Origin of the sequence: Flavobacterium sp. SH_e, from assembly GCF_025717045.1 — a bacterium.
Classification (GTDB): Bacteria; Bacteroidota; Bacteroidia; order Flavobacteriales; family Flavobacteriaceae; genus Flavobacterium.
This window is the reverse complement of record NZ_JAOVZN010000005.1, coordinates 634,386-687,437: the sequence shown is the minus strand read 5'-3', so window position 1 is coordinate 687,437 and position 53,052 is coordinate 634,386. Positions and strand designations below refer to the sequence as shown.

Annotated in this window: 54 protein-coding genes (1 of these 54 cut by a window edge); 36 read left to right on the top strand and 18 right to left on the bottom strand. The window is 32.5% G+C overall.

The window, feature by feature from the left end; translation table 11 throughout:
* The 5 genes from OD917_RS10905 to OD917_RS10885 all read left to right on the top strand — a co-directional run.
* The coding region (locus OD917_RS10905) for a gliding motility-associated C-terminal domain-containing protein (RefSeq protein WP_263523553.1) at nt 1-1,951 on the top strand (1,951 nt) is incomplete at its 5' end.
* Nucleotides 1,952-1,998: 47 nt separating this feature from the next.
* Nucleotides 1,999-2,931 carry a type IX secretion system membrane protein PorP/SprF gene (locus OD917_RS10900; RefSeq protein ID WP_263523552.1) on the top strand — a complete coding sequence of 311 codons (933 nt, stop codon included), beginning with the start codon at nt 1,999-2,001 and terminating at the stop codon, nt 2,929-2,931.
* An 11-nt stretch (nt 2,932-2,942) separates the two neighbouring features.
* Nucleotides 2,943-4,880 carry an OmpA family protein gene (locus tag OD917_RS10895; RefSeq protein WP_263523551.1) on the top strand — a complete coding sequence of 646 codons (1,938 nt, stop codon included), beginning with the start codon at nt 2,943-2,945 and terminating at the stop codon, nt 4,878-4,880.
* A gap of 246 nt (nt 4,881-5,126) precedes the next feature.
* Nucleotides 5,127-7,133: an NAD-dependent DNA ligase LigA gene (gene ligA, locus OD917_RS10890; protein WP_263523550.1), complete on the top strand. Its 2,007-nt coding sequence runs from the start codon at nt 5,127-5,129 to the stop codon at nt 7,131-7,133.
* A complete protein-coding gene (locus OD917_RS10885; RefSeq protein ID WP_263523549.1) occupies nt 7,120-7,809 on the top strand; it encodes a lysoplasmalogenase family protein in 690 nt (229 codons plus the stop codon). The genes ligA and OD917_RS10885 overlap by 14 nt, the downstream gene beginning before the upstream one ends.
* Here the strand turns inward: OD917_RS10885 and OD917_RS10880 are convergent.
* Together OD917_RS10880 and OD917_RS10875 are read right to left on the bottom strand one after the other, a co-directional pair.
* Entirely contained in the window at nt 7,796-8,707 is a 912-nt protein-coding gene (locus tag OD917_RS10880) for a bifunctional metallophosphatase/5'-nucleotidase (protein ID WP_263523548.1), read from the bottom strand. The genes OD917_RS10885 and OD917_RS10880 overlap by 14 nt on opposite strands.
* 43 nt (nt 8,708-8,750) lie before the next feature.
* The gene (locus OD917_RS10875) at nt 8,751-9,530 is read right to left on the bottom strand and encodes a 5'-nucleotidase C-terminal domain-containing protein (protein WP_263523547.1); all 780 of its coding nucleotides are present in this window, start codon (nt 9,528-9,530) and stop codon (nt 8,751-8,753) included.
* Nucleotides 9,531-9,577: 47 nt separating this feature from the next.
* On the opposite strand from OD917_RS10875, the gene OD917_RS10870 reads away from it, so the two are divergent.
* The 17 genes from OD917_RS10870 to OD917_RS10790 all read left to right on the top strand — a co-directional run bounded on the left by OD917_RS10870 (nt 9,578) and on the right by OD917_RS10790 (nt 25,822).
* Nucleotides 9,578-10,090, top strand: a complete 513-nt coding sequence (locus tag OD917_RS10870) for a DUF6913 domain-containing protein (protein ID WP_263523546.1) — start codon at nt 9,578-9,580, stop codon at nt 10,088-10,090.
* A 15-nt stretch (nt 10,091-10,105) separates the two neighbouring features.
* Complete coding sequence (gene dapA / locus OD917_RS10865; RefSeq protein WP_263523545.1) at nt 10,106-10,987, top strand: 4-hydroxy-tetrahydrodipicolinate synthase; 882 nt, start codon at nt 10,106-10,108, stop codon at nt 10,985-10,987.
* 138 nt (nt 10,988-11,125) lie between these two features.
* Nucleotides 11,126-11,920 carry an outer membrane protein assembly factor BamD gene (locus OD917_RS10860; RefSeq protein WP_263523544.1) on the top strand — a complete coding sequence of 265 codons (795 nt, stop codon included), beginning with the start codon at nt 11,126-11,128 and terminating at the stop codon, nt 11,918-11,920.
* A gap of 9 nt (nt 11,921-11,929) precedes the next feature.
* Nucleotides 11,930-12,247 (top strand): DNA-directed RNA polymerase subunit omega, encoded by a 318-nt coding sequence (locus OD917_RS10855; RefSeq protein WP_008463064.1) that lies wholly within the window; start codon nt 11,930-11,932, stop codon nt 12,245-12,247.
* A 7-nt stretch (nt 12,248-12,254) separates the two neighbouring features.
* The gene (gene coaBC / locus OD917_RS10850; RefSeq protein WP_263523543.1) at nt 12,255-13,469 is read left to right on the top strand and encodes a bifunctional phosphopantothenoylcysteine decarboxylase/phosphopantothenate--cysteine ligase CoaBC; all 1,215 of its coding nucleotides are present in this window, start codon (nt 12,255-12,257) and stop codon (nt 13,467-13,469) included.
* Nucleotides 13,470-13,539: 70 nt separating this feature from the next.
* Nucleotides 13,540-14,424: a DUF4835 family protein gene (locus tag OD917_RS10845; RefSeq protein WP_263523542.1), complete on the top strand. Its 885-nt coding sequence runs from the start codon at nt 13,540-13,542 to the stop codon at nt 14,422-14,424.
* A gap of 55 nt (nt 14,425-14,479) precedes the next feature.
* Nucleotides 14,480-16,132, top strand: a complete 1,653-nt coding sequence (gene recN, locus OD917_RS10840) for a DNA repair protein RecN (protein ID WP_263523541.1) — start codon at nt 14,480-14,482, stop codon at nt 16,130-16,132.
* A gap of 9 nt (nt 16,133-16,141) precedes the next feature.
* A complete protein-coding gene (locus OD917_RS10835; protein ID WP_111290206.1) occupies nt 16,142-16,663 on the top strand; it encodes a tetratricopeptide repeat protein in 522 nt (173 codons plus the stop codon).
* A 22-nt stretch (nt 16,664-16,685) separates the two neighbouring features.
* Nucleotides 16,686-17,876: an enoyl-ACP reductase FabV gene (fabV, locus tag OD917_RS10830; RefSeq protein WP_263523540.1), complete on the top strand. Its 1,191-nt coding sequence runs from the start codon at nt 16,686-16,688 to the stop codon at nt 17,874-17,876.
* Between the two features lie 126 nt (nt 17,877-18,002).
* Nucleotides 18,003-19,001, top strand: coding sequence for a glycosyltransferase (locus OD917_RS10825; protein WP_263523539.1), 999 nt, complete (start codon nt 18,003-18,005; stop codon nt 18,999-19,001).
* Nucleotides 19,002-19,003: 2 nt separating this feature from the next.
* Entirely contained in the window at nt 19,004-19,600 is a 597-nt protein-coding gene (gene coaE, locus OD917_RS10820) for a dephospho-CoA kinase (protein WP_263523538.1), read from the top strand.
* Between the two features lie 59 nt (nt 19,601-19,659).
* A complete protein-coding gene (locus OD917_RS10815) occupies nt 19,660-21,249 on the top strand; it encodes a sensor histidine kinase (protein ID WP_263523537.1) in 1,590 nt (529 codons plus the stop codon).
* Between the two features lie 3 nt (nt 21,250-21,252).
* The gene (locus OD917_RS10810) at nt 21,253-21,969 is read left to right on the top strand and encodes a response regulator transcription factor (RefSeq protein ID WP_111290216.1); all 717 of its coding nucleotides are present in this window, start codon (nt 21,253-21,255) and stop codon (nt 21,967-21,969) included.
* 552 nt (nt 21,970-22,521) lie between these two features.
* Entirely contained in the window at nt 22,522-23,913 is a 1,392-nt protein-coding gene (locus OD917_RS10805) for an RtcB family protein (RefSeq protein WP_263523536.1), read from the top strand.
* A gap of 11 nt (nt 23,914-23,924) precedes the next feature.
* On the top strand, nt 23,925-24,536 hold the full coding sequence (locus OD917_RS10800) for a hypothetical protein (RefSeq protein WP_263523535.1): 612 nt from the start codon (nt 23,925-23,927) through the stop codon (nt 24,534-24,536).
* Nucleotides 24,524-25,213, top strand: a complete 690-nt coding sequence (gene prfH, locus OD917_RS10795; RefSeq protein WP_263523534.1) for a peptide chain release factor H — start codon at nt 24,524-24,526, stop codon at nt 25,211-25,213. Before OD917_RS10800 ends, prfH begins: the two co-directional genes overlap by 13 nt.
* A gap of 75 nt (nt 25,214-25,288) precedes the next feature.
* Complete coding sequence (locus OD917_RS10790) at nt 25,289-25,822, top strand: hypothetical protein (RefSeq protein ID WP_263523533.1); 534 nt, start codon at nt 25,289-25,291, stop codon at nt 25,820-25,822.
* Between the two features lie 180 nt (nt 25,823-26,002).
* Here OD917_RS10790 and OD917_RS10785 read toward each other — a convergent pair whose 3' ends face one another.
* From OD917_RS10785 to OD917_RS10745, 9 genes are all read right to left on the bottom strand, one after another.
* Nucleotides 26,003-26,749 carry an acyl-[acyl-carrier-protein] thioesterase gene (locus OD917_RS10785; protein ID WP_263523532.1) on the bottom strand — a complete coding sequence of 249 codons (747 nt, stop codon included), beginning with the start codon at nt 26,747-26,749 and terminating at the stop codon, nt 26,003-26,005.
* Between the two features lie 81 nt (nt 26,750-26,830).
* Nucleotides 26,831-27,751, bottom strand: coding sequence for a tRNA (adenosine(37)-N6)-dimethylallyltransferase MiaA (gene miaA / locus OD917_RS10780; RefSeq protein ID WP_263523531.1), 921 nt, complete (start codon nt 27,749-27,751; stop codon nt 26,831-26,833).
* 153 nt (nt 27,752-27,904) lie between these two features.
* Nucleotides 27,905-28,744, bottom strand: coding sequence for an ion transporter (locus OD917_RS10775; RefSeq protein ID WP_263523530.1), 840 nt, complete (start codon nt 28,742-28,744; stop codon nt 27,905-27,907).
* Between the two features lie 28 nt (nt 28,745-28,772).
* A complete protein-coding gene (locus tag OD917_RS10770) occupies nt 28,773-30,134 on the bottom strand; it encodes an exonuclease domain-containing protein (RefSeq protein ID WP_263523529.1) in 1,362 nt (453 codons plus the stop codon).
* Nucleotides 30,135-30,211: 77 nt separating this feature from the next.
* On the bottom strand, nt 30,212-30,868 hold the full coding sequence (locus tag OD917_RS10765) for a YggS family pyridoxal phosphate-dependent enzyme (protein WP_263523528.1): 657 nt from the start codon (nt 30,866-30,868) through the stop codon (nt 30,212-30,214).
* The gene (locus OD917_RS10760; RefSeq protein WP_263523527.1) at nt 30,859-31,389 is read right to left on the bottom strand and encodes a hypothetical protein; all 531 of its coding nucleotides are present in this window, start codon (nt 31,387-31,389) and stop codon (nt 30,859-30,861) included. The genes OD917_RS10765 and OD917_RS10760 overlap by 10 nt, the downstream gene beginning before the upstream one ends.
* A gap of 40 nt (nt 31,390-31,429) precedes the next feature.
* Complete coding sequence (locus OD917_RS10755; protein ID WP_263523526.1) at nt 31,430-32,317, bottom strand: 3-hydroxyacyl-CoA dehydrogenase family protein; 888 nt, start codon at nt 32,315-32,317, stop codon at nt 31,430-31,432.
* A gap of 94 nt (nt 32,318-32,411) precedes the next feature.
* Nucleotides 32,412-33,377: a Gfo/Idh/MocA family protein gene (locus OD917_RS10750; protein ID WP_095927680.1), complete on the bottom strand. Its 966-nt coding sequence runs from the start codon at nt 33,375-33,377 to the stop codon at nt 32,412-32,414.
* A gap of 110 nt (nt 33,378-33,487) precedes the next feature.
* Nucleotides 33,488-34,489 (bottom strand): RDD family protein, encoded by a 1,002-nt coding sequence (locus OD917_RS10745; RefSeq protein WP_263523525.1) that lies wholly within the window; start codon nt 34,487-34,489, stop codon nt 33,488-33,490.
* A 119-nt stretch (nt 34,490-34,608) separates the two neighbouring features.
* Between OD917_RS10745 and OD917_RS10740 the strand changes: the two genes are divergently transcribed.
* Nucleotides 34,609-35,250, top strand: a complete 642-nt coding sequence (locus tag OD917_RS10740) for a protein-L-isoaspartate(D-aspartate) O-methyltransferase (RefSeq protein WP_111290244.1) — start codon at nt 34,609-34,611, stop codon at nt 35,248-35,250.
* Nucleotides 35,251-35,278: 28 nt separating this feature from the next.
* Here the strand turns inward: OD917_RS10740 and OD917_RS10735 are convergent, their stop codons facing one another.
* From OD917_RS10735 to smpB, 3 genes are all read right to left on the bottom strand, one after another.
* Complete coding sequence (locus tag OD917_RS10735; RefSeq protein WP_263523524.1) at nt 35,279-36,328, bottom strand: Fic family protein; 1,050 nt, start codon at nt 36,326-36,328, stop codon at nt 35,279-35,281.
* Between the two features lie 86 nt (nt 36,329-36,414).
* Nucleotides 36,415-37,053: a hypothetical protein gene (locus OD917_RS10730; protein ID WP_111290248.1), complete on the bottom strand. Its 639-nt coding sequence runs from the start codon at nt 37,051-37,053 to the stop codon at nt 36,415-36,417.
* A gap of 84 nt (nt 37,054-37,137) precedes the next feature.
* Entirely contained in the window at nt 37,138-37,593 is a 456-nt protein-coding gene (smpB, locus tag OD917_RS10725; protein WP_111290250.1) for an SsrA-binding protein SmpB, read from the bottom strand.
* Between the two features lie 139 nt (nt 37,594-37,732).
* Here smpB and OD917_RS10720 point away from each other — a divergent pair, with 139 nt between their 5' ends.
* Nucleotides 37,733-38,371, top strand: a complete 639-nt coding sequence (locus tag OD917_RS10720) for a porin family protein (protein WP_263523523.1) — start codon at nt 37,733-37,735, stop codon at nt 38,369-38,371.
* A gap of 108 nt (nt 38,372-38,479) precedes the next feature.
* Nucleotides 38,480-38,704: a VF530 family DNA-binding protein gene (locus OD917_RS10715; RefSeq protein WP_111369699.1), complete on the top strand. Its 225-nt coding sequence runs from the start codon at nt 38,480-38,482 to the stop codon at nt 38,702-38,704.
* 2 nt (nt 38,705-38,706) lie between these two features.
* Here the strand turns inward: OD917_RS10715 and OD917_RS10710 are convergent, their stop codons facing one another.
* The 3 genes from OD917_RS10710 to OD917_RS10700 form a co-directional block, all read right to left on the bottom strand.
* On the bottom strand, nt 38,707-39,261 hold the full coding sequence (locus OD917_RS10710) for a DUF3575 domain-containing protein (protein WP_263523522.1): 555 nt from the start codon (nt 39,259-39,261) through the stop codon (nt 38,707-38,709).
* Between the two features lie 107 nt (nt 39,262-39,368).
* Nucleotides 39,369-39,917 (bottom strand): GNAT family N-acetyltransferase, encoded by a 549-nt coding sequence (locus OD917_RS10705; RefSeq protein ID WP_263523521.1) that lies wholly within the window; start codon nt 39,915-39,917, stop codon nt 39,369-39,371.
* A 12-nt stretch (nt 39,918-39,929) separates the two neighbouring features.
* On the bottom strand, nt 39,930-40,781 hold the full coding sequence (locus tag OD917_RS10700; RefSeq protein ID WP_263523520.1) for an aldose 1-epimerase family protein: 852 nt from the start codon (nt 40,779-40,781) through the stop codon (nt 39,930-39,932).
* A 186-nt stretch (nt 40,782-40,967) separates the two neighbouring features.
* Here OD917_RS10700 and OD917_RS10695 point away from each other — a divergent pair, with 186 nt between their 5' ends.
* Nucleotides 40,968-43,229 carry a M1 family metallopeptidase gene (locus OD917_RS10695; RefSeq protein ID WP_263523519.1) on the top strand — a complete coding sequence of 754 codons (2,262 nt, stop codon included), beginning with the start codon at nt 40,968-40,970 and terminating at the stop codon, nt 43,227-43,229.
* A 100-nt stretch (nt 43,230-43,329) separates the two neighbouring features.
* On the opposite strand, the gene OD917_RS10690 is transcribed toward OD917_RS10695, so the two are convergent.
* Nucleotides 43,330-43,497 (bottom strand): hypothetical protein, encoded by a 168-nt coding sequence (locus OD917_RS10690; RefSeq protein WP_162615021.1) that lies wholly within the window; start codon nt 43,495-43,497, stop codon nt 43,330-43,332.
* Between the two features lie 201 nt (nt 43,498-43,698).
* Between OD917_RS10690 and OD917_RS10685 the strand changes: the two genes are divergently transcribed.
* From OD917_RS10685 to OD917_RS10640, 10 genes are all read left to right on the top strand, one after another.
* Entirely contained in the window at nt 43,699-44,346 is a 648-nt protein-coding gene (locus tag OD917_RS10685) for a GNAT family N-acetyltransferase (protein WP_263523518.1), read from the top strand.
* A gap of 55 nt (nt 44,347-44,401) precedes the next feature.
* Nucleotides 44,402-45,595: an argininosuccinate synthase gene (locus OD917_RS10680; protein WP_073409232.1), complete on the top strand. Its 1,194-nt coding sequence runs from the start codon at nt 44,402-44,404 to the stop codon at nt 45,593-45,595.
* Nucleotides 45,588-46,565, top strand: coding sequence for an N-acetyl-gamma-glutamyl-phosphate reductase (argC, locus tag OD917_RS10675; RefSeq protein WP_263523517.1), 978 nt, complete (start codon nt 45,588-45,590; stop codon nt 46,563-46,565). Before OD917_RS10680 ends, argC begins: the two co-directional genes overlap by 8 nt.
* Before the next feature lie 172 nt (nt 46,566-46,737).
* Nucleotides 46,738-47,877, top strand: coding sequence for an aspartate aminotransferase family protein (locus OD917_RS10670; RefSeq protein WP_263523516.1), 1,140 nt, complete (start codon nt 46,738-46,740; stop codon nt 47,875-47,877).
* Nucleotides 47,878-47,973: 96 nt separating this feature from the next.
* On the top strand, nt 47,974-49,167 hold the full coding sequence (locus OD917_RS10665) for a glutamate-5-semialdehyde dehydrogenase (protein WP_411970348.1): 1,194 nt from the start codon (nt 47,974-47,976) through the stop codon (nt 49,165-49,167).
* A 178-nt stretch (nt 49,168-49,345) separates the two neighbouring features.
* Entirely contained in the window at nt 49,346-50,107 is a 762-nt protein-coding gene (gene proB, locus OD917_RS10660) for a glutamate 5-kinase (protein ID WP_263523515.1), read from the top strand.
* A 104-nt stretch (nt 50,108-50,211) separates the two neighbouring features.
* On the top strand, nt 50,212-50,601 hold the full coding sequence (locus OD917_RS10655; RefSeq protein WP_263523514.1) for a GxxExxY protein: 390 nt from the start codon (nt 50,212-50,214) through the stop codon (nt 50,599-50,601).
* A gap of 93 nt (nt 50,602-50,694) precedes the next feature.
* Nucleotides 50,695-51,648: an N-acetylornithine carbamoyltransferase gene (locus tag OD917_RS10650; protein ID WP_263523513.1), complete on the top strand. Its 954-nt coding sequence runs from the start codon at nt 50,695-50,697 to the stop codon at nt 51,646-51,648.
* Nucleotides 51,649-51,741: 93 nt separating this feature from the next.
* Nucleotides 51,742-52,518: an acetylglutamate kinase gene (argB, locus tag OD917_RS10645; RefSeq protein WP_263523512.1), complete on the top strand. Its 777-nt coding sequence runs from the start codon at nt 51,742-51,744 to the stop codon at nt 52,516-52,518.
* Nucleotides 52,519-52,765: 247 nt separating this feature from the next.
* Nucleotides 52,766-53,052 carry the 5' end (the start) of a M20 family metallo-hydrolase gene (locus OD917_RS10640; RefSeq protein ID WP_115886814.1) on the top strand. Its footprint extends 784 nt past the window's final position, so only the first 287 of its 1,071 coding nucleotides appear in the window; it begins with the start codon at nt 52,766-52,768; the stop codon falls past the right edge of the window.

Below are 53,052 nucleotides of genomic sequence, written 5' to 3'. Positions count from 1 at the left end.
AGCAACAGCATTAACAAGCGGCACTTATTATGCGGCATTAGCTGATGCAGCTACAGGATGTGAAAGTTCAATTAGATTGGCAGTAACAATTAGTGTGACTGATCCAGCTACACCAACGACTAATGATGCAGCACAAACTTTCTGTTCAGGAACAAATCCAACAGTTGCTAATATTCAAGTGAATGAAAGCAATGTAGTTTGGTACACAACACAAACAGGCGGAACAGCTTTAGCTTCTACAACTGCTTTGACAACTGGAACAACTTATTTTGGAGCTATAAAAGATCCAGCAACAGGATGCGAAAGTAGTACAAGATTACAAGTAGCTGTCACAGTTGGAAATACTATAAATCCAACTACTAACAACACGTCTCAAAGTTTCTGTTCGACAAGTGCACCAACAGTTGCGAGTATTCAAGTTAATGAAAGCAATGTAACATGGTTTGCATCTGCTACAGGCGGAACAGCAATTCCATCAGGAACACCATTAACTTCTGGAATTTATTTCGGAAATATTGTTGATGCTGCTACTGGATGCGAAAGTTCAACTCGATTACAAGTTACTGTTACAGTAGTTGATCCAAGTGCGACACCAACTACTAACGATACAACTCAAGACTTCTGTACATTAAATTCACCAACAGTTGCCGATATTCAAGTAAATGAAGCAAATGTTGTGTGGTACAGTACAGCTACAGGCGGAACAGCGCTTTCTGCAACAACAGCTCTTGCAACAGGAGTATATTATGGAGCAGTTTCTAGCGCAGTTGGTTGCGAAAATCCAGCAAGATTGGCAGTAACAGTAAGTGTTAATTCGCCAGGTGTAATTACAACGCCAAGAACAAATCAGACATTCTGTTTATCAGCTTTACCAACTTTAGCTAATATTTTAGTAAACGAAGCAAATGTAGTTTTCTATACTAGTGCTACAGGAGGAACACCATTAGCTGCAAATACTCCGCTTACTGCAACAACTTATTATGCAGCGGCTTTGAGTAATACAACAAATGGTTGTGATAACGGACCAAGATTAGGAATTACAATTGCATTTGAAGATGATGCAGCAGTTCAGCTTACAACGACTGATGATACTCCATGTGTTTTCAAGGGAGTAACATATTCAATTGCAAACGGAAAATCTGATTATGTATGGACAATTACTGGAGGAACGATCGTTTCAGGAGGTACATCAAATGATGGTTCTGTAACAGTTTCTTGGTCGGACATTGGTCCTGGAACAGTAACAGTTGCTTATACTAACAATTGTAACGAAAGAACAGTTAAAACTTTAAATGTTACTGTAGCAAGTTGTTCAGATATAACGATTACAAATACTGTTGATAATCCAACGCCTAATTTTGGTGATCAAGTAACATTTACAGTAACAGTAAACAATGTGGGCGAGGGTGATTTCATAAATACTATTGTTAGTGATTTGCTTCCTAGTGGTTTACAATTAGTAAGTTCATCTGCATCGACAGGAACATTCGATCCAGCAACTCAGATTTGGACAATACCAGCACTAAACGCAGGGCAAAGTGTAACATTGACAATTGTTGCAGAAGTATTGCCAAGCGGTAATTACACAAGTGTTGCAACGGTTGAAATCTCAACACCATTAGATGTTGACGCTTCAAATAACTCAGCTTCGGTTACAATAGAACCAATTTGTTTGACTGTTTACAACGAGTTTACACCAAATAATGATGGCAAAAATGATTTGTTCAGAATTGACTGTATCGAATCTTATCCAAACAACGAGTTGAAAGTATTTAACAGATATGGAGCGTTAGTGTATAGTAAAGCACATTATGAAAATGATTGGAACGGAACAGCAAATGTTTCCGGAGTTGTTAATAGAGGAGATATGTTGCCAACAGGTACTTATTTTTATGTGATAACCATTGGAGATGGAACGGTTAAAAAAGGCTGGTTATCTATTATGAGATAATCCACTTCTATTAATCATCTAATTAATTAAACTAAATAAGTATCGTTATGAAACTATATATAAAATCATTAGAAACGTATTTCATTTTAATATGTTCTTTTATCACGGTTTGCGCCACAGCGCAGCAAGATCCCGAATATACGCAGTATATGTATAATACTATGGCGGTAAATCCAGCTTATGCTGGATCTACCGGAACCATAGAAGCAGCACTTTTATATCGTTCTCAATGGGTCGGAATTTCCGGAGCACCAGAAACACAGTCCTTTTCAATTCATTCTCCTTTACGAAATGAAAAATTAGGTCTAGGTTTAAGTATTGTAAATGATAAAATTGGCCCTTCTAATGAACTATATCTTGATGGAAACTTCTCTTATTCAATACCTCTTGGGTACGAAAAAAGACTTGCTTTTGGTTTGAAAGCAGGTACGAGAATGTTAAACGTAGATTGGTCTAAAGGAAGATATTACGATGATGATGATGTTTTGTTGAATCAGAACATCAACAATCAGATGAAACTAGCAGTTGGAGCAGGGGTTTATTATTATACCGATAAATGGTATTTAGGATTCTCAATTCCAAGTTTTATTCAGAATGATTACTATGATGATGTTAAAGAATCAGTAGATTATGATCGTCTGCACTACTATTTAATGGGAGGTTATGTTTTTGATTTGAGTCCAAGTTTAAAATTCAAACCGGCATTTTTAGTAAAAGCCGTAAGCGGAGCGCCACTTACAGCAGACGTGTCAGCAAATTTCATGATTCAGGAAAAGTTTGTCATAGGAGGAGCGTATCGAACAGATGATTCTGTGAGCATACTAGCAGGTTTTCAAATTTCGCCAAGTTTTTATCTTGGATATGCCTTTGATTACACTGTAAGCCAATTGAACAAATACAACGATGGCTCACACGAAATAATCTTGCGTTATCAATTTGTGAAAAACCAGAGCAAAATTAAATCTCCTCGATTCTTCTAAAAATAAAACTTATGAGAAAACTATATATCCTATGTTTAATTTTGAGCGTTACGTTTAGTTTCGCTCAAAAGACCAATTTGAAGAAAGCTGATGCTTTGTTTAAAAACTATTCTTATTTGGATGCTTCTAAAGCTTATGAAGAATGTTTGCAAAACATAAAAAATCCATCAGCGCAGACTTTGAAAAACGCTGCAGACTCATACTATTTTATTTCTGATTCTAGAAATGCACTTAAATGGTACAGAAAATTGTATGAAGTTCAAGGAAACAATCTTACTGATATTTACTATCTGCGTTATATTCAATCTATGAAAGCAGTTATGGATTATGATGAAGCAGATAAAATCACGAAGGAATATTTAGATAAAAAAGGAGATAAAGTAGAAGCTAGTCGTTATGTTGCCCAAAAGAAATATATGGATAGCGTAGCAAAAGCAAAACCTCTTTATACCATTAAAAATTTAGATATCAATACCAGTAAATCAGATTTTGGAGCTACGTTTTTTAATGATAACATCGTGTTTACTTCGGCTCGTGATACAACCAAGTTCAGTGAGAAATTATACACTTGGAATAATCAGCCTTTTCTAAATCTTTATTTTGCAGAAAGAAATCCAGCAGATGGAAGTTTATTCAACGAAACTGTATTTCTTCCAAATGTAATGACCAAATATCATGAAGCGACTGCAAGTTTTGATAGCCAAGGAAAAACGATTTATTATTCAACCAATATTGTAAAGAAAAACAAATTGGTTATTGATGATGCAAAAGTCAATAATTTTCAAATAATTAAGGGGTCAATCGTCAATAATAAATTAGAAAATCCACAGAAAGTATTTTTTGACAGCGACGATTATTCTGTAGGACATCCAGCATTAAGCGAAGATGGACAATGGCTTTTCTTCGCTTCAGATATGCCAGGCGGATATGGCGAAACAGATTTGTATGTCGTAAAAATTGCTGCCGACGGTACAATGAGCTCACCTCAAAATTTAGGCCCAAGTATTAATACTATTGGTAACGAAGTGTTTCCATTTTATCAAAACGGAGTTTTATACTTTTCATCTGATGGACATTATGGCTGGGGAGATTTAGATGTTTACGAAAGTAAATTTTTGGCAGACGGAAGTTTTACTACTCCAAAAAATCTTGGCGCGCCAATAAACAGTAACAAAGATGATTTTTCTTTTATAATTGATAAAACAGATTCTTACGGCTATTTTTCTTCAAATAGAGCGGAAGGAAAAGGAGATGACGACATTTACTCTTTTGAAAAAGGAAAACCAATTTGCAATCAAAGCATTTCAGGAATAGCTATAGATCGTAAAACTAAAGCACCATTATCTGATGTTACTATAATGGCTTACAACTCTTTTAGTGAAGTATTGGGCGAAACCAAAACCAATTTTGATGGCAAATATGCTATTGAAGTTCCTTGCAACAAAATCGTTAAAATGATTGCTGCAAAACCAAATTATAGCAGCGATGATAAAACGGTAGAAACAACAAAGGAAAATGGTGGCGAAATCACAAATGTAAACTTCGAATTAAGCAATTACGATGACTTAGTTATAAAGAAGCAAGGTGTTGAAAAAGTTGATGTAAATCCAATTTATTTCGATTATGACAAATATGACATTACACCAAAAGCTGTAGAAGAGTTGACAAAAGTTGTCTTCATTATGCAGAAATTTCCAAACATCAGAATAAAGATTGAATCTCACACTGATTCGCGCGGAAAAGATGCTTATAACTTAAAACTTTCAGACAATAGAGCAAAATCAACAAGAGATTATATCCTTTCGCAAGGTATAGAAGCTTCTCGAATTGAAAGCGCAATTGGCTACGGTGAAACGCGACTAATTAACAAATGTAAAAATGGTGTAAAATGCACCGAAGAAGAGCATTTATTAAATAGACGTTCAGACTTTATCATTATTCAAAAATAGTTCTATATTTGCACTGTAAAATATTGATAATCAGTGAAAAATATAAAACGTCAAAACCATTTGGAAGTTGGTTTTTTTAATTCTTTTTTAAGAATAATGGACAAGGAGAAAATCAGACTGCATGAATTTGCAGTCTGATTTTTGATTTTTTAAAACTTTCATTTTTTATTCATTTGAACAAAAATAAATTCTAATTTTGATAATAAGTTATTTGTTACCATAATCTGAAATATTTTAAAATTATCTATGAGCATTCAAGAGACCATTCAAACACTACGAAATGAACTTAATCAACACAATTACAACTATTATGTGTTAGACAATGCTACGATTTCAGATTATGATTTTGATATTAAGCTGAAAGAACTTCAAGATTTAGAAAATAAACATCCAGAATTTTTTGATGAAAACTCGCCAACACAAAGAGTGGGAGGAACTGTTACCAAAAATTTCAAAACAATAGCGCACCAATATAGAATGTATTCCTTGGATAATTCTTATTCAAAAGAAGACCTTTTAGATTGGGAAAATCGTATTCAGAGAGTTCTAGGAAATGTTGATTTGCAATATACCTGCGAATTAAAATATGATGGAGCTTCAATCAGCATTACTTACGAAAACGGAAAATTAGTTCAAGCATTAACACGTGGAGACGGTTTTCAAGGCGATGAGGTAACAAACAATATTAAAACAATAAAATCAATTCCTTTACACTTAAAAGGGAATTATCCAGATAAATTTGATATTCGTGGTGAAATTATTCTGCCATTTGCTGGTTTTGAAAAAATGAACCAAGAATTAATTGAAATTGGAGAAACGCCATATTCAAACCCAAGAAATACAGCTTCGGGAAGTTTAAAATTACAAGATAGTGCTGAGGTTGCAAAACGTCCATTAGAATGTCTTTTATATTTTGTAACAGGAAATAATTTGCCGTTTGCTTCTCAATTTGAAGGTTTAGAATCGGCTAGAAGCTGGGGATTCAAAGTGCCAAAAGAAGCAAAACTGGTGAACAGTATGAATGAAGTTTTCGACTTCATTGATTATTGGGATGTTCACCGCCATAATTTACCTTACGAAACAGATGGAGTTGTTGTAAAAGTAAACAGCATTCAACATCAAGAAGAATTAGGTTATACCGCAAAATCGCCTCGTTGGGCAATGGCTTACAAATTCAAGTCAGAACAGGTTTCTACCAAATTAAAATCAATTTCTTATCAAGTTGGACGAACTGGCGCAATTACGCCGGTTGCTAATTTAGAACCTGTACAGCTTGCGGGAACTATTGTTAAAAGAGCTTCTCTTCACAATGCAGATCAAATTGAAAAATTAGATATTCGAATCAATGATACTGTTTTTGTAGAAAAAGGAGGAGAAATTATTCCAAAAATTATTGCAGTAGATTTAGAGAAACGTCCAGAGAATTCAGAGAAGACACATTATATTTCATATTGTCCAGAATGCCACACAGAATTGGTTAGAAATGTTGGCGAAGCAAATCATTATTGTCCAAATTTCTATGGATGTCCTCCACAAATTATAGGAAGAATTCAGCACTACATTTCAAGAAAAGCAATGGATATTGAAGGGCTTGGGGGCGAAACAGTCGCTTTACTTTTTAAGAATGATTTAGTGCATAATTATGCCGATTTGTATGAATTGAAAGTCGAAGACATTCTTCATTTGGAAAGAATGGCTCAGAAGTCGGCAGAAAACTTGGTAAACGGAGTTCAGAAATCAAAAGAAATTCCTTTTGAAAGTGTTTTGTTTGCACTTGGAATTCGTTTTGTGGGAGAAACTGTGGCTAAAAAATTAGCCAAACATTATAAAAATATTGATGCATTAAGCAAAGCCTCATTAATGGATTTAGTTTTGGTTGATGAAATTGGTGAAAGAATTGCGCAAAGTGTAATTGAGTTCTTTGAAAACGAAGAAAATAGAAAAATTATCGAACGCTTAAAAAGTTACGGAATACAATTTGAAATTGAAGAAAGAATTAATCCAAATGCTACAGATAAATTTGTTGGAAAAACATTTGTAGTTTCAGGTGTATTCAGTCAATTTTCAAGAGACGAACTGAAGAAAACCATTGAAGACAATGGAGGAAAAGTAGGAAGCTCAATTTCTGCAAAAACAGATTTTGTTGTTGCAGGAGATAATATGGGGCCAGCAAAATTAGAAAAAGCAACTAAATTAAATATCCCAATATTATCAGAAGAAGATTTTATAAACAAATTGAATGAAACCGAATAAGCCATCATTAATTTTGTTTTTTCTGGCACTGTTGTGTACAATCATTTTTGATTGGACAGAACAAGACTTTTTTGGGACTTACGCTAAAGCAATTGTACTTCCTGCTATTTTTATCTATTATTTAATTAGCAGTGAGTTTAGAATCAGAAAAACAGAAGGATTGATTTTCTTTTTTTGTTTCGTTGGACAAGTTTACGATCTGATGGATATTGAAAGTTCAGAAATAGGAGGAGTAATCTGTTTTTTAATTGTTTACCTCTTAATTGTATCCATATTTATTCGGGAACACGAAAGAATAAAACTAACCAAACGTGATATTCTGCCTATTTCGATTGTAGTTGTTTTTATTGTTTATCTGCTAATTTCTGTTTTGAGTTTACAGCTCGATAACATGAAAAAATTCAATATGCTTTACACTGTTTACGGAATCGTTTTGAGTGTATTAAGCTATTTCTGTTTTGTAAGTTACATCACAAAAGGAACACATATTGCTTTACTGATGTCGTTAATGGCAATAAGCTATATCTTTTCTGATATCTTTTATATTTTTAATGAGTATTTCTCGTATTCAGTCGTTTTAGTCTTAATACGAGATATAACTCAAATTTTAGCTTATTTCTTTATGGTAGAATACTTTTTAGAAAAAGCTAGAATTCAAAAACCTATACAACAATAGTTGCACTTTGATTAGTATGCGCTTTGTCTTTGTCTAAATAGAAATCAATTCGGCCTAAATTAATTCCATAGCATCCAACTTGATTTACAAGCACATCTTTGCCCGCTTTATTTTTTACAATTGTAGGTTTGTCTAAGAAAGTATGAGTATGTCCGCCAATAATTAAGTCAATATCTTGAGTTTGTTCAGCAAATGTCAAATCGCTAATTTTAGTTGGATCGTCTTTATATTTATAACCAAGATGCGAAAGACAAATTACCAAATCACATTTTTGTTCTTTTTTTAAAAGCTGTGTCATATCTTGAGCGATTTCAACTGGATTGTTGTAAACCGTTTCTAGATATAATTTTTTATCTACTAAACCTTGCAATTCAATTCCAACACCAAAAACGCCAACTTTAATTCCGTTTTTATTGAAGATTTTGTACGGTTTCACATGACCGTCCATAACCGTGTTTTTAAAATCATAGTTGGAATTGATAAAGTCGAAAGTTGCGTGAGGAAGCTGCGCATATAATCCGTCAACACCATTATCAAAATCATGATTACCGATTGTCGAAGCATCGTACTTCATCATGCTCATCAATTTGAATTCTAATTCTCCTCCATAATAATTAAAGTATGGCGTACCTTGAAAAATATCTCCAGCATCCAATAAAAGAACATTTGGATTTTCTTTACGGATAGTTTCAATCAATGCAGCGCGACGAGACACACCACCTTTGTTAGGATTACGCGGATCATCAGCAGGAAAAGGATCAATGTGACTGTGCACATCATTAGTATGTAAAACGGTTAAATGCTTAATATCGTTAGTTTCAAAACTGCTCAAAGACAATCCTAAACTTAATAGGGCAGTACTTGCTGCTGTTTTTTCGATAAACTCTCTTCTTTTCATTTTATATTATTTTTGCAGAAATGCTTGTATTCTTCTTTAGTTTTTATTCTTCGGTAATTCTGATATCTTTCGGAGCCAGAACAGTATCTACTTCTTTAAAATAATCAATCAGCACATTTCTAAGCTTATAATTTAAGTCAAATGTTTGAACACCTTTTGCAAAGAAAGTCATGCTGTCGCCACCATTTGCTAAATAATCATTTGTAGCAACATAATAAATTTTGTTTAAATCAAAAGGTTTTCCCTGAATCATAATATTTTTAGCAGTATTCTCTTTTGTGATAGTAAATGTCATTCCAGACAAAGGCTGCGGTTTTTTCTCCTTTATAATATAAGCAGCAATATCTTGAATTTGTTCTCCCTTTAATGCAACCACAACAAGATTATTCTCGAAAGGCATGATTTCAAAAGCTGTTCTTGTCGTAACATTTCCTTTAGGAAGAATAGCACGAATACCGCCATGATTTAAAAGGCATAAGTCGATACTTTTATTTTCACGGGTTTTAAAAACAGTATTGCCTCTTTGTAAACAAACATCGGCCAGTAAGCTTCCAATACTTGTTTGCCATTTTCCAGTGCTTTTGTCAAGTGTTTCAGGGCAAAAAGCCAAAACATTATTTAAATCTTGATTAATATGATCGCGATAAGGTTTAATGAAGTTTTCAATTTCAGGAGTTTCAGCAGCCTTTTCAGTAACAGGAATCTGCTTTCCTTCAATCTTAGTTAAATTGTAGTTTTTCGGACTACAGGAAAATATAAAAAAAAGTGTTAAGAATATAACAAAAAGTTTTAAAAATCCGTTATACTTTTTTAGTTTTACCATTTTAAATGCAACTTAAATAATTAATTTTGTAATCTAGTAAAAGTACTATGTTTTTAAATTATACAAAGGAATTTTTTGTAAAAAAATCATTAAATATTAATTTAAATAAAGAAAAAAGCGAAGTATTTACTAAAAACATTCAATCTATTGGTTTATTGATAGATGAAAGCAATTTTGAACATTCAGAAGAATTGATAAAGGAGTTAACGCTTCACGGAATTGCTTTAGAAAACATAAAAGTTCTTGCATACAGAGAAAAATTCAAGGAAAAAGAGACCTATTCCCGACCAACTTTTGGTAAAAAACACATCAATTGGAGGGGAAAAATTACGGAAGATTTTTTGAATGAATTTATCAATTCAGAGTTTGATCTTTTGTTGAGTTATTATGATGTAGAAAACATTTTTTTGAAACTCATAACAAGCGAATCAAAAGCTAAATTTAAGGTTGGATTTTCTGCAGCAGATCAAAGTTTAAACCGTTGGATGATTAATACAGAATTAGTAAATTATAAACTGTTCGTTTCAGAATTGTTTAGGTATTTAAAAAATATAAAATAAATTATAATTAAAAATATGCAATCATTAATAGGAACTGGTGTTGCGCTTGTGACGCCATTTAAAAAAGATTTTTCAGTTGACATTGAAGCTTTACAACGAATTGTAAACTTTTCTATAGATGGCGGAGTAGAATATCTTGTTGTGATGGGAACAACTGCAGAAAATGCAACCCTTACGACAGAAGAGAAAGAATTGGTTATAAAGACAGTAATCGATGTAAATAAAGGAAGATTGCCTCTAGTTTTAGGAGTTGGAGGAAATAATACTATGCAGATTGTTGAAGAATTAAAAACAAGAGATTTTTCTGCTTTTGAAGCAATATTATCTGTTTCACCATATTATAATAAACCGACTCAAGAAGGAATTTATCAGCATTTTAAAGCAATTGCTGAAGCTTCTCCAGTTCCAGTAATTTTATATAATGTTCCAGGAAGAACAGCAAGTAATATGTTGCCTGCAACAGTAGTTCGCTTGGCTAATGATTTTAAAAATGTAGTTGCGATTAAAGAAGCTGCAGGAGATATGGCTCAAGCAATGCAGATTATTAAAAATGCTCCAAAGGATTTCTTGGTGATTTCTGGAGATGATATGCTTGCATTGCCAATCGTTTTGGCGGGTGGAGCAGGAGTAATTTCTGTAATTGGTCAAGGTTTTCCTAAAGAATTTTCAGAAATGATTCGTTTAGGACTGAATAAAAAAGCTGCTGATGCATTCAAAACACATTATTTTTTATCAGACAGTATTGATATGATTTTTGAGCAGGGAAATCCAGCGGGAATCAAACAAATCTTCCAAGCACTAGGAATTGCTGATAATACAGTTCGTCTTCCATTAGTTTCTGTAGATGATTCTCTGGCAACAAGACTGAATGAGTTTGTAAAAAACAGCATTAAATAATTGTTAAAGTATTAGTATTTTAAGATACTAAAAAATTATTTTGCAGTCGCTAAATTAATAACTAAATTTGCCACCGAAACTTCGGTGTGATTTTGTTTTGGCATAATTGTCCTAAGAAATCATAATAACAGTAAGAAAATGAAAAAAATAGTATCGCTATTAATTGTTGTTGCCCTTTTTTGTTCTTGTAGTGAGTATCAAAAAGCTTTGAAAAATGAAGATGTTGCAGCAAAATTTGACATGGCAACAAAAATGTATGATGCTGGTAAATATTCAAAGGCAATCCGCCTTTTTGAACAGCTTGCCAGTTCTTACCGAGGAAAACCTCAGGCGGAAAAACTATTTTACATGTTCTCACAATCGTATTATAAAACAAAACAATATTATTTAGCTGGTTATCAGTTTGAAGCATTTGTTTCGGGGTATCCACGAAGTGAAAAAGTACAGGAAGCTGCGTTTTTAGGCGCATATAGCTATTCAAAATTGGCTCCAGTTTATAGCTTAGATCAAACAGATACTGTAAAAGCCTTAGAGAAATTACAAGCTTTTATTGATAATTATCCAAATTCAGAATATGTTGTGCAGGCAAACGAAGCGGTGCAGAAGCTGAATGGAAAACTGGAGAAAAAAGCATACGAAAATGCTAAAGGTTATAATACAATTTCAGATTATAAATCAGCATTAGTAGCTTTTGATAATTTCATTGCTGATTTCCCTGGAACACCTTTTAAAGAAGATGCATTGTTTTACAAATATGATTCAGCATACCAATTAGCAATAAACAGTATTCCTCAAAAAATGGAAGAACGTTTACATGTTGCGCAGGCAGCTTACGCTAATTTGATGAAGTTTAAAAGCGATACGAAATACAAAAAACAGGCAGACGAAATGAATGCCAGAGTTGAAACAGATTTACAAAAATTTACTAAATAAAATAAAGTCATGGATTTAAAAAAGACGAATGCTCCTGTAAACACAATAACTTACAATAAAACAGTTATTGAAGAGCCAACAGGAAATGTGTATGAGGCAATTACCATTATGGCTAAAAGAGCAAATCAAATTAATTCAGAGATTAAAAAAGAATTGACTGAAAAATTAGAAGAGTTTGCAACTTATAATGATAGTCTAGAAGAAGTTTTTGAAAATAAAGAACAAATTGAAGTTTCTAAATTTTACGAAAAATTACCAAAACCACACGCTTTAGCTGTTCAAGAATGGTTAGACGGTAAAACTTACCACAGAAGTTCAAACAAATAATAGTACAATGTCAGTTTTAAACGGGAAAAAGATTTTACTGGGTGTATCCGGTGGAATTGCAGCGTATAAAACAGCCACTTTAGTACGACTTTTTATAAAAGCAGGTGCACATGTCCAAGTGATCATGACACCTGCTTCTAAGGATTTTGTAACCCCACTTACATTATCTACTTTATCAAAAAATCCAGTACATTCAAGTTTCTTTAATCAGGATGATGAAGACGAAGTTTGGAACAACCATGTTGAATTAGGTCTTTGGGCCGATTTAATGCTGGTTGCGCCTGCTACTGCAAATACATTATCTAAAATGGCAACAGGAAACTGTGACAATCTTTTGGTTGCTGCTTATCTATCGGCAAAATGCCCAGTTTATTTTGCGCCTGCAATGGACTTAGATATGTACAAACATCCCTCAACTTTATCGAGCTTTACTGCATTAAAACAGTATGGAAATATTATGATTCCTGCTGAAAGTGGAGAATTGGCAAGTGGATTGTCTGGTGAAGGACGAATGGCTGAACCTGAAAATATTATAGCCTTTTTAGAAGCAGATTTAGAAAGTAAATTGCCTTTAAAAGGAAAAAAAATGCTGATTACTGCTGGTCCAACATACGAAGCAATAGATCCAGTACGTTTTATTGGGAATCATTCTTCTGGAAAAATGGGATTTGATATTGCTAATGAAGCGGCAAGTTTAGGTGCAGAAGTATTTTTAATTGCTGGCCCGACACATTATAAGGCAAAAAGCAGTTTGATAAAAGTTGTAGATGTAGTTTCTGCTCAAGAAATGTACGATGCTTGTCATCTATATTTTAATGAAGTTGATGTTACGATTGCAGCTGCGGCTGTTGCAGATTACAGGCCGAAATTTGTTGCAGATCAAAAGATTAAGAAAAATACAGAAGAATTTTCAATTGAACTTGAAAAGACAAAAGATATTTTGTCTTCGTTAGGAGCTATCAAAAAGAATCAGTTTTTGATAGGGTTTGCATTAGAAACTGAAAATGAAATTGAAAATGCTAAGTTGAAAATTCAGAAAAAAAACTTAGATTTGATTGTTTTAAATTCCTTACAAGATAAAGGTGCTGGTTTTAAAAAAGAAACCAATAAAGTAACGTTTATTGATAAAAATTTTGAAATTGAACCAATGGAATTAAAATCAAAAGAATCTGTTGCGGCTGATATTTTGAATAAAGTTATTCTGCATTTTTCAAAATCATAAATTGAGAATATACGCCGAAAACATAATTTGGAAACAACTTATGTTTGTAAAATTAAATATATAGACGATTATGAATAAAATAGTTACACTATTAGTATTTTTAAGCTTTGGTTTTGTGCAGGCTCAACAGCTAAACTGTACAGTAACTATCAATACAGAACGTCTAACAAACCCAAATAATCAGGTTTTTAAAACGCTTCAGACTTCTTTGTCTGAATTTGTAAATAAAACCGATTGGACTGGTGCAACTCTTAAACAGAATGAAAGGATCAACTGTTCGATGTATATTACTTTGTCATCAAACAGTTCAGATCAATTTACAGGAACAATTCAGGTTCAATCTTCAAGATTGATCTTTAATTCTACTTATTCTTCTCCAGTTTTAAATTACAACGATAAAGATTTCAATTTTAGATATACAGAGTACGAACCGCTTTTGTTTAATCCGACTACTTATGAGTCAAATTTGGTTTCCGTTGTATCCTTTTATTGCTATTTAATTTTAGGAATGGATGCTGATACTTTCCAGATGGGAGCAGGAAATCAGTATCTTCAAACTGCACAAAATATTGCCAATGTAGCGCAACAAGGCGGATTTAAAGGCTGGAGTCAGGCAGACGGAATTCAGAATCGTTATTACTTAATTAACGATATGATTGCGCCAACATACAGTGATTTACGCCAGGTAATGTTTGCTTATCATAATGGTTTAGACGGAATGACCGTTGATTTAAAAGCTTCTAAAGAAAAAATAAAATCTTCATTAATGCTTATTGGTAAATTGAATTCGGTTAAGCCAAATGCTTTTATAACCCGAGTTTTCTTTGATGCAAAATCAGATGAAATTGTTTCTATTTTTTCTGGCGGGCCAAGTATTACAATTACCGATTTAACAGATGTTTTAAATAAAGTGTCTCCGTTAAATTCTAGCAAATGGTCACAGATTAAATATTAAAATCTGTTTTCAAATTTATAATCTTCCTTAATCTTTATTTTTATAAAATTGCCCTATGATTACATCACTGTCAATTAAAAATTATGCTCTTATTGAAAAGCTATCTATAGATTTTTCTAAAGGTTTTTCTATAATTACAGGGGAGACAGGAGCAGGGAAATCTATTATTTTGGGAGCGATCGGTCTTGTTTTAGGAAAGAGAGCTGATTTGACCTCGTTAAAAAATAAAGAAGAAAAATGTGTTATTGAAGCACAATTTGAAATTGGAAAATACAATTTAAAAGAGTTTTTTGAAGCTAATGATTTAGATTATGAAGATGAAACAATCATTAGAAGAGAAATTTTGCCTTCAGGTAAATCTCGTGCTTTTATAAATGACAGTCCTGTAAATCTTCAAGAATTGCAAGATTTGAGTTTGTATTTGATTGATATTCATTCGCAACAGCAAACTCAGGAATTATCGGAAGAAAATGTTCAGTTTAAAATTATTGATGCCATTGCAAATAATGGAGAAATAATTGCTGAATATCAAAAACTGCTTAAATCTTATAAGTCAGATAAATCGAAATTGAATGCTTTGCTTAAAAAACAAAGCGATGCTGGAAAAGAGCAAGAATACCATACATTTTTATTGAATGAATTGGTTGCCGCTCAATTAAAATCTGGAGAACAAGAAGAATTAGAAGCTGACTACGAAAAGCTAAATAATGTTGAGATAATTAAAGAATCTCTAGATAAATCTTTAGCAATTGCAAATGAAGAGCAATTTGGTGTTTTTCATAATTTAAATGAAATTAAAAATGCATTGCAAAAAGTAGCTCCTTTTTCTGTAGAATATCAAAATTTATTTGAAAGAATAACAAGTTTAACTATTGAATTTGATGATATTTCGAAGGAATTAGTAAACTGTTCAGAAAAATTATTGAATGATCCAGTGCAATTGGAGTTAGTAAGTCAAAAATTGCAATTGATTTATAATTTGCAGAAAAAACATCAGGTAAGTTCTGTAGACGATTTGCTTCAGATTCAGTCTGATTTAGGAAATTCTTTATTAGAGCTTGATAATATGGATGAAGAAATAGCTTCCTTGTCTAAATTTATCGAAGAAAAAGCTTCTGAACTAGATGATTATGCATCTAAAATACATGAAAATAGAGTAAATGCAATTCCGAAATTATCAGAACAGTTAATTTCAATTTTAGAAACATTAGGAATGCCGAATGCTCGTTTCAATATTGAGTTGCTTCCTTCGGAAACGTATTTTCAAAACGGAAAAGATGAATTACAATTCTTGTTTTCTGCCAATAAAGGAACCGATTTTGGTTTATTAAAAAAAGTAGCTTCTGGCGGAGAAATGTCTCGTATAATGTTAGCTGTCAAAGCAATTTTGGCTAAATATTCCAAATTACCAACATTGATTTTTGATGAAATTGATACTGGAGTTTCTGGAGAAATTGCAATTAGAATGGGTGAGATTATGAAAGAAATGAGCTCAACAATGCAGATATTTGCTATCACGCATTTACCGCAGATCGCCGCAAAAGGAGATTCTCACTTCAAAGTTTCTAAATCTACTATTGGAGACGATACACAGTCAGAGTTAAGGCTTTTATCACAAGAAGATCGAATTATCGAAATTGCTCAAATGTTATCTGGAGCAAATATTTCAGATTCGGCTTTAAATCATGCAAAACAATTACTGAATTAAAATACCACAATGGAAAGTCTAAGTTTTTACGAAAATCAGTTTATAAAAGCAGATTCGTTAATTTCTGAGGGAAACTCAGCAGATGCCAAAGAATTGCTGGAAGAAATACTATCTCAGTATCCTGATTTTGGAAAAGCACACAATCATTTAGGATGGATTTATTACAATAAGTTAAGCGATTTCGAAAAAGGAATTTACCACTATAAATTGGCCATGAAATTTGATCCTAAATATCCTGCGCCATATCTAAATTATACTTATTTGCTAATTGATATTGGAAGATATGAAGAAGCAAAAAAGCATATTGATTTTACTAAAGCAAATTTAGAAAACGCTGATAACTCTTCTTATAACAGTGAATTAGGTAGAATGGCGGAGTACGAAAACCAATATACTGACGCTTATAACTTTTATAAAGAAGCCAAGAAAAATGCATTAAACCCAAATTTTATTGACAATATGAGCGCTAATATGAAAAGGGTTAAGGATAAAATGTCTATTTTTGAAAAATTAAAACTGAAATTGAAATAATACAAAAAAAAATAATTGCAAGATGATTATAGAACCTAGAATGAGAGGATTTATTTGTTTGACTGCCCACCCAACGGGAGCTGAGCAAAATGTAAAAAATCAAATCGAATACGTAAAATCTAAAGGAGAAATCGCTGGTGCTAAAAAAGTTTTAGTAATTGGTGCTTCTACAGGTTTCGGATTGGCTTCAAGAATTACTAGTGCTTTTGGTTCTGGTGCATCAACAATTGGAGTGTTTTTTGAAAAACCACCAGTTGAAGGAAAAACAGCTTCTCCGGGATGGTATAATTCTGCAGCATTCGAAAAAGAAGCTAGTAAAGCAGGTTTATATGCAAAAAGTATTAACGGTGATGCTTTCTCAAACGAAATCAAAAGAGAAACGCTAGACTTAATCAAAGCTGATTTAGGACAAGTTGATCTTGTAATTTATAGTTTAGCTTCGCCAGTACGCACAAACCCAAATACAGGTGTTACGCACCGTTCAGTTTTAAAACCTATTGGACAAACATTTACAAATAAAACTGTTGATTTTCATACCGGAAAAGTTTCAGATGTCTCTATTGCTCCTGCAAATGAGGAAGATATTGAAAACACTGTAGCAGTTATGGGAGGTGAAGACTGGGCAATGTGGATTGATGCTTTGAAAGCTGAAAATTTATTAGCTGAAGGAGCTGTAACAGTTGCTTATTCTTATATAGGACCATCATTAACTGAAGCAGTTTACAGAAAAGGAACAATCGGTCGTGCAAAAGATCACTTAGAGGCTACTGCATTTACTATCGAAGATTCTTTAAAATCTATTGGTGGAAAAGCTTATGTTTCTGTAAATAAAGCTTTAGTTACTCAAGCAAGTTCTGCAATTCCAGTAATTCCATTATATATTTCTCTTTTATACAAAATCATGAAAGAAGAAGGAATTCATGAAGGATGTATCGAGCAAATTCAGCGCTTATTCCAAGACAGGTTATACAATGGTTCTGAAGTTCCTGTTGATGAAAAAGGAAGAATCAGAATTGATGATTGGGAAATGCGTGAGGACGTTCAAGAAAAAGTAGCTAAATTGTGGTTAGAAGCAACTACAGAAACATTGCCAGAAATTGGTGATTTAGCTGGTTATAGAAGTGATTTCTTGAATCTATTCGGATTTGAAGTGCCTGGTGTTGATTATAATGCAGACACAAACGAAGTTGTAGAGATTGAAAGTATCAAATAACAATATTTTACTAAGTAAAACGAAAAACCATCAGCCAAAAGTTGATGGTTTTTTTGTTAATATACCATATCTTTGTTAAAATTTTACAACATTAAAAATATACCCCTTAATAACGCGCATTCTGCTATGATTTTTTCTTTAATTATACCCGTGTATAATCGTCCTGATGAAGTTGATGAGCTTTTGGAAAGTCTCTCAAAATCTGATTATAATGAAGCTTTTGAAATTGTTCTTGTCGAAGATGGATCTTCAATTCCATGTCGAGACGTGGTGATGAATTATCAAGGAAAATTAAATATATCATATTATTTTAAAGAAAATTCAGGACCGGGAGATTCCAGAAATTTTGGGATGGAGAGGGCGAGAGGCGATTATTTTATCATTTTTGATTCAGATTGTATTATTCCGTCGCAATATTTGACAGAAGTTCGAAAAGAATTAGATAGCAATTATGTAGATTGTTTTGGAGGGCCAGATAAAGCTTTAGATAGTTTTTCTGATATTCAGAAAGCCATCAATTTTGCTATGACTTCCTTTTTGACAACTGGTGGAATTAGAGGTGGTTCTGAGAAAATAAACAAATTTCAGCCGCGTAGTTTCAATATGGGAATTTCTAAAAAAGCCTTTGAAGCATCAAAAGGTTTTGGAAACATCCACCCAGGAGAAGATCCTGATTTGTCGATTCGTTTATGGAATTTAGGTTTCGAAACAAAGCTGTTTAAAGAAGCTTATGTGTACCATAAAAGAAGAATTGATTGGGAAAAATTTTCTATTCAGGTTAATAAATTTGGAATTGCAAGACCTATTTTAAATAGCTGGTATCCAGAACATAATAAATTAACTTTTTTCTTTCCTACCTTGTTTATTCTGGGATTATTATTAGCTTTTTTATTGTTAATTTTCAATATTGATATTTTATTACAATTATATTTCGTATATTTCGTTATAATTTTTCTTACAGCTAGTGTTCAGAATAAAAGTATTAAGATTGGATATCTATCTGTAATTGCAGTGTGGAAACAATTTTTTGGTTACGGAACAGGATTTCTTAAATCATATATTAAAGTGATTTTGTTAAAGAAAAAACCACAGGAAGCTTTTCCGCGTATGTTTTTTAAATTATAAGAATGACAAAAGTTATTGGTCTTACAGGAGGAATTGGCAGTGGTAAAACAACTATTGCGAACTATTTTGAAGAAATGGGCGTTCCTGTTTATATCGCTGATGATGGTGCCAAAAGAGTAATGCAATCAAAAAATATTCTCGCAGAAGTAAAATCTGCTTTTGGTGGCAGTATTTTTGATGGAGAAGTTTTAGATAGAGCAAAATTAGCTCAGATCGTTTTTAATGATAAAGAGCAATTAGGAAAATTAAATGCAATTGTGCATCCAGCGGTAAAAAGTGATTTTGAGGCTTGGATGAAAAAGTATGAAAATCATGATTATGTTATGTACGAAGCAGCCATTTTATTTGAAAGCGGACGTTATAAAGATTGTGATGTAATTATAACCGTTACGGCCCCAGAAGAAGTAAGGATAGAACGTGTTATAAAGAGAGATAAAACTACTAGGGAACAAGTTTTAAGTAGAATGAAAATGCAGTGGAATGACGAAAAACGAATTTCTGAGAGCAATTTCGTGATTAATAACAATAATCTTAAAAATGCTAAAGAAGAAGTTGTTAAAATTCTTAAAATTTTAAATATAAAACAAAAACAGTCTTAAATGTTAATATTTGGTTAATGTATTATTTAGTATATTGTTAAAATATTAATTTTGTTTCGATGAATAAATTATTTTTTAGAATACTTGTTTTACTGATGAGTCTGTCCTTGATAGGGATAATTCTGGTACAAGTGTTTTGGTTCAATTCTTCGTTCAAAAATAATGAAGAGCAATTTAAATACCACGTTACTCAAGTAATTGGAAATGTTGCAGATAAGCTTGAGCAACAAGAAGAGTACAGTTTCTATGACAAATACAACCGTATAAAAGACAGTACGGGGAAAATTCCAAAAAAAGAAGATTTACTGGAAGTGCTTTATGTGCAAAGAAACCCAAAAACAAATAAAACAATTGTTTATTCAAGCACGTTAACATCTGAAGATTATGACATCAATGGGTCGCTTTTTAATAAAAAGTTCAGTAGTGAGCGTTTTAAAAATTTTAGTTCAAAAAGGGTAACTGAGGTTTATAACAACAACAACGGTATCGATAATAATAATTTAGGACAAAGTATTATTCCTGATCTAAAAATTGAAAAATCAGGAAGTTTAGATATTCTAAATAAAGTTCAACAGCAGATTCAATATAAAGATATTGCGGCTTTAACTCCAATCGAAGGGAGGATTACAAAAGACAAGCTTTATAAATTATTGAAGAAAGAACTGGAAGAATATGAGGTTAAAACGAAGTTCGAATTTGGGATATATAGTAGTGGAATTCCAACCAAGATTAAATCTGATGGATTTCATTCTTTAGATAAAGAAGCAACTTACAGTATTCCTATTTATACGGATAATGAAGGGAATAGTAGGTATGAATTATCGGTCACTTTCCCGCATAAAAAGAAATTTTTATTATCTGAATTGTTAAGTATAACTATTTTATCTATAGTTTTTACATTAATTATTATAGTTGCATACACAAGTGCGTTAAATCAATTATTGCGTCAGAAGCATATTTCTGAAATCAAAACCGATTTTATTAATAATATGACGCATGAGTTTAAAACTCCAATTGCAACCATAAATTTAGCATTAGATGCTATAAGAAGTCCAAAAGTTATTGAAGATAAAGAAAAGGTTTATCGTTATCTTCAAATGATTAGGGACGAAAATAAAAGAATGCACGCTCAGGTTGAAAATGTACTGCGTATTTCTAAACTAGAAAAGAGAGAGCTTGATATTACAAAAGAACCAACCGTGGTTACAGATGTAATTGATGATGCGATAGAGCACGTAAACTTAATTCTAGAAGACAGAAAAGGTACTGTAGTAAAGCATTATAATGCGGCAAGAACAACCTCTTTGATAAATGAAGTTCACTTTACAAACGTGTTGGTTAATATTTTGGAAAATGCCATTAAATATTCACCCGATGAACCAGAAATCGAAATCTTTACTGAGAACATTAAAGATATGATTTTGATAAAAGTGAGAGATCATGGGTTAGGAATGAGTAAGATAGCTCAAAAACGAGTGTTTGAGAAGTTTTACAGAGAACATACTGGAGATCTTCATAATGTGAAAGGACATGGTTTAGGACTTGCTTACGTAAAGAGAATAGTAGAAGATCACAATGGTCAAGTATATGTAGAAAGCGAAAAAGGAAAGGGTAGCACCTTTATAATAAAAATACCATTAATAAATTAAAATATGGAAAATACTAACAAAAGAATACTTTTAGTAGAAGATGACCTAAATTTTGGGGCGGTTCTTAAAGATTATCTAATGTTAAATGACTTTGAAGTTACTTTAGCTAAAAACGGTATGGAAGGTTTCGAAAAATTCAAGAAAGATGTATATGATTTATGTATTCTTGATGTCATGATGCCTTATAAAGATGGTTACACTTTAGCCAAAGAAATTAGAGAAAAGAACAGTGAAGTGCCAATTATCTTTTTAACAGCAAAATCTATGAAAGAAGATGTGTTAAAAGGTTATAAAGCTGGTGCAGATGACTATTTAAATAAACCTTTTGATTCAGAAGTTCTTTTAATGAAAATTAAAGCAATCATTCAAAGAAAATCTGCTGATACAAAAGCTGAGCAAGTTCAGTTTGAGTTTAACATTGGTAAATTCCATTTAAATTCAAAACTTAGATTCTTGACTTACCAAGATGAAGAGCCAATTAAATTATCTCCAAAAGAAAATGAATTGCTTAAAATGTTAATTCTTCACGAAAATGATTTAATGCCGAGAGAATTAGCTTTAACTAAAATCTGGAGAGATGATAACTACTTTACTTCAAGAAGTATGGATGTTTACATCGCGAAACTGAGAAAATATTTAAAAGCAGATGAAGATGTTGAAATCTTAAATATTCACGGTGAAGGATTCAGATTAGTTGTAAAAAGCAAAGTTACTGAATAATTGAAATTCACTTAAATAATATAAAAAGCTCTGAGAAATCAGGGCTTTTTTTGTTCATTAATCCAAAATTTTTGATTTATTTTTTTTGATATAAGTTTTCTTGTAATTGTTTGATTTTTAAATTAGTAGCTATGGTTTTGTAAGTTCTGCTAATATTTCTAAAATTTATTTTGATGAATTTTCTTTAAAATAAATTTGGAAAATCAAAAAACAATTCTGAATATTTGCAGACGAAAAAAATAATAACCTTTTAAAACGAAGAAATAGTGTTTGTACTTACATCAACATCTCAGAGCTTTACACCAAATGGTTTTGGTGAAGTAATTCTTCGTGGCTTATTTCAATCTTAGAAATACATTTTTAGATATATAAAAAAGCCCGAAGACTATAAGTTTCGGGCTTTTTTTTATTCTAGACACTTCAAAATTTTCCCGAAAAAAGATTAAAAATTTATCCGAACGGATAAAAAATTCAGCGCACTAATGTTTCATTTTGAATTTTATGAAACTTAGAACTCATTAGTACGCCCAAAATAAAATAATTAAAAAATTTATGGGAAATAAATTATCTGGAAAAGACCTGATTAAATTGGGTTTTCCAAAAAACAATTCAATAAACATCGCCTTAGGGCAAATAAACAGATATAGAAAAAGAGAAAAAAAGGAATCTATTCTAACAGAAGCAAAAGACGTACTGTTAAATCCTGAAAAATATGAAGGAAACGGAACATGGGGAAAAGTTGCTGAAGGTTTAATCAAACCTGTTCAAGTAAGAATGCATCAGTTAAAAACAACCAGAGCGCCTTTTGCGATTTTTGGCGAAAATGAAATTGATCAGCAAGCAAAATTTCAGTTATATGATTCATTGAAACTTCCAATTTCGGTTGCAGGAGCTTTAATGCCAGATGCGCATTCAGGCTACGGATTGCCAATTGGCGGAGTGTTGGCGACTGATAATGCGGTTATTCCGTACGGTGTTGGGGTTGATATCGGATGTAGAATGAGTCTTTCGATTTTTGATTTGCCAGCTTCTCATTTCAAAGGAAGAGAACATCAATTAGAAGCAATTTTAAGAGATAATACCAAGTTCGGAATGAACGAAGTGCAATCTTCAAGAGTCGATCATGAAGTTTTTCATAAAAGTGAATTTCAGGATATTCCGTTGTTAAAAAATCTTTTACCAAAAGCTTACAAACAACTAGGAAGCTCAGGTGGAGGAAATCATTTTGTAGAATTTGGAATTGCAAAAATTGATAATCCGGAGAATGAATGGAAATTGGAAAAAGGAGAATATTTTGCTGTTTTATCACACAGCGGCTCCCGCGGATTGGGAGCTAATATTGCAAAACATTACACTTATCTAGCGACTAAACAATGTCCGTTGCCGAAAAATGTTCAGCATTTAGCTTGGCTGGATTTGAACACACATGATGGTCAGGAATATTGGCTGGCTATGAATTTGGCTGGAGAATATGCAAAAGCTTGTCATGATGATATTCACAGAAGAATTGCCAAAGCAATCGGGAAAAGAGTAGTGGTAACGATAGAAAATCATCACAATTTTGCTTGGAAAGAAATGGTAAACGCTCAGGAATGTATTGTGCATAGAAAAGGAGCGACACCTGCAGGTGAAGGTCAGTTGGGAATTATTCCCGGTTCGATGACAGCGCCAGGATTTATTGTGAAAGGAAAAGGAAATGCTGAAAGTTTGAATTCGGCGTCGCATGGCGCGGGACGTTTGTTTTCTAGAGCTAAATGTAAGAGCAGTTTTACGCAAAGTCAGATTAACAAAGAATTGAAGAAACACGATGTGACTTTGATAGGCGGGAATATTGACGAAGCTCCAATGGCTTATAAAGACATTGAAAAAGTAATGGCAAACCAAACAGATTTAGTCGAAGTTTTAGGAACATTCACGCCTAAAATTGTTAGAATGGATCGCTAAAAATTAAAATTATGGAAAGATTTCAAGACGAAAACAAATGGTTGAGAAGCTTTTATAATGAGATTTTGGTTAAATGTCCAAAATGCGAATCGAAAGCAGCTGTTAAAGAAGAATTAAAGGAAAAATGTGAATGCGGAAAATGTCACAGTATGGTTTTTGAATGCAAAAATTGCTTTTATAAAATAAAACAGGCTGTGTATCAATACGTCGCTTTTGGCAAAGAGTATTGTAATAATTGCTACGAAAAATTTGAATACCAGTCACAACCATTAAAAGAGAAACCTTTAACGTACAAAACGAAATGTCCTCATTGTAATTTTCAAGAGGAATGGAAAACGAAAACATATAGAGTTAGAGAAGAATCAAAACTTGACAATGGTTTAGCGAGAGAAATGTGGTATGATTTACCGCTTTGGTTTCAAAAGGAAGTTAACGGAAATCTTTTCTGGGCTTACAATCTCAATCATATTGATTATTTGGAAAGATATATTAAAGCAGATTTGCGAGAAAGAAACAATGAAGGAAGTGGTAATGGAACTATGGTTTCTAGACTTCCGCAGTTTGTAAAAGCAGCAAAAAATAGAGAAAAGCTGCTTAAAATTTTAAAGAAATGGAAAGAATAATTCAGATAACAGCGGGTCGCGGACCTGCAGAATGCACTTGGGTGGTTGCCCAAGTGCTTAAAAAAGTTTTGGAAGAAGCGCAAGAACAGCAATTGGAAACGATTTTACTGCAAAGAGAAGCTGGAATTGAAAACGGAACTGTAGAAACAGCTTCGATTGCTATAAGAGGAAAAAATGCAGATCGATTTGTGAATTCTTGGATTGGTACTATTCAATGGATTGGTCAAAGTCAGTTTAGGAAAATGCACAAGCGTAAAAACTGGTTTATTGGAATCTTTGAAATTGAACAACAGAAAGATAGCTTGTTTTCTGAAAACGATATTCAATATCAGGCAATGCGAAGCTCGGGAGCAGGAGGACAGCACGTAAATAAAGTGAGTTCTGCTATTCGAGCAACTCATATTCCAACAGGAATTGCAGTAGTTTCAATGGACAGCCGTTCGCAACATCAAAACAAAAAACTGGCAACAGAAAGATTAATTAAAAAACTAGAAGACGAGAAATTGCTTCAGCTTAAAAATCATATAGGAAAACAATGGGAGAATCAGCTTAATATACAACGAGGAAATCCTGTGAGAGTTTTTACTGGAAGTGATTTTAAAAAGAATAAAGTAGAGAAAAGTTACAAAGGAACCCGTCAGAAACTAAAAAACGATTTACGAAATGAGCATAATTAAAAAGTTGGTCGCAAAAAACAATGCTTATATGCGAATTATATGTGACCAAAAAAACAATAAATATCGACACATAAAATGAAAACAATTGATAAATACCTTTTTCAAGCTTTGGACAATTACCCTTATTCACTTGAAGAAACTATAGAATCTTTGGATTATGCTTTTTCTTATGATAATAAAAATACAATGGTTTTGTGTTTATACGGAAGAATTCAGGCAGAACAATTAATGAATTATGAAGAAGCGAAATCTTATTTTCAGGAAGCTTTAGCGATTAATATTCATGCTCTTGAAGTTTATCCGTATTATTTGCAGACTTTAATTGTGAATGAAGATTTCGAAGAAGCTCAAAAATTGATTGAGTTTGCTTTGACTATTAAAGGAATAAATAAATCTATGATTTTTGTAAAGAAAGCCGTTTTGTTAGAAGTGCAGCATAAATTTAAAGAAGCTTTGAAAGAAATTAAGCAAGCAAAATTATATTCTATTCAACACGATTATGATTCTGGGATTAGTGAAGTAGAAAAACGAATCAAGGATAAAGTAGATTTGTTGGAAAAAAAGAAATCTAAAGAAAAGAAGAAAAAATCTAAAAAGAAATCGAAATGATTTTAAACAAAAAAACGATGCAAAATTGCATCGTTTTTTTTTAAAATACACAAAGTTTGTCATTTCGACGAAGGAGAAATCTTCGCAAGTAACTCCATAAAGATGACTCTCGATGCGGAGCTACTGGAGGAGATTTCTCCTTCGTCGAAATGACAAGATTGTGGAAATAGCAGAGAAATTTTATTTCCAGTGTAATTCTAATGCAAAACAATTTTTATCACCTTTTGTAATGCTGAATGTTGTTGCTGAATGATCTTCATTTTCATTTTCGTGAATAACAACCTGATCGTTTAGAGAAAGTTCTTTTAGAAAATTCATTTCGAAGCTTTTAACTTCTTGTTTAAGAATTCTTTTTGCATCAACATGATCTAGACACCATTCCAGATATTTTACATTATTTGCATGATTTACAATATCTAAATCAGATAAATAAACCGTTTTTTTGAAAACTGATTCTTTATCAGGATTAATGTTAATTCTAGAGAAACCTTCAACAGTTGCTCTATTATCTGGGTAAAGTTCAAAATGTTCATAAGGCAAAGCCAAAGCTTCTGGGCGGCGTGCTTTGGTATTAAAAACAGCCCAATAAGTTTCGCTTCCAACAATCTTTTTTCCGTTTACATACATCTCAAGCGCACGAACCGAACGTGAATTTTCAAGACTATTAATCCAAGTTTTTACTGTTACAACATCTTGCCATTTTGGTAAAGCAGTTATTTCTACACGCATTCTGCTTAAAACCCAAGCTTGATCAAATTCCTGCATATCTGTAAAACTGATTCCGCCAACTTCAGAGTGTGCAGCAGCGGTAAGCTGTAAAAGATTGCACAAATCGGTATATTTTAAGTAGCCGTTTGGCGTACATTGTGTAAAATTAATTTCCCAGTCTTTACTTAAAACTGATGTGAAATTTGGTGATATAGGCATTGCTAATTTTAGATTTTAGATTGTTGATTTTAGATTTTTCCTGCGGAAAATAGAATAAAGATGAAAGAGAAAAGACTCTGTTTACTTTAGAAGATTTTCTATGTAATTTATGATTTCTTTTCTATCTGTTGCGTAATCAAACCATTTTGTATTTTCGTTTCTTTTGAACCACGTTAATTGTCTTTTAGAGAATCTTCTTGTGTTCTTTTTTATTTCTTCAACTGCGAATGGCAAAGAGAATTCTCCGTTAAAATAACTAAATAATTCTCTATAGCCGACTGTTTGTAAGGCATTTAACTCTTTGTTAGGATAAAGTGATTTGGCTTCTTCCAACAATCCCATATCCATCATAATATCGACACGCTGGTTGATTCTGCTATAAATGATTTCTCTGTCGGCGTCTAAGCCAATTAAAATAGGAGTGAAGTTTCTGTTGTTTTTCTTCAAATTTAGAAATGAAGAATATGGTTTTTGTGATCCAATGCAAACTTCTACAAAACGCATCATTCGTTGTGGATTTTGTAATGTTTGTGGATTTTCAATTGCTATTTTTTGATAATAATCTGGATCTAAATTTTGTAATTGCTCTTGAAGATATTCGATTCCCAACTTTTCATAGTTTGAATTTACTTCAGATCGAACTTCCGGATTTATTTCTGGAAATTCATCAAAACCTTTTAAAATGGCATCGACGTACAAACCTGATCCTCCAATTAAAATTGCAAAGTCATTATTTTGATATAATTCTTCTAGTCTTGAAATTGCGTCTTTTTCGTAATCGCCAACGGTATAATTTTCGAAAATAGATTTGTTTTGAATAAAATGATGTTTCGCTGCATTTAATTCTTCTTGATTTGGAACGGCGGTTCCAATCGTCATTTCTTTAAAAAACTGACGGCTGTCGCAAGAAATAATTTCGCATTTAAAGTGTTGTGCCAAAGCAATGCTTAAGGCAGTTTTCCCGATAGCTGTTGGTCCGACAATGGTTATAAGGTACTTCATATTTTTTAGCCCAGATGGAAATGTAAACTCCGGACTTATATTTGTTTGTTTTTTTTGGAATAAAAGAGCGACCAGCGGAAGCTCCTTTTGTGACTTAAAAAAACAACAAAGATAAGGAGGAGTTGCAATGTACAGCTGGATTAGCTTCTTATTTTAATTATTTGGCAATTCTGTCCCGCATTGATAACAATATTTAGCATTGTCAAAATGGACTTGAGACTGGCATTTTCTGCATGTTTTTTTACTATTTACAGCATTGTTTTTCAGACTGCTTTTTGCAAATTCGGCTGTGACAATTCCTGTTGGAACTGCAATTATTCCGTAACCTAAAATCATTACAAATGCTGCAATAAATTGACCTAAAGGAGTTTGCGGAGAAATATCTCCATAACCAACTGTTGTCAAAGTAACAATTGTCCAATAAATACCCATCGGGATACTTGTAAATCCTGATTCTTTTCCTTCAACCAAGTACATTATTGATCCAATAATTATGGTGCTGATTAAAACGAAATAAATAAAAACTAGGATTTTTTCTTTACTTGCATCAATGGCTTCTTTTAATTGTAAAGATTGATGATTGATTTGCGGAATATGTAAAATTTTGAACAATCGAAGAAAACGTAATGCTCTTACAATAGATAAAATACTTGCCCCAGGAAAAAATATCGATAAATACATTGGTAATACAGCCAGTAAATCGATGATTCCGTAAAAGCTGAAAATGTATTTTATTGGTTTTTGAATGGATATAATTCTCAGAATATATTCAATCGTGAAAAATATCGTAATTATCCATTCGCAAATTAATAATTGTTCGTGATATTTATAACTAATTCCTTGAACAGTATCGAGCATTATTAAAAGAACACTAAGCAAAATCAAGCCCAAAAGAATTAAATCGAACATTCGCCCTAAGATGGTATCTGTGCCATAAAGGATAATTTTGACTTTTTCTCTGAAATGCTCGTATTTTGTTTTTTTGTTTTTCATATCTTATAAGATGATGAAAGGTTACATTTTAAAAATTAAGAATCTTTAATGATTTGCTTTTTCGGATGTAGTTTTGAATAATATTCTTTACATCTCTGTTGTGCTGCATTGGTATCAGAATGTTTTTGAGAATATCAATATTTGTGATTTGATAATTTAAATCGTAATAAACATAACCTTTATAAGTTCCGTTTTCGATTAAAATTGCACTTCTTTCATTTATATTTCGGCCTCTGTCGATTAAGATCATACTTTTATTTTCGAAACTGTTTTCCGAGATAAACTGCTGAACTCTTAAATTGTAAACTTCTGGTGTAACTTCTCCAATGCAAGCGCCATCACATTCTTTGATTTTATATTGAAAACACTCTTTTTTTGTTTGATATAAACCGGTTAGCTTTTGGCACAAATGATATTTTGTTGTAAATCTAAAAAGCGCATTTTTGCCTTCTTGTAAAGAAGCAAAAGATGTAATTTCTTTTTTACGTCCGTCTGCTTTTTCAAGTTTTAAATTGATATATCCGTTTGAATCTTTTTCAGCATATAATGCGAAAGGGAAAACGGTTTTTTTTTGCGAACGATTGTATCTAGGACGATTGATTTTTACTTCTTGGCTTTCTTTTAAAAGCGCAATTAGTTCGCTTCCAGTTTCGTCGTAAGTTATGGTAAAGACTTCTGCCTGAATTCTTTTGCTTTTGGTTGTAATTCCAGTAAAATGCTGATTAACTCTTTTTTTGATATTTTGACTTTTGCCAATATAAATCAAAGTCCCTGCTTCATTGTAAATATAATAAACACCAGTTTTGGTTGGCATTTGGCTTAAAATGTCCAAGAATTTTGGTGAAATTCCTTTTTCGACTTCGAGTTTTATAAAATCTTTTACGATTGTTTTCTCTGTGTCTTTTTCCAAAAGCATTTTAAACAGCTTTGTCGTAGCCATCGCGTCTCCGCTCGCACGATGCCTGTCTGCCATTGGAATTCCGAGTGCGCGCACTAGTTTTCCTAAACTGTATGAAGGTTGTTCTGGAATTAGTTTTTTTGCTAATTCTACTGTACAAAGTGTTTTGGCTTCGAAATCATAACCTAAACGTCGAAATTCTGTTCTAAGGATTCTGTAATCAAAAGAAGCGTTGTGAGCCACAATTACGCAGTCTGAAGTAATTTCGATGATGCGTTTGGCGATTTCGTAAAACTTTGGAGCAGAACGCAACATAGCATTGTTAATTCCGGTCAGTTTTACTACGAAAGGCTGAATCGGAATTTCAGGATTGACAAGGCTGATGAATTGATCAACTACTTCATGCCCATCAAATTTATAGATAGCGATTTCGGTAATTCCCTCTTCATTAAATTGTCCCCCAGTGGTTTCTATGTCAAGTATTGCGTACAAATTCAGTATTCAGTCTCAGTTTTTAGTATTCAGTTTTTTGTAGAGGCACACTGTAGTGCGTCTCAAGATTGAGAATTTTAGCGCCCTCCAAAAATGCTGCTTCCAATGCGAACCATTGTGCTTCCGCATTCGATTGCTAATTGATAATCTCCAGACATTCCCATTGAAATAATGGTCAAATCGTTAATTTCATGAGATTTTTTAATTGAATCAAAAATCGATTTTAAATGGGTAAATTCTTTTTTAATCTGGTTTTGATTTTCTGTGAAAGTTGCCATTCCCATTAAACCCAAGATACGAATATTTTTCAACTCTTTAAACTCTACAGAAGTTAAAAGTTTATTTAGTTCATTTTCGTCCAAACCAAATTTAGATTCTTCTTCTGCAATGTATATTTGAAGAAGACAATCTATAATTCTATTGTTTTTTAAAGCTTGTTTATTTATTTCTTGTAATAATTTCAAACTGTCAACACCATGAATCAAAGTGACATACGGTGCCATAAATTTGACTTTATTTGACTGAACATGACCAATCATATGCCATTGGATATCTTTAGGCATTTCTTCCCATTTTTCAGTCATTTCCTGAATTTTGTTTTCTCCAAAAATGCGCTGGCCTGCTTCGTAAGCCTGCATCAAATCTGAGACAGGCTTTGTTTTTGAAACGGCAACAAGAGTTACATGTTCAGGTAAACTTGCTTTAATTGTATTTAAGTTTGACGCTATTGACATTTTTCTATTTTTTCTTCGATTCTCATTATATCTAACTTTTCGTCAATTATAATTTTTTCGCCCTTATACTTTTTAAATTCATTAAATATTTCAAGTATTTGTTTGTCTGAAAATGTTTGAAATGAATTTATAGTATAACTGTTTTTTCCATTTTTTAATTTTAAGTAAAATGTGGTACTACATAGACCACCTCGAGTTCCCTTGCATTTTGCTTCAATTTTTGTTTCTTTTAATGAAATTGACTTTTTCCATTTAGTATTAAAATCTTCACCTTCTAATATTATTTTGTTTTCATCAATGGTAACTAAATTGATAATACTTTTAAATGAATTTAAAGCTAATATAATGCATAATATTAAAAGAGCTAATTCAAGAAAATATGCGTAATATTTTAGGTTTTTGTCTTCAAAAAATCGAGAAATTACAAATGTATAAATTACAAATACAAATAAGTAAGCAAAAGGTTGTTCGCTAAAAATCCGTGCTCTTAAATTTTTATGTTCTCCCTTAAATGTAATCATATTTTATACGAAAAGTAAACTTACTTTTGAAATGGAAATCCTAGATAAACTGCTTCGAGATTTTCTCTGCTTTTTTGCTTTCGCTGTAATCATAAAAACCTTCGCCAGATTTAACTCCAAGTTTTCCAGCTCTAACCATATTTACTAGAAGTGGGCAAGGAGCATATTTAGGATTTTTGAATCCGTCGTACATTACATTTAAGATTGCTAAACAAACGTCAAGACCAATGAAATCGGCCAATTGTAATGGTCCCATTGGGTGTCCCATTCCTAATTTCATTACGGTATCAATTTCGTAAACTCCAGCAACACCATTATATAAAGTTTCAATTGCTTCGTTTAGCATTGGCATTAAAATTCTGTTTGCTACGAAACCTGGATAATCGTTTACTTCAACAGGAACTTTACCTAATTTCTCAGATAAAGTCATGATGATTTTAGTTACTTCATCGCTTGTATTGTATCCGCGGATGATTTCAACTAATTTCATAATAGGCACTGGATTCATAAAGTGCATTCCAATAACGCGTTCAGGATGTGCTACAACAGCTCCAATTTGTGTAATTGAAATTGAAGAAGTATTGGTTGCTAAAATCGTATTGTGTGAGCAATATTCGTTTAATTGTTTGAAGATGTTTAGTTTTAATTCAACATTTTCAGTTGCAGCTTCAACTACTAAATCTACGCCAACAACACCATCTTTAATATCTGTATAAGTAATAATATTCGTGATTGTTTTGGCAACATCTTCCTGAGTAATAGTTCCTTTAGACAGCATACGATCTAAGTTTGCCGCAATAGTTGCCATTCCTTTATCTAATGATTTTTCAGAAACATCGATTAATTTTACAGTAAATCCGCTTTGTGCAAAAGTATGCGCAATTCCGTTCCCCATTGTTCCTGCACCAATTACAGCTATTGTTTTCATATTACTTTTAATATATTATATTTTACAATTTAGCCACGAATTCACAATTTTATCGCGAATTTCGTGGCTAATTTTATTTTTAAAATTCTTTAAATTATTTATCGAAACAATCAATAATTTGATAAGCCACACGCAAAGCATCTGTAGCTTGCTCAAGTGTTACAACTGGCGTAGTATCTGTATTAATTGCATTTGCAAAAGATTCTAATTCGTCCAAAATAGCATTATTTTGCTCAACATCTGGATTAGTGAAATAGATTTGTTTTTTTACACCTTCAGCATTTTGAAGAATCATATCAAAATCTCCAGGAACTTCTGGCGCATCTTTCATACGCACTACTTCGCATTTCTTTTCTAAAAAGTCAACAGAAATGTAAGCGTCTTTTTGAAAGAAACGTGATTTACGCATATTTTTTAACGAAATTCTGCTTGCCGTTAAATTGGCAACACAGCCATTTTCGAATTCGATTCTAGCATTGGCGATATCTGGCGTGTCGCTAATTACAGATACACCGCTGGCGTGAATATCTTTTACTTTTGAATTTACAACGCTTAAAATAGCATCAATATCATGAATCATTAAATCTAAAACCACAGGAACGTCTGTACCACGCGGATTAAATTCGGCCAAACGATGCGTTTCTATAAACATCGGGTTTTCGATCATGTTTTTTGTAGCAATAAAAGCGGGATTAAAACGCTCTACGTGACCAACTTGTCCTTTAACATTGTATTCTTTTGCTAAAGCAATAATTTCTTCAGCTTCTTCTACAGTATTGGCAATTGGTTTTTCAATAAAGATATGTTTTCCAGATTTGATCGCAACCTTTGCACATTTGTAGTGCGAAAGTGTTGGAGTTACAATATCAATCACGTCGACAGCGTGAATAAGTTTTGCAATTGTGCTGAAGTTTTTATAGCCAAACTCTTTTGAGATTCTTTCGGCATTTTCTTGATTTTCGTCGTAAAATCCAACTAATTCGTATTTGTCAGATTGTTGTAATAAGCGTAAATGTATTTTACCAAGATGACCAGCACCTAAAACTCCTACTTTTAACATGAGAATGTATTTTAAACAAAAATATAATTTATTTGTTGAACGTGAAAATGAATGCTACAAAGATTTCGTGATTTGATAATTTAAATCAATCTTACTTGTGTTTTTATTAATTAATAAAAATCTCTCTTAAACATAGTGAAGTATACAACTAAAAGTATTCCGAATGAGATTATTAAAAATTGTGTATATCGATCTTCAATTTTGCGATCTGTTTTTTTATTGACAACATAAGTGTCTGAATAATCATCGTGTAAATTTTTTCCAAGCAAAAATGAGAAACTTTCAAACGGAATAAATCGAAGTAATGTTCGTTTCAAAATCATTTGAAAATTTGGTGAATTTCCTTCTTCGTCTGTTATATAACATGATGTTATAAATTTTGCCGGTGTGGTTTTAAAAATAGATTCAAATAATAGATAATATATAAATTTAACGGTCCAAAAGAATACTATTCCAGCATATTGTTCACCAAAAGCACTTTTGAAATAGCCGAAAAAAGTCATTATGTCGTTACGTCGATCTGCGTATTCAATATATCCAAATACAATTGCAAGTATAATGAAAGAATCGATGAATAAGTTTAAAAAGCGTTTTGTGTTTGATGCGTTTTCAAGTACATTTTCAGTTGTTTGAATATTATCTTCAATTCCTTTAGGGTTTAGCTCTTTGGTTAGGAACTGATAGGAGATGAAAATGTAAAATAGCGTCATTGTTATATAAGAAACACTGTAAATATTTAGTTTTTCCAAATTAAAAAAAATAATAAAAGAGATTATCTTTGTTATAGAATCTAAAAAAACTAGACAATAATTGAAAGCTAACAGTTTGGTTTCTTTGTATTTTGAAAAATAATAAATTAAAGTGCCTAAAAGGAAAGTTAAAATAAAAAAGAAATTTACAAGTCCCAGTGAAATAGTGCCGCCTGAAGCGCCATGAATTACGTGTCTAGGGATATAAATATCCATTCCTGCGAAGCCATATGGCTGAATATCTAGTAGTATAAAATTTAAAAATGCCGTAACATCTTCAAAATCATAAAAGACAAAAAAAAAGGATTTTAAAATCCCCATTAGTGAAAAAAGTAGAGATAAGGCAAGTATAGTTTTTTTCATAAAATATTAGAATTCATTTAGGTTAGTGCATAAATCAAAAATAGAAATTAAATCATAAAAAAGTAGTTGACTTTTGATAATTTGTTTTCTTATTTTTGCCAAAATAAAACCTACCCATTTTGAAAGATACAGCTAAACATCAAGGACTTCGTAATCAATTAGTAACAACTTTAGAGCAAAAAGGAATTACTGATAGAGCGGTTTTGGATGCGATAAAAAAAATCCCGAGACACCTTTTTTTGAATTCAAGTTTTGAAGATTTTGCCTATCAAGATAAAGCATTTCCTATTGGTGCGGGACAGACCATTTCTCAGCCATATACAGTGGCTTTTCAGTCGCAATTACTTGAAATTAAGAAAGATCACAAAGTTTTAGAAATCGGGACAGGTTCTGGTTATCAGACTGCTGTTTTGTTTATGCTAGGCGCTAAAGTATTTACGGTCGAAAGACAAAGTGAATTATTTAAAACAACATCGAATTTGTTTCCAAAATTAAACATTCGTCCAAAGCATGTTTCTTTTGGAGATGGTTACAAAGGATTGCCAAATTTTGCTCCGTTTGATAGTATTATAGTTACGGCGGGCGCACCATTTATTCCGCAGCCGTTAATGGCTCAATTAAAAATAGGAGGAAGACTTGTTATTCCGCTTGGAGAAGATGTTCAGATTATGACTTTATTAATCAGAAAAAATGAAACTCAATTCGAAAAACATGAGTTTGGAGAATTTAGATTTGTTCCTTTATTAGAAGATAAAAATTAATGAGAAAGCCCGTTTTAAGCGGGCTTTTTTATTGCGTAAGAATTGAAATGTATCTTTCTAGACTTTCTTTTTCTTTTTGAGCTATAAACAGAAAAAAATCTTCTTTGTCTTTTTTGGTTTGAGCGATTTCTAAAGACTGATAATATTGCATTCGAGTTTCATAATCACCTTTAATGTTAGCAATAGGATACCCTTTTTGCATTAGAATTAAATTCATTATTAATCTCGAAGTTCTGCCATTTCCATCTATAAAAGGATGAATTGTAACTAAACGTTCATGCATTTCGGCTGCAAGGATAATAGGATGCAATTTATTTTTATTGATTTCGTACCAAATAAAGTATTCCTCCATTTCTTGTGGAACCATTAAAGCTTGGGGAGGCATATGCGTACTTCCTTGTATCATGACCTGAACTTTTCTGTAACGTCCAGCATCTTCTGGAATAATTCCTCGAAGTATTAAATTATGAATAGACAAAAGATCACGTTCATTTAATGAATTGCTTTTACTCATTAATTCTTTTATAAAACCAATAGCTTCTTGATGGTTAATGGCTTCCAAATGTTCCCTCATACTTTTTCCAGAAATTGTCAAACCTTCATTGATAACCATATCTGTTTCACGAAGTGTCATGGTGTTTCCTTCAATTCTATTACTTTCAAAAGTGTATTCTAATTCGAGAGCTTGTTTAATTTTAAAACTGTCGTACTGACGGTAAGAATCTAATTTTTCCTTTAAAGTATCAATTTCTTTTAGAATTTTTTCTAATGAAGTAGATAATTTAAGATTCGAAACCGTTTTATTGTACTTAATTTCGTCTTCGGCAACTTTTAATGCTTTTAGAGCAAGATCATCATCACCAATTTCATAAAGAATCTTTTCCTTAAGCCAAGAAATCATTAAAGTCTCATAATCAATTTCTAGTAGTTGAGAAAGTTTGATTATCTGATCTTTGGTGGGTTTTCGAGTGCCAGATTCAAATTTACTAATCAAAGCTTGATCAATACCCGCAAGCTGAGCTAACTCACGAGTTTTTAATCCTTTTTGTTCTCTAGCATTTTTTAAAAGCGATTTCATTTTATGAAAAATTTAGTCTTGACAAAAATAGTCAATTTTTTAAATAAAAGAAAAGCAGCATTTAAGAATACTGCTTTTTTGATATTTTAGTTTGGCGGAAGCGAACCGTCTTTTCTCATTTCTTTTACAACCGCCTGCATAATTGCATCAACAGTTTGGCCTAAATCGGTAACATATTGAGATTCTGTTGTTCCTGTCCAAATTAATTTGTTTTGTTTTAAAGAAAATACATTGGTCTCTACCATATAAGATGTAGTTTCTTGGTAATATCCTGGATCATAGAAGGCAGGAGAGTACATTCCGTACCAGTTTCCAAATCCATATCCGTACATTCCTGTATACATTCCGTCAAATCCGCCGTAATACATTCCTGTGTAAGTGCCCGGAACGTAATTAACTTCTTTTTCTTTGCTGACTAAACGCATACTGACAACGCCGTCAAAGTTCTCGTCTTGTAAAATTTTTAGTTTTTGTTCTTGCGTTAATTGTGAAGTTGCATTAAGATATTGATAAGAAGTTTTGAATACTGGATTACTCGCAGCAATTCTGTTCTCGGTAATTCTTCTCGAGGCTTCATCTTTGACTAAAGCAACAACCAAAACTTTTTTAAAATGTTCCTGAGTAATAGTAACGTCAGGATCTCTCCAGCTGTTTACAATAGAAGTATTACTGCCACAGCTTGATAACGCTGCAATAGCGAAAAACAAAACGAAGTACTTTTTCATATTTTACAGTTAAATTGGTTATAGGTAAAAATAACTATAAAATATTAATAAATAGAAGTTTAGGTAAAAATTAAAAAAGCTTTTTTAATTAAAAGCTTTTTTAATACGGTCTAAATCTCGTTTAGTATCTTGTTCTTTTAGAGATTCACGCTTATCGTAGTTTTTCTTTCCTTTACAAAGGCCAATCTGTAATTTGGCTAATCCTTTCTCATTTGTAAATAATTTTAAAGGAATAATAGTAAGTCCTTTAGCTTGAACACTTTTATGAAGTGTTTTTAATTCTTTCTTATTAAGAAGAAGTTTTCGTTCGCTTCTAGATTTATGATTGAACTGATTTCCAAAGGAATACTCTTCAATGTAAGTGTTAATGGCAAAAAGTTCCATGCCACTAAATTCACAAAAGCTTTCTGTGATATTTGCTTTTCCTAAACGTATAGATTTTATTTCGGTACCTGCTAAAACAATTCCAGCAGTATATGTATCGATTATTTCGTAATCGAATCGCGCTCTTTTGTTAAGTATATTGACTGATTTTATCATAGCTGCAAATGTAAGACAAAATTGAAAAATTTTATGATGGCTAAGATAATTAAAGTTTTTTTTTAATCTATGATTTTAATCAGCTCCAGCAGAAAAGCTTACTTCTAAGTTTGTCATGTAATTAAAAAACAAAATTAAAATGAAAAAGATTGTAACATTAGTGAGTATGGTATTAATCGGTTTAACTGCTAAAGCTCAAGATTCAACTCAAGGACTAAAAGGAGCTTGGTTTGTAACATCGCAATTTGGATATCAACAGACTAAAACAGCAGATGCTAAAAACACCACTTTATCAGTATTGCCAATTGTTGGAACGTTTGTTACGCCTTCAGTTGCAGTAGGTGCAGCAGTTGGGTATATTAATATTAAAGCTGATTCTGATGCAGGAACAGCGGCTAAAACAGATTTAATTGTTGCTCAGCCTTTAGTGAGAAAATATTGGAACATTGCAAGTTCACTTTATTTCTTTGGACAGGTAGCTGTGCCAATTATTACAGGTAAGGAGAAAGAAAGTGAATTAAAAGTAAACCAAGTTGGGGTGTCTTTATCTGGTGGTTTGGATTATTTTGTAACAAAAAATTTCTCTGTAGAGTTCTCTTATGATTTAGCAAACTTTACATCAACAACTATTGATCCTAAAACTGGAGACAAAACTACAGTTACCAATTTTGGTTTAGCACACGTTGCAAATGTAGATCCGTTTTATAATACAGCTTTAGCGGGAAGCAACCCAAATTTGACTTCGCCTATTTCTGTTGGATTTAAATTCGTATTCTAATTTATTCTTTATTTGATTATCGTAAAATTCAATTTAGTAATTTTACAAAAGAAAAGACCGTACTTTTCATAGTACGGTCTTTTTGATTTATTATTTAAAAAGTATAAAATGCAAAACCAATCTAAAGATCCTCTTCACGGAATTACGCTTCAAAAAATTGTCGAAACTTTAGTCGATTATTATGGTTTTGATACTTTAGGAGAATTAATTCCAATTAAATGTTTTAATTCAAACCCGAGTGTGAAATCAAGTCTTACTTTTTTAAGAAAAACAGATTGGGCTCGTAAAAAAGTAGAAGAACTTTACATTAAAACACTTCCTAAGCTTAGCTGATCTTATAATTTATAAGATATCATAACACCTCCACGATAAGGAAGCCATTCGCCACTTTTGTTCCAGTGAACTGCTTTTTCATATCGGCCTGGAGTTCCGTCATTATAATATCCATGATAAAACCCTTGATGCCATCCGCCACCTACAAAAAAGTCAAGTAAAAATTTATCGTTTAATTTTAAGTTGTAACCAACAGTAGCTCCAATTCTGTAACCGAAACCATCTTCATAGTGATTGCTGTCCCAATAATTCCATTTTTGTAATTCGTACTTATCTGCACCTATATGTGCTCCAGCATAAAAACCATTATATTTTTCTTTAAAATGGTAACGAACTTCTGGAGTTACAGTGACAAATTTCATAGGATTATGGCCATTGAAAGATTCCCAGAAAGAAGCCATCACATCGGCGCTAAAGGTAGTTTTTTCTCCAATGCTTGTTTCAATTCCAATATTTGGAACTAATAATAAGGCTGTAGCACCATTAAATTTTACAAAAGTCTGACTGTGTAATTGTATACAGAATAGAAGAACAATTAAGGCGGGTATTTTTTTCATAAAAATGTTTTGGATTCAAAACGGCTTTTTAGCTGATTTTGAGCGCAAATATAACGCATAATGCTTTATATCTATTGTCTGTAAGACTATTTAACAAGAATAAAATCTTACTTTTCTAATAATGAATAAATTACCTTGTCAAGGAATTTTCCTTCCCAAAATTCGGCTTCTCTTAAATGAGCTTCTTTTACAAATCCGCATTTTTGTAATACTTTTTCTGAGGCATAATTTTTTGGATCAATTACAGCCTCGATCGAATGCAGTTTTAGATCTCCAAAGCCATATTTGATAAGTTCGTTTACAGCTTCTGGAATAATTCCTTTTCCATGAAAATCAGGAGAAAGCATATAGCCTATTTCAGCACGATAGTTTTCAGGCTGCATTCTGTAAAAACCCATAATTCCTAGTAATTTAGGATTGCCTTTAAGTCTAATTCCCCAATTTATACCAGTATTGTTTTCAATTTTTTCATTAATCATATTAATATGTTCCAAAGCATCTTCGTAATTTTTTACTAAAGGCCTCGGAATATATTTCATCGTTTCAGGATTAGAACGAAGTTCAAAAACTTCTTTTACATCTTTTTCTGAAATTCTGTCTAAAATTAAGCGCTCTGTTTCTATTATAGGAAACGGAGAAAAATTGAAATCTAACATTATGTCTTAAATTTATAATATAGTAATACTAAATTTTGCTTGAAAGTCTTTATTTTCTTCTAAAGTTAAAATTCCTTCTTTTTCATATAAATCACCTGAATTCTCATCAGTATCAGAATAACCTAACCAAGGTTCAATACAAACAAACGGTGCATTTTCTTTTGTCCAGATTCCTAAACTTGGAAAATCTTTATAATCAACTTTTACATATGGTTTTAAATCTTTAAGAATTGTCAAAGATTTTGATTCTAAAGTTTTAAAAATCAAAGCATCATTTTTAAATAACTCATAATTTAAAGGAACTAAATTATCTTTTTTCTCTAAGATTTTAGTCTTAGACGAAATCAAATCATTCTCAAGAAGATAGTACTTTAATTTTTCTTCTTTTTCGAATTCAAAAGCATAATCTTCAAAATTGCCTGGAACCGCAATTGCTGGATGCGCACCAATTGAAAAAGGCATTTTCTCTTTTCCTTTATTGATTACTTTATATTCTAAATCTAAGGAACTTTCATTAAGAGTATAAATAAGCTGTAATTCAAAATCAAAAGGATATTTCTGCAATGTTTCTTCAGAAGATTTAAGAGAGAAAATCGCTTTGTTTTCTGTTTTTTCAATCAAAGCAAATTCCATATCACGAGCAAAACCGTGGCGTGGCAAATGATATTCTTTTCCGTTAATTCTATAAGTATTGTTTTTCAAAGTTCCTACAATTGGAAAAAGAACAGGGGAGTGCTTGCCCCAGAAATCAGGATTTCCTTCCCAGATATATTCGTTGTTTTGATTGTCTTTTATAGAAAATAATTCTGCTCCAGCATGTTTTATGGAAGCTTTTAGTGTTGAATTTGAGATTGTTGTCGTCACAGTTGTTAAATGTAAAGTGGATGTCTTTTATAGAGATGTAAATATATTTTATAAAATTTAGTTTTTTAAGAAAAAGACTTAAATTATTTTATTGATAAAATTTTGCTAAAATTGAATTTATGTTTTGAAATTTCTCTGCGAATAGCTTTTTTTTTCATTAATTTGCTACATAAACAGCTAAAAAATATGAAAAAGCAATCTGCAAAAGCCTTTTTAACCGCGGCTTTATTTTTTGGGATTTCTTCTGTTTGGGCGCAGCAAACTCCGTCAGCAACAGCAACTAATCCAGTAAATAATTACAATTACCATGATGCCTTTGGTCCTCATTTTTACACAAAAAACGGAACTTCAACTCGTACTGCAAGTGGTCAGCCAGGAGTAGAATACTGGCAGAACAGAGCCGATTATCAAATTACGGCAAAATTGAATGGAACTACAAATGAAATTGTTGGTACAGACGAAATTACCTATACTAATAATAGTCCAGATAAATTATCATTCCTTTGGCTGAATTTAGATCAGAATTTATTTAAAGAAGATTCTAGAGGAAATGCTGTTGTGCCTTTAACAGGAAGCCGTAATGGAGCTCAAGGACAGGTTTTTGATGGAGGAAATAAGATTAAATCTGTAAAAGTTATTTCTGGTAAAACAGAAGTTAATGCAAAATATATTGTAACAGATACAAGAATGCAGATTTTCCTTCCTCAGGAATTGGCTGCAAAAGGAGGTTCTGTAAAAGTAAAAATTGAATTCTCATTTATTGCGCCATTTGAAGGATCTGATAGAATGGGAGTTCTGGAAACTAAAAATGGAAAAATCTTTACAATTGCACAATGGTATCCACGTATGTGCGTGTATGATGATGTACGTGGCTGGAATACACCTCCTTATTTAGGTGCTTCTGAGTTTTATTTAGAATATGGAGATTTTGATGTAAAACTTACAGTGCCAGGAAATCACTATGTTGTAGCTTCTGGAGAATTATTAAATGGGCAAGAAGTATTTTCTGCTGAACAATTAAAAAGATATAAAGAAGCATCTAACAGTGATAAAACAGTTATGATTCGTACAGCTTCTGAAGTTGCAGCAACAGCAAGTGCTAATGCAGGAACTGAGAAAACATGGCATTATAAAATCAAAAATGCACGTGATTTCTCTTGGGCATCGTCTCCAGCTTTTATCTTAGATGGAGCAAAAATTAACCTTCCAAGCGGTAAAAAATCTTTAGCATTATCTGCTTATCCCGTTGAAAGTGATGGTCGTGATGGTTACGGACGTTCAACAGAATATGTGAAAGCATCAATTGAGCATTATTCTAAACAATGGTTTGAATATCCTTATCCAGCAGCTACAAACGTTGCAGGAAATGAAGGAGGTATGGAATATCCTGGAATTGTTTTCTGCGGATGGGAATCTAAAGGACAAGATTTATGGGGCGTTACAGATCACGAATTCGGGCACATTTGGTTCCCTATGATTGTTGGTTCTAACGAAAGATTATTTGGCTGGATGGATGAAGGTTTTAATACTTTTATCAACTCATTGAGCACAGCTGCATTCAATAATGGAGAGTATAAAGAAGGCCCAGCAGATTTACATCATCAGGCAGAAGCATTTACAAGGCCTGACTTAGAAACTATTATGAGCTCACCTGATAATATGAAAGAAGCCAATATTGGTATGTTGTGTTATTTTAAACCAAGTGCAGGTTTAGTAATCTTAAGAGAACAAATTTTAGGAAAAGAGCGTTTTGATACTGCTTTTAGAACTTACATTGAGCGTTGGGCTTACAAACATCCACAGCCAGACGATTTTTTCAGAACTATTGAAAACGTTGCGGGAGAGGATTTAAGCTGGTTCTGGAGAAGCTGGTACGTAAACAACTGGCGTTTTGATCAAGGAATTAATTCAATTAAATATGTAAAAAATGATCCTGCAAAAGGAGTGGTGATCACAGTTGAAAATTTTGATAAAATGCCAATGCCAATCATTTTAGATGTTAAAACAAAAAGCGGAAAAGTATCAAGAGTTAATTTACCTGTAGAAATCTGGCAAAGAAACAATTCTTGGTCTTTCAAACACAATTCTACTGAAGAAATTGAAAGCATTACTTTAGATCCAGATCACGCTTTTCCTGACAATAATGAGTCAAATAATGTTTGGACAGCGGGAAAAGGAAAGGTTGAAAAAGATCTTGTTTTAGATCCGTATTTAGGTAGTTATATTAATGCAAGATCTCCTTTAACGGTTGAATTGACAGAAAAAAATAGCACTTTATATGCAGAACTTCCAAATTATCCAAAATTTACTTTAAGTCCTGTTGCAAACGAAAAAGATACATTCGAATCGGCTAGAGCTGGATTAAAATTTAAGTTTAATGAAGCAAAAACTGGTTTCGATATGATACTTATAGATAATGGACAAGTAATTCCATTTACAAAAAAGTAAAACTTTAAAAGTATAATGTGTTTAGAACCCGATAATTAGAAATAATTATCGGGTTTTGTTTTTCTATATATTCACAAAACGTAAAAAAAATGTTAGAATTTTAATTTTTTGTTTTGTAAATAAAAAAATAATGTACTTTTGCACCGATGAATAAAATAAGTTTACATATAACTTCTTTGTCACGGACAAACTCACCGATTACTTCTCCCGAAGTACGGACACTATCTCTATAGTGTTCACTGAGTTTTATAGCCGTATATTTATTCATATCCATTTTTCATTTTGAAATCACATAATTTGTCCATTGGACAAACGCATCCTAAAAGTATTTATTATTTTGTGAATTTTCTTAATCAATGTTTTGATTTTGAGAATGTTACTTCTTTTATGCTTAATTTTATTGGATTCAATTCTGGATTTCAAGCGAATCAATATGCTTTAATTTTTAACTCTAACTTCAATAATTGAAATGAAGATCTCTATTGTTGTAACTCAAGAAGAACATTTTAAGTATGCGCAGGAAATTTGCGATACTATAGAATCATCTGCCTTATTAAGAGGTACGGGGATTGCTAAAAGAACTCCTGAGTACATTCAGAAAAAAATGGCAAATGGTGATGCAATGATTGCTTTGGCAGACGGAAAATTTGCAGGTTTTTGCTATATAGAAAGCTGGCAGCACGGAAAATTTGTTGCTCATTCTGGATTAATTGTACATCCTGATTATAGAAGTCATGGTTTGGCAAAAAAAATAAAATCAAAAGTCTTTGATTATTCTTTGAAAAGATTTCCAGATGCTAAAATATTCGGAATTACAACTGGTTTGGCTGTTATGAAAATTAACTCTGAACTAGGCTATAAACCAGTTCCATTCTCAGAATTAACAACCGATCCTAGCTTCTGGGCTGGCTGTAAAACTTGTACTAACTTCCCGATTTTACAAAGCAAAGAAAACAAAATGTGCCTTTGTACAGGAATGTTGTACGATCCAAAAGAAAAACAAAAAACACCACCAAGACATCCTTTTAACGAGGCTGTTTTAAACAGACTTAAAAAAATTAAACAAGCTTTATTCTTAAACAAAATATTGTCGTTTATTTTTTTATTCAAAATTTAATCAAAAAGAAATCTCAAACTGCTACATACGAAAGTATTAGCCTAAATTATAAAAAATGAAAAAAGTAGTATTAGCTTATAGCGGAGGATTAGATACCTCGTATTGTTTGAAATATTTAAAAAATGAAAAAGGATACGAAGTTCACACTGTTCTTGTAGACACAGGAGGATTTTCTGCTGAAGAATTAACAGCTATTGAAAAAAGAGCTTACGAGTTAGGAAGCGCACAACACGCCAACTTAACAATTTTAGATAAATATTACGATAAAGCTATCAAATACTTGATTTTCGGAAACGTATTAAAAAACAATACTTATCCATTATCAGTAAGTGCAGAGCGTGTTTTTCAAGCAATTGAAGCTATAAAATATGCTAAAAAAGTAGGAGCAACTGCAATCGCTCACGGAAGTACAGGTGCAGGAAACGACCAAATTCGTTTCGATTTGATTTTCCAAACTATCGCTCCAGAAATCGAAATCATTACTCCAATTAGAGATTTAAAATTATCAAGACAAGAAGAAGTTGATTATTTGGCTCAAAACGGAGTTCACTATTCTTGGGAAAAAGCACAATATTCTATCAATAAAGGACTTTGGGGAACAAGTGTTGGAGGTAAAGAAACTTTAACTTCAAGCCAACCATTGCCAAGTGAAGCATATCCTTCGCAATTGCAAAAAGAAGGAGAAGAAAAAGTAACGCTTCATTTTGAGCAAGGAGAATTAGTTGGTTTAAACGGAAAAACTGATAAACCTTCAAATAATATTGTTGCTCTTGAAAAATTAGCAAGTGCTTATGCTATTGGTAGAGATATTCACGTTGGAGATACAATTATTGGAATTAAAGGAAGAGTTGGTTTTGAAGCTGCTGCGCCGTTAATTATCATCAAAGCGCACCATTTATTAGAGAAACATACTCTTGGAAAATGGCAACAATACTGGAAAGAGCAATTAGGAAACTGGTACGGAATGTTATTTCATGAAGGTCAGTTCTTAGATCCAGTAATGAGAAACATCGAAACTTTCTTGCAAGACACTCAAAAAACAGTGAATGGAACGGTTACCGTTTCATTAAAACCATATCATTTCTCATTGGACGGAATCGAATCTGAAAATGATTTAATGAATACAGGTTTCGGTCAATATGGTGAAATGAACAATGCTTGGACATCAGACGATGCAAAAGGATTTATCAAGATTTTAGGAAATGCACAAAACATATTCTCATCTGTAAACAAATTAGATCATGATTAATGTCGGAATTATTGGTGGTTCGGGCTACACGGCCGGAGAACTCATCAGAATTTTAATGTATCATCCAAATGTAAACATCGATTTTGTTTACAGTACAACAAACGCTGGAAAGCCTCTTTCTGTAGCGCATCACGATTTGATGGGCGATATCGAAATGAATTTTACAGCCGAAATCAATCCAAATGTCAATGTTGTTTTCTTGTGTTTAGGTCACGGAAAATCGATTTCATTTTTGAAAGAAAATCAGTTTGCAAGTCATACCAAAATTATTGATTTAGGAAATGATTTTAGATTGAATAAAGACGCTCATTTCGAAGGAAAAGATTTTGTTTACGGTTTGCCTGAGATCAATAAAAGCGAAATCAAAAAGACAAATTATATTGCCAATCCAGGTTGTTTTGCAACTGCTATTCAGTTGGCTTTGTTGCCTTTAGCAAAGCATAATTTGTTGAATAATGATGTTCATATTAACGCTACAACTGGAAGCACAGGAGCAGGAGTAAGTCTTTCTGAAACTTCTCATTTCAGCTGGAGAAACAACAATATGTCGCATTACAAAGCTTTTGAACACCAACATTTAGGTGAAATCGGAGAAAGTCTGGTTCAGTTGCAGGATGATTTTGACAGCGAATTGCTTTTTATTCCGAATAGAGGAGATTTCCCAAGAGGAATTTTTGCAACTTTATATACAGTTTGCGATGATAGTTTGGAGCAATTAGTAGCAAAATATGAAGAGTTCTATAAAAACGAGCCTTTCGTAACCGTTACCACAACAAACATCAACATGAAACAGGTGGTGCAGACGAATAAATGTATTATTAGTTTATTGAAAAAAGGAAACCGGGTTCTCATAACATCAATTATAGATAACTTAACCAAAGGTGCTTCAGGACAAGCGATTCAAAACATGAATTTAATGTTCGGATTAGAAGAAACCACAGGTTTACATTTGAAACCAAGCGGATTTTAATTGAAAAAGTTATGAGTTATAAGTTATGGGTTAAGCGTTATATAACTGCTTAGATTTAAAAACTTCTAACTCCTATTATAAATAACTTTTCCAGAGTTAAAAAGTTACAAGCATTTTAAAGTCTGCTAAATAACTCTTAACTCCTAACAAATAACCTTTTAACTTTAAAAAGATGAACTTATTCAACGTTTACCCATTATACGACATAACTCCAGTAAAAGCAATAGATTGTACAATTATTGACGACAAAGGAGTAGAATATTTAGATTTATACAGCGGACATGGTGTGATTTCTATCGGACACACACAGCCAGATTATGTAGCAAAACTTAAAAACCAGATAGATAATTTAGGTTTTTATTCGAATGCCATTCAGAATCCTTTACAGGTGGAATTGGCGCAGAAATTAGGAAAACTTTCAGGATTAGAAGATTATGAGTTATTTTTATGCAGTTCTGGTGCTGAAGCAAACGAAAATGCCTTAAAATTAGCTTCTTTCCATAACGGAAAATCTAGAGTTGTAGCTTTTCATAACTCTTTCCACGGAAGAACTTCTGCAGCGGTTGCGGTTACAGACAATAAAAAGATTGTTGCGCCAATTAATGCACAGCAAGAAGTTACTTTTTTACCTTTAAACCAAATCGAATTGGTTGAAGCTGAATTAGCTAAAGGAGATGTTACAGCAGTAATTATAGAAGGAATTCAAGGAGTTGGAGGTTTAGACCAAGGAACAACTGAATTTTTTCAGGCTTTAGAGAAAGCATGTAAAAAACACGATGTTGTTTTAATTTTAGATGAAGTACAATCAGGATACGGAAGAAGCGGAAAATTCTTCGCTTTCCAACACCACGGAATCAATGCTGATATCATTTCAGTTGCAAAAGGAATGGGGAATGGATTTCCTGTTGGAGCGATTTTAATCTCTCCAAAATTCGAAGCAAGTTTCGGATTATTAGGTACAACTTTCGGCGGAAGCCATTTGTCTTGTGCAGCAGGAATTGCAGTTTTAGACGTAATTGAAAAACTTGATTTACAAAAGAATGTAAACGAAGTTTATGAGTATTTCTTAGAAAAAATCAAAGAAGTTCCAGGAATCAAACAAGTAAAAGGGAAAGGATTAATGCTTGGAGTTGAATTTGATTTTGATGTAGCAGCTTTAAGAAAGAAATTAATCATTGAAAAACACATTTTTACAGGAAGCGCGAACAATAAAAATCTATTAAGAATTTTACCGCCATTAACTGTGAAAAAAGCAGATATCGATACGTTTGTAGAAGCTTTAAAAGAAAGTTTAGAAGAATTAAAAAACTAAACACACAATTATCCTAACAGGTTTCTAAAACCTGTTAGGTATCAATAAGTTTCTATAAAAAGAAACAACCAAAAAACAACCAACCCACTTGAAATTATGAAACCATTATCAATTGAAACACGCAATGCGGTTTTGCGGACTATGGCAAAGCTGGTCGAGCAGGAGCGGAATGAGATAATCCTAACCAATCAGGAAGATCTCGCTGATTATGACGGCTCAGATTTAGCGATGGAAGAACGCTTAAAAGTAGATGATAAAAAAGTCGATGAAATGATCTTATCATTAAACCAATTGGCTTCTCAAGAAGATCCTGTTGGCGTTGAGCGTTTTCATTTTACCCATGATAATGGAATAAAAGTGGTAAATAAAACTGCAGCTTTCGGAACGATTTTAATAATTTACGAATCTCGTCCAGACGTTACAATTGAAGCAGGCGGAATCGCTTTTAAATCTGGAAATAAGATTTTATTAAAAGGCGGAAAAGAGTCTTTAAAATCAAACTTGAAAATCGTAAGTCTTTGGCACAAAGCTTTAGAAGAAAACGGAGTTTCAAAAGACTGGGTAGAATATCTGAATTACAACAGAACTGAAACTCAGGCTTTCTTAGAAAAACCAACTCAAAAAGTTGATTTAATTGTTCCGAGAGGCGGAGAAAAGCTAATTGAATTTGTAAAAGCGCATGCGACTTGCCCTGTTATTGTAAGTGGACGAGGAAACAATTTCGTTTACGTTCATGAAGATGCAGACACAGATTTAGCTTTAAAAGTAATTTTAAATGCTAAAACAGCTAAAATATCAGCTTGTAATGCATTAGATAAAGTTTTGATAAGTTCTAAGCTTCCAAATTTTGAAGGTTTTACAGCAATGTTGATTGAAGCTTTAATCGAAGCGAAAGTGGAAGTTATTGTAGATAAATCATTAGCAAATTTCGAAAATACTAAAACACTTCAAAACGATGATATTTGGTATGAAGAGTTTCTAGATTATAAAATCGTAATCGGAACAATCGATTCTCAGGATCACGCTATTGATATGATTAATAAATACTGTGGAGGGCATTCAGCTGCAATTATTTCAAGAGATAACGAAGCAGCACAACAATTTATGGAAGCTGTAGACGCAGCAGCAGTTTACCAGAATGCTTCAACTCGTTTTACAGACGGCGGACAATTTGGTCTTGGTGGAGAACTAGCGATAAGCACTGATAAATTGCATCAAAGAGGACCAATTGGACTTCAACATCTCGTAACGAATAAATGGTATGTGTACGGAGAAGGACAAATACGATAATTGTAGATTTTAGAGTTCAGATTTTAGATTGATGATTAACGAATTTTGATTTCAGATTATTTGAATTTTTATTTTAAAAATTTAAATCTATTTAAGGATACAGCTTTGTGAACTTAGCGTTTTGTAAACACAAACAACATAAAAAAACCTTGCGCCCTTTGCGGTTAAAAAACAAGACATGGCAAAAAAAAGGATTTTATTAAAAATAGGAAGTAATACTTTAACCAAAGAAACCAATCATATTTCGCGGGGAAAGATTGAAGACCTTGGAATACAGATTGCGGCTCTAAACGACGAATATGAATTTATCATCGTAAGTTCAGGAGCAATTGCGGCAGCAAAACAATTTGTGAAGTTGGATAATCAAGATAAAGATGTATTTGTAAAACAAGCTTTAGCTTCAATCGGACAGCCACATTTAATGCGGATTTACAATGAAAATTTTAAGGATTTAGGATTAAATACTTCGCAGTGTTTGCTTTCTTATTCTGATTTCGAAAAAGAACAGACCAAAAAGAACATTGTAAATACGATTAATGTATTGGTTAAAAACAATTACATTCCGATTATCAATGAAAATGATACCGTTGCAACAGATGAGATTCGGTTTGGAGATAATGATAAATTAGCGGCTTTAACGGCTGTTCTTTTAAATGTTGATATTCTGATAATTGCAACCAACACAAACGGAATTTACACGAAAGAATCAATTCATAATGAAGTTCCAGAAACAATTAAATTGGTAAATGATTTAAAAACGCTCGAAAAAGAAATCGGCGATTCAAAATCATCACATGGAACAGGAGGAATGCAATCTAAAATTGAAGCAGCGGCAATTTCAAAAGCAGCCAACATCGAAACCTGGATCGTTAACGGACTGAATGATAATTTTATTCTAAAGGCATTAAAAGACGAAATTCCGTTTACCAAGATTGTGTGATATTGAACGCGGATGAAACGGATTCGCTATCGCGAAGACGCGGATTTAAACGGATTTTATATTTATTTTAATTTTATGTAGTATATTTCATTCAAAATTATTTTATGGAATTATTGCATCGAGAGTTAACGGAACTCATTATTAAAACTTTTTATGAAGTTTATAATGAATTAGGACATGGGTTTTTAGAAAGAGTTTATCAAAATTCCTTGTATTTGGAATTGAAAAATAAAGGTTTGTATGTTGAAGCTCAAAAGAAAATTAAAGTTTATTATAAAGGAATAGAAGTTGGAGAATATTATGCCGATTTAGTAGTTGAAGATTTGATTATTTTAGAACTAAAAGCTGCTAATTGCATAGTAATAGAATTTGAAAACCAAATTTTGAATTATTTAAAAGGCACAAACTGTGAAGTAGGTTTGCTTCTAAATTTTGGAACAAAACCAGAATTTAGACGAAAAGTATTTGAAAACAGTAGAAAAATAAGAATATAAAAAATCCGCGTTAATCTGCGTCTTCGCAATAGCGAATCAGTAAAATCCGCGTTTAATTTTTACAAACCAATAAGAAAAACAAAGAACAAGAAGATGAACTATATTTCAATAAAAGACATCAACTCATTATCAAAATGGGTAAAACAAGCGATCAAAATCAAAAAGAATCCGCTTAAAAATCAAAGTTTAGGGAAGAATAAAACTCTTGGAATGTTATTTTTCAATCCGAGTTTGAGAACACGTTTGAGTACTCAAAAAGCAGCAATGAACTTAGGAATGAACGTTATGGTAATGAATTTTACCAATGAAGGCTGGACATTGGAATTCGAAGATGGAGCTGTTATGAATTCTGGTGCTTCAGAACACATTAAAGAAGCGGCAGAAGTAGTTTCGCAATACTGTGATATTATTGCCATTCGTGCTTTTGCTGGTTTAGTAGACAAAGAAAAAGATTATCAAGAAACTGTAATTTCAGGATTTTTGAAATACGCTACTGTGCCAATCGTAAATATGGAAAGCGCTATCCGTCACCCATTACAGTCACTTGCAGACGCGATTACAATGGAAGAATTCAAACCTAGACACAAAAACAAACCAAAAGTAGTGCTTTCGTGGGCGCCTCATCCAAAAGCGTTGCCTCAGGCAGTTGCGAATTCATTTGTAGAAATGATGCAAATGCAAAAAGACATGGATTTTGTAATCACGCACCCAGAAGGTTATGAATTAAGTCCAGAAATCACACAAGACTGTAAAATCGAATACGATCAAAACAAAGCATTTGAAAACGCTGATTTCGTTTATGTAAAAAACTGGAGTAATTTCAACGATTACGGAAAAGTAACCAATAGCGATCCGAATTGGACAGTTACTGCAGAGAAAATGGCTTTAACCAACAATGGAAAATTCATGCACTGTCTTCCTGTTCGTCGTAATGTAATTGTAAGCGATGAAGTTTTAGACGGAGAAAATTCAATCGTAATTGAACAGGCAAATAATAGAACATATTCAGCACAATTAGTTTTACAAAAGATTCTTAAAAAAATATAGTTTTTTGAGGTGCTAAGGTTCTAAGTTTCTAAGATGCTAAGAAACGATGAGCAAAAGCCTTAGTCCCTTAGAACCTTAGCAACTTAGAACCTCATGAAGAAAGTTACCGTAATCAAAATAGGTGGAAACATCATCGACAATCCGACAGAATTAGAACAATTCTTAACCGATTTTTCTAAAATAGAAGGCTATAAAGTTTTAGTTCACGGCGGTGGAAAATCGGCTACGAAAATGGCTCAGAGTATTGGATTAGTTCCACAAATGATTGATGGACGCCGAATTACAGATGCTCCAATGCTTGATGTTGTCGTGATGATTTATGCAGGACAAATCAATAAACATATTGTGGCGCAATTGCAGGCAAAAGATAATAACGCAATTGGTTTTTCTGGAGCTGACGGAAATTTAATTCAGTCAATAAAAAGAAATCACCCAACAATCGATTACGGATTTGTAGGTGATGTAAAACAAGTCAACACCAAATTACTGGCAACTTTATTAGAAGCTGGAGTTGTTCCTGTTTTCTGTGCAATTACACACGATAAAAACGGGCAATTATTAAATACAAATGCAGATACAATTGCAAGCGAATTGTCAATCGCTTTATCTGAAGTTTTTGATGTTACGTTGACATATTGTTTTGAAAAACAAGGCGTTTTACAAGATTCAGAAGACGATTCTTCTGTAATTACAGAAATCAACGAAGCTTTATATCAAAAACTAAAAGCAGAAAAAGTAATCCATTCTGGAATGATTCCAAAATTAGATAACTGTTTTAATAGTTTATCAAGAGGTGTGCAGAAAATCAAAATTGGACATCACAGAATGCTTCAAAATTCAGATATTCCGCATACAACGATTACATTATAAAAAATGTAGCCACGAATTGACATTAATTTTTGCTGTTAAAAGAGAAAATAATTTTAGATGCACGCTAAAAAGTTCATTTTGATTTTAAATCTGTGATAAAAAAATAATGTTTGAAAATCCGTGTAATTAGTGGCAAAAAAATAGAGCGCACAAGGTATTTTAAATAAATTTGCGCAAGTAAAAATGGTCAAAGGAAAGCTCAAAAACTTTGCTGCTTTGTCCCTTTGAGCCTTTGAACCTTATTAAAATGAAAAATATAGATACGCTTACCCAGGAAGCAATTAGTTTATTAAAAAGCTTAATCGAAACCCCTTCATTTTCAAGTGAAGAAGACCAAACAGCTCTTTTAATCGAAAATTGGTTCAATCAGAATGAAATTCCTTTCAAGAGAGAAAACAACAATGTGTGGGCTTTCAACAAATATTTCGACGAAAACAAACCGACACTTTTATTAAACTCACATCACGATACGGTACGACCAAATCAGGCATACACAAACGATCCGTTTAAAGCAATTGAAAAAGACGGAAAACT

Excerpts from the sequence above, each read along its gene's own strand:
- OD917_RS10785 (WP_263523532.1), bottom strand. The coding sequence starts at position 26,749 with ATGCCTATATCACCAAATTTCACATCAGTTTTAAGTAAAGACTGGGAA.
- OD917_RS10810 (WP_111290216.1), top strand. The coding sequence starts at position 21,253 with ATGGAAAATACTAACAAAAGAATACTTTTAGTAGAAGATGACCTAAAT.
- OD917_RS10895 (WP_263523551.1), top strand. The coding sequence starts at position 2,943 with ATGAGAAAACTATATATCCTATGTTTAATTTTGAGCGTTACGTTTAGT.
- argB (WP_263523512.1), top strand. The coding sequence starts at position 51,742 with ATGAAGAAAGTTACCGTAATCAAAATAGGTGGAAACATCATCGACAAT.
- miaA (WP_263523531.1), bottom strand. The coding sequence starts at position 27,751 with ATGAAGTACCTTATAACCATTGTCGGACCAACAGCTATCGGGAAAACT.
- proB (WP_263523515.1), top strand. The coding sequence starts at position 49,346 with ATGGCAAAAAAAAGGATTTTATTAAAAATAGGAAGTAATACTTTAACC.
- OD917_RS10730 (WP_111290248.1), bottom strand. The coding sequence starts at position 37,053 with ATGAAAAAGTACTTCGTTTTGTTTTTCGCTATTGCAGCGTTATCAAGC.
- OD917_RS10790 (WP_263523533.1), top strand. The coding sequence starts at position 25,289 with ATGAAAACAATTGATAAATACCTTTTTCAAGCTTTGGACAATTACCCT.
- OD917_RS10800 (WP_263523535.1), top strand. The coding sequence starts at position 23,925 with ATGGAAAGATTTCAAGACGAAAACAAATGGTTGAGAAGCTTTTATAAT.
- OD917_RS10860 (WP_263523544.1), top strand. The coding sequence starts at position 11,126 with ATGAAAAAAATAGTATCGCTATTAATTGTTGTTGCCCTTTTTTGTTCT.
- coaE (WP_263523538.1), top strand. The coding sequence starts at position 19,004 with ATGACAAAAGTTATTGGTCTTACAGGAGGAATTGGCAGTGGTAAAACA.
- OD917_RS10750 (WP_095927680.1), bottom strand. The coding sequence starts at position 33,377 with ATGTTAAAAGTAGGAGTTTTAGGTGCTGGTCATCTTGGTAAAATACAT.
- OD917_RS10690 (WP_162615021.1), bottom strand. The coding sequence starts at position 43,497 with ATGAATAAATATACGGCTATAAAACTCAGTGAACACTATAGAGATAGT.
- OD917_RS10665 (WP_411970348.1), top strand. The coding sequence starts at position 47,974 with ATGAAACCATTATCAATTGAAACACGCAATGCGGTTTTGCGGACTATG.
- OD917_RS10845 (WP_263523542.1), top strand. The coding sequence starts at position 13,540 with ATGAATAAAATAGTTACACTATTAGTATTTTTAAGCTTTGGTTTTGTG.
- argC (WP_263523517.1), top strand. The coding sequence starts at position 45,588 with ATGATTAATGTCGGAATTATTGGTGGTTCGGGCTACACGGCCGGAGAA.
- ligA (WP_263523550.1), top strand. The coding sequence starts at position 5,127 with ATGAGCATTCAAGAGACCATTCAAACACTACGAAATGAACTTAATCAA.
- OD917_RS10695 (WP_263523519.1), top strand. The coding sequence starts at position 40,968 with ATGAAAAAGCAATCTGCAAAAGCCTTTTTAACCGCGGCTTTATTTTTT.
- OD917_RS10870 (WP_263523546.1), top strand. The coding sequence starts at position 9,578 with ATGTTTTTAAATTATACAAAGGAATTTTTTGTAAAAAAATCATTAAAT.
- prfH (WP_263523534.1), top strand. The coding sequence starts at position 24,524 with ATGGAAAGAATAATTCAGATAACAGCGGGTCGCGGACCTGCAGAATGC.
- OD917_RS10670 (WP_263523516.1), top strand. The coding sequence starts at position 46,738 with ATGAACTTATTCAACGTTTACCCATTATACGACATAACTCCAGTAAAA.
- OD917_RS10705 (WP_263523521.1), bottom strand. The coding sequence starts at position 39,917 with ATGTTAGATTTCAATTTTTCTCCGTTTCCTATAATAGAAACAGAGCGC.
- OD917_RS10815 (WP_263523537.1), top strand. The coding sequence starts at position 19,660 with ATGAATAAATTATTTTTTAGAATACTTGTTTTACTGATGAGTCTGTCC.
- OD917_RS10765 (WP_263523528.1), bottom strand. The coding sequence starts at position 30,868 with ATGTCAATAGCGTCAAACTTAAATACAATTAAAGCAAGTTTACCTGAA.
- OD917_RS10735 (WP_263523524.1), bottom strand. The coding sequence starts at position 36,328 with ATGAAATCGCTTTTAAAAAATGCTAGAGAACAAAAAGGATTAAAAACT.
- OD917_RS10760 (WP_263523527.1), bottom strand. The coding sequence starts at position 31,389 with ATGATTACATTTAAGGGAGAACATAAAAATTTAAGAGCACGGATTTTT.
- smpB (WP_111290250.1), bottom strand. The coding sequence starts at position 37,593 with ATGATAAAATCAGTCAATATACTTAACAAAAGAGCGCGATTCGATTAC.
- OD917_RS10875 (WP_263523547.1), bottom strand. The coding sequence starts at position 9,530 with ATGGTAAAACTAAAAAAGTATAACGGATTTTTAAAACTTTTTGTTATA.
- dapA (WP_263523545.1), top strand. The coding sequence starts at position 10,106 with ATGCAATCATTAATAGGAACTGGTGTTGCGCTTGTGACGCCATTTAAA.
- recN (WP_263523541.1), top strand. The coding sequence starts at position 14,480 with ATGATTACATCACTGTCAATTAAAAATTATGCTCTTATTGAAAAGCTA.
- OD917_RS10855 (WP_008463064.1), top strand. The coding sequence starts at position 11,930 with ATGGATTTAAAAAAGACGAATGCTCCTGTAAACACAATAACTTACAAT.
- OD917_RS10805 (WP_263523536.1), top strand. The coding sequence starts at position 22,522 with ATGGGAAATAAATTATCTGGAAAAGACCTGATTAAATTGGGTTTTCCA.
- OD917_RS10685 (WP_263523518.1), top strand. The coding sequence starts at position 43,699 with ATGAAGATCTCTATTGTTGTAACTCAAGAAGAACATTTTAAGTATGCG.
- OD917_RS10755 (WP_263523526.1), bottom strand. The coding sequence starts at position 32,317 with ATGAAAACAATAGCTGTAATTGGTGCAGGAACAATGGGGAACGGAATT.
- OD917_RS10680 (WP_073409232.1), top strand. The coding sequence starts at position 44,402 with ATGAAAAAAGTAGTATTAGCTTATAGCGGAGGATTAGATACCTCGTAT.
- OD917_RS10900 (WP_263523552.1), top strand. The coding sequence starts at position 1,999 with ATGAAACTATATATAAAATCATTAGAAACGTATTTCATTTTAATATGT.
- OD917_RS10745 (WP_263523525.1), bottom strand. The coding sequence starts at position 34,489 with ATGAAAAAAACTATACTTGCCTTATCTCTACTTTTTTCACTAATGGGG.
- OD917_RS10710 (WP_263523522.1), bottom strand. The coding sequence starts at position 39,261 with ATGAAAAAAATACCCGCCTTAATTGTTCTTCTATTCTGTATACAATTA.
- coaBC (WP_263523543.1), top strand. The coding sequence starts at position 12,255 with ATGTCAGTTTTAAACGGGAAAAAGATTTTACTGGGTGTATCCGGTGGA.
- OD917_RS10775 (WP_263523530.1), bottom strand. The coding sequence starts at position 28,744 with ATGAAAAACAAAAAAACAAAATACGAGCATTTCAGAGAAAAAGTCAAA.
- OD917_RS10885 (WP_263523549.1), top strand. The coding sequence starts at position 7,120 with ATGAAACCGAATAAGCCATCATTAATTTTGTTTTTTCTGGCACTGTTG.
- OD917_RS10825 (WP_263523539.1), top strand. The coding sequence starts at position 18,003 with ATGATTTTTTCTTTAATTATACCCGTGTATAATCGTCCTGATGAAGTT.
- fabV (WP_263523540.1), top strand. The coding sequence starts at position 16,686 with ATGATTATAGAACCTAGAATGAGAGGATTTATTTGTTTGACTGCCCAC.
- OD917_RS10715 (WP_111369699.1), top strand. The coding sequence starts at position 38,480 with ATGCAAAACCAATCTAAAGATCCTCTTCACGGAATTACGCTTCAAAAA.
- OD917_RS10655 (WP_263523514.1), top strand. The coding sequence starts at position 50,212 with ATGGAATTATTGCATCGAGAGTTAACGGAACTCATTATTAAAACTTTT.
- OD917_RS10650 (WP_263523513.1), top strand. The coding sequence starts at position 50,695 with ATGAACTATATTTCAATAAAAGACATCAACTCATTATCAAAATGGGTA.
- OD917_RS10835 (WP_111290206.1), top strand. The coding sequence starts at position 16,142 with ATGGAAAGTCTAAGTTTTTACGAAAATCAGTTTATAAAAGCAGATTCG.
- OD917_RS10880 (WP_263523548.1), bottom strand. The coding sequence starts at position 8,707 with ATGAAAAGAAGAGAGTTTATCGAAAAAACAGCAGCAAGTACTGCCCTA.
- OD917_RS10720 (WP_263523523.1), top strand. The coding sequence starts at position 37,733 with ATGAAAAAGATTGTAACATTAGTGAGTATGGTATTAATCGGTTTAACT.